Here is a 40,725-nt window from a genome sequence, read left to right on the forward strand (position 1 = left end):
ATATCGAGTTTGTGAAAGGCCCGTCAGGATTCTTAATGTCCAACGGCGAACCGGCAGGTATTTATAATGTCGTTACCAAAAAGCCTACCGGCCGTGATTTCGGCGGCGAAGCTTCCGTAACTTTCGGAAGCTATGATCTCTACAGGGGCTCCCTGGACCTGGACGGAAAGCTCGTAAAGTCAGGTAAGCTGCTTTACCGCCTGAACATGATGGCTCAGAATAAAAAATCATTCCGTGACTATGAGTTCAATGACCGGTACATCGTAGCGCCCGTACTTTCCTATAAGATATCGGATAAAACGACTGTAACCGCCGAATACACATATCAGCATGTAAAAATGTCCGACCTTGGATCAGCCTATGTGTTTGCGACGGATGGTTATGCCATTCTGCCCCGTGAATTCACCATCTCAGAACCAGACCTGAAACCAACAAAAGTAAACGATCACAGTGCATTCCTGAATTTTCAGCACCGGTTCAATGACAAATGGAAGCTGACAGCACAAGGCGCTTATTTCTTTAATAAGCAATTATCCAGTGATATATGGCCGGCAAACGTTTTGCCAAACGGAGACATTATCAGGACTCTCTATAATTTCGACGCCATCCTCGACTATCGTTTCGGGCAGGTCTTCGTGAACGGAGATGTGCGGACGGGCGCCGTCAGACACCGGATCCTTGGAGGCATCGATCTTGGGAAGAAGCAGGGCTGGTTTGACTGGAGTCAGGCTTTAGCCCTTGACTCTGAACAACAGCCTTTCAATATATACAACCCGGTATATGGTTCTCCGGCTAACGGGATTCCCTCATTTAACCGTTCCATTGATATAAAGGACAGAGCTGCATCCATCACTGATCAGGCTTATACCGGACTTTATCTTCAGGATGAACTTGGCTTCCTCGAAAACAAAGTTCGTTTAACTCTGGCCGGGAGGTATACCTTTTTGAAACAGGAATCTACAGCAGCCGGGGAAACTACCACTCTTAAGGATAACAAATTTACACCTCGTGTAGGATTAAGTGTGTCGGTAGATAATCAGACTTCCGCTTACGCTTTATACGATCAGACATTTCTTCCCCAGGACGGAAAACTGGAGAGTGGAAAAGCACCGGACCCCGTTACCGGAAATAATATCGAATTCGGGCTGAAAAGAGATTGGTTCGACGGCAAATGGAGCAGCAACCTCTCCGTATACCGGATATTGAAAAAGAACCAGTTGTCTGCTTCCCCCAACAGCACACCAGCCAACCCGGTTTCGCTTCAGCTTGGTGAGAGCCGGGCGCAGGGCATCGAGTTTGATGTACGGGGAGAAATCGTTAAAGGTTTGAATGTAGTAGCCAACTATGCCCTTACCGACTACGAGATTACGAAATCGGTAGAGGAATACGGAGCAGAAATTCCGGCAGGTACCAAAATTGCCGGTTATGCCAAGCATAATATTAACACCTGGCTCACCTATAAGCTGCAAAGTGGTGTGCTGAAAGGATCAGGAGTTTCTGCCGGCTTTACCTACCAGACCGACCGCAGCTCATGGACCTGGGCAAGCAGCGGGCAAAAGGACCTTCCTTCTTACTTCAGGCTTGACGGAGGGCTGTTCTGGGAAAAGGACAAAATTAAAGTGACCGGTAACGTCTTCAATATCCTCGATAAATATCTTTACAGCGGGGCCGCTTACGGCACATATTATTACTGGCAGGCTGAAGCACCCAGAAACTTCCGCTTATCGGTGTCCTACAGGTTCTGATACAGGGATTATTTATTTAGCATACTAAACACCTGCTGTTTTCCGGCAGGTGTTTTTTTGTCGGCTGTACAATGAGCAGCTTCTTCGTTTGCTCTCTTATCTTGCTATCTTTACAGGGTAATTTGAGCCAAAAAAACAATGAAGAATATTTTTCTACTCCTGTTACTTATTGCCGGACTCAGCCTCCGGGCACAGAAGGATGATCAGTCCACTCTTACGAAAGTGGGGCAGTCTGCACCAGGATTTAGTTTTCAGCTAACCCGGGACAGCATATCTAAACTAGAGGATTATAAAGGCAAAATCGTTATGATAAACTTTTTTGCAACATGGTGCCCGCCTTGCCGTGCTGAGCTCCCCAGGGTAGAGTCAGATATATGGAAGATTTACAAGAATAATCCCAGGTTTGCGCTTCTCGTGTTTGCGAGGGAGGAAGGCTGGGATAAGGTGACTCCTTTTAAACAGCAAAATGGATTTACCTTCCCCGTGCTGCCTGATGAAGGGAGAAAGATCTTCAGCCTGTATGCAACGCAGTCTATTCCACGAAACGTTATTATCGATAAAGACGGAAAAATTATTTATCAATCCATTGGCTACGATCCAAAGGAGTTCAGTCAAATGCTCAAACTTTTAGAAGAGAAGCTAAAATAAGGTAAAAACTATTAAAAAGAATAATAACAATTCCGGCCGCTTCACAGGTGCGGCCGGAATATCTGCAGATCAGAAGACCTGGAAAGGAATGTTCACTGTTGAAGCAAATCCCGTATTATCCAGCACATAAACAAATAGACGGTAATTCCCTGCCTCTCCAACAGAGGTCTTGATCTGGCCGCCGTCGGTGGTTACTGCCTTCCCGTATCTTTCTGGTCTGGGTTCATAAGAGCCACCAAAGCCCAGCACCGTAGCCTCTTTAAGGATTTCCCATACATAGGTAAATTTTCTCTGTTCACGGTCGGTAGCGTCCACTTCTCCTAAGATTGCTTCTCCTGCGCGGATACGTATGTTGTCAGATGCAGTTTGTTTATTTATCCGCATGGCGCGGATAACCGGAGCAGTCTGGGGTGGTTCTTTTTGGTTCCAGACCCGCTGCATTGCCTCAACCATAGGCGTTTTTTCACCTTTTAGAGGAAGCCCTTTAACATTTTTCTCCAGGAACATGCTGAACCAGGTAGGCGTACGCTCTTGTTTCTGTCCCCATAAGAAAACAAACGAGCCCAGACAACGCTTGTTCGCCAGGATGTAATTATTATAACGCTGCTCATAGACTTGTCTTTTCTCTTCACTGGTCTGTTCCAGCGGTGCTCCCCACGTCGTTTTTGGCACTTCCCAGAAGCCGGTCGGACCCCATTCAGTGACCATAAATGCTCCTTTATAGTCAGAGCGATTTACCATCCCGGCAATAGAGACAATCGATCCGTAACTGTTGATTCCTACAAAATCCAGCGAAGGGGCAAGACGTGCAATCGAATCTAATGCAGATTCGTTATGGGCAATGACCGTAATAACCAGATGCCTTTTATCCATTGACTTGATAAGTTGGGCGAGTTCCTCTACAAAAAGCCAGGCGGCGCCTATATTGGCATTACCCAGCTCTATCTCGTTGCCGAGCGCCCATGCCAGTATCCTGGGTTCGTCTTTGTATGCCTGCACGAGCTCCCGCACATTTGCGCGGACTTTGTTTTTATAATTTTCGTCAAAATACGAAGCTGAATCCTTTGTCATGGAAATGCCTTGCAGGATATACATGTTATTGGCGGCGGCGAGTTTGAGGTCGCTTTTAACTGACTCTACAGAGCCGCTCCAGGTTCTGAAGGCATTAGCGCCTGACGCACTGGCGACGCCCAGGGCATTGGTTCCCCCAACACCTTTGATATAGGTTTGTACGCCGTCTATGTATAGCTGAAAGCTCTGACCATTTTTCTTAATTGCAACACCTTGCTGTGGTTGCCGGGCTGCTGCTGTTATGTAAAACAGCAGCCCAAATAAAAAGCATAAAATTCTCATTATATATTCCTGATTCAGCTTGTTTTATCTTAAATTGGTATTGGCATCAAGTTGAGCTTGCGGGATCGGCAGATACTCACTCTGACCCGGAATGAACCGTGATCCGAAGACCTGCCGGGCCCTTCCTGTACGTACCAGGTCGTTAAAGCGTTCCCCCCACCACTCACACGCAAACTCAGCCCGGCGTTCGTCCAGTATCTGAGCAAGTGTGACACCTGTGATTGGTGCAAGTTCGGCTCGTGCCCGCACCAGGTTGAAAGGAGCGTCACCACTTTGGCCTTTGCGTACCCTGGCTTCTGCGTTTAGCAGCAATACATCAGAATACCGCAAAATACGAACGTTGTTGTTAGCGCCATATTCCGTACGCCCCGGTGTCATTTGAGAGGCTGGGAGGTATGTTTTTCCGTTAAAGTACTTAATGCCAAACGTGTTGCCGTATATTTTATCACCACTCGGCGTCGTTGCATAAGTATCCGGGGTCGCTCCATATGGGATGATAGTCGTCTTAAGCCGTATCGCATCATTTCGTTCAGTTAGGAAGTCTACAATATCTTGCGATGGAGGCACCCAGCCAGCACCGGAAATCGGACTACCTTTCTGATCGCCTGACGGTCCCTGCCACCTGAAGAATGTGCCCCAGTCCACTCCCGGGCGAACGATATCTCCTGTTGGAAGACCAAAGTCTGAATACTGCAGCTCAAAGAGCGATTCGTTACAAAGTTTTCCCGGCAACTTGAACAGCTGGTAAAAATCAGTATAAAGGGAAAATTTTCCGCTATTGATAATCGCGTCTGTAGCCTCCAGAACAGTAGTCCAATGTGGACTGGCGTTATCATTTCCGGCGAGATCCGCTGCTGCTTTGGCCTTTAGTAACAAAGCAGAATAACGTGTTACGGAGCCTTGGTGTGCTGCCTGGTTCGGTCTGGCGTCTTCAAGATCTGGTATACATGCATTCATTTCATCAATGATAAACTGACGAACTTCTGCTATGGTACTTTTTTTAACTGTAGCCAGTCTGGTAATATCGTCACTATCGGTGAGAATTGGCACGTCACCAAATAGTCTGCTGGCCATAAGATGCGCATAAGCCCGAATAAACCGCACCTCAGCCTGGTAACGCCGGTTTAGGGCAGCATCGGTATTGTTGCCGGCAGGAATGGTTGAGGCAAACATGTTCAGTTCTGTCAGTGCACTGTTTGCAGCAATGGCCAGGCTAAAGTAGCTGATCCAGGACTGGTTAATGCCCCAGTAAGACTGTACTGTGGCATCCCGCTGAAAATTCTTAATGCTCATCAGCTCTGGGTTGTCATTTGGATTAGGGGCTCCCTGTTGGTAGTCGTCCTCCCTGACGCATCGTATAGAGAGATCTATCCAATGTACCAGCCGGTCATCGGCAGCTGCCCTATATATTCCCGAGACTGGTGCGTACATCAATGAGAGATTAGTATAGTCAATTCCTTCAGAACGGCGTTGGTTCTCTAATGGCTTATCAAGGAATTTTTCACATCCGCTGCAGAACAACACCCAGAGGAATCCCGCGAGCATTTTATATTGTATAGTTTTCATAATGATCATTAATTAATGTGTTGAACTAAAACGTAACGTGTAAGCCTAAACTATAAGTCGACGATACAGGATACACGTTTGCATCATATCCCATTCCCGATACTTCAGGCGTAAAACCATTGTAGTTCGTGAAAATGAAAGGCCGGTCGGCCGTAGCATAAATGCGAATCGGGATAGATCTGTGGATATTAAAACTGTATCCGATCTGAATGTTCTGTACACGAAGATAAGCGCCGCTTTCGACGAAAAAGGAGCTCGCCTGCAAGTTCCATGGAGCAACACTTCCTTGTGCAGAAGGGTAACTGTTTGTTGTTCCTTCTCCGGTCCAGAGTCCCTCTATGAAAGCAGCATCTGCATTCATCTGCCCGTATTTACGCCTCATAGCGCGATTAAGATTATGAATTTTGTTTCCTGAAACGCCCTGCAGTACCGCACTTAGATCAAATTGTTTATAGTTCAGTGCTAACTGGAGCCCGTATGTAAGTTTAGGCAGGTAGTTTCCAAGATTAACACGGTCTTCCTGATCCAGTTCTCCATTGTTATTTTGGTCTTTAAATCTTAAGTATCCTGGCTGGATAGGGCTTCCAGGGTTAGCCTGATTATATTTGCTTGCAATTGGATCTGCATTGATCTCAGCCTGATTCTGATAAACACCAGCTACTTCATACCCATAATAATAGTTTATAGGTTTGCCTTCTTCAATTCGCGCAGGAAATTCTGCGGTCCATTCGGGGAAGCCATTCATAATATTAGCAAGTCCACCCAGGTCAACTACCCTGTTTTTGAGTGTAGTAGCATTCACCCCGATTGAATAGCCAAGTTGACCGATTTTATCTTTCCAGTTGAGGCCAACCTCCCAGCCGCTGTTCGCAACGCGTCCCCAGTTTCCATACACCTGATCCCACATGAAGGGTAGCGGACGACTAAATGCGAGGTCCCTGGTTTCCCGGTGATAGTAATCTATGGTGCCGTTTAAACGATTATTAAGCACTGTGAAATCAAGTCCGCCATCCCACTCTTCAACAACTTCCCAACGTACTCGTGTGAAGAATCTGTTTACGGTGTATCCCGGTTCACGAACGCCGTTGGTTGATCCAATACTTCCAAAAATTCCCGAGTTCGCATTTCCCGAGTTTACGATAGCATAGCCAGCGTTTGGCTGAATGGCATCATTCCCCAACCGTCCCCAGCTTCCCCTGATTTTTAAGTTATCGAACAGGGCCAGGTTTTTCATAAAGTTTTCCCGGCTGATGACCCAGCCTAACCCTACAGAAGGGAAGTATCCCCATTTTGTCTGGTACTTAGAGCTCCCATCTGCACGGAAGGTCGCTGTTAGCAGATATTTGTTGTCGTAGTCATATGTACCCCGAGTGAAGTAGGAGACTCCTGCGTTACGGAAGCCTCCTTCTCCATAGCCGGTAGCCGAGCCAATACCCTGAGCCCCCTGGCCTACATACCAAAACTCACTATCTTCCGGCACGTCATTGGCTGATACCCAGGTCTCACGCCAGCGTTCTTCTCTTATTGAGTGACCAAGCAATATAGTCCAGTGATGTGCTCCTGCATTGTCCCGGTAAGTGAGCAAATTGTCCAGAATATAGTCAGTGTTTCGTCCCTGTGCCGAACGTAAGTAAGATCTGTCTGACCGCTGGTTATTATCAATGTAATAAACAGGTGTGTATTGAATCCCGTGTGATGATTGATATCGCTGACTGATCTGTGAGCGCAGGGTCAGCTTTCGGCCCCAGAACTGTGCCTCGGCATAAACATTCGGCAATATTTGGAAGCCTTTGCTTTCATTGTAGTTATAGTATGCGGTAGCGACAGGGTTATTAAACCAAAAGCCGCTGTTAATGCCTAATGACTGACTGGTGCCGAATTTAACGGGAGTTGCGAGTTCCTGACTTTCGTCATATGCCGGATATAACGGTGATGCAAAGTAGGCTTGACGAAATGCAGTGTTATTAGGCGAAAAGTTTTTGAAATTATTGAGATGAGCCGTCATTCCTACCTTTAACCAATCAAATACTTTAGCCTCGGTCTGCATACGGATGTTATACCTGCGCACATAGTTTTTTGCATCCATAATCCCATCCTGGTCAAGGTAGTTTGCTCCGAAAGTATAAGTAATTTTCTCGCTGCCCCCTTGTATATCTACATTATGGTTTGTTATCATTGCACCTGAACGGAGCAGTTCATCATACCAGTCCGTATTCATAGCGGGATTGTCCGCCTGGCCGCCAAACCTGGTTATTGAGGCGTTTACGATACTTTGTTCCCCCTTTGCGATAGCATATGCGGCGTATTGTGCCCCATCTGCCATTTTCAGGACGTTATTAGGTGATTGTATACCCACATAGCCATTGTAAGTAATCCGTGGTTTCATATTCAGGCTTCCCTTTTTTGTGGTAACGATAACTACGCCGTTTGCCGCCCTTACTCCATAGATGGCGGCGCCTGATGCATCCTTTAATACCGACATGTCGGCGATGTCATTGGGATTCAGGAAACTAATGTCGTTCATGAACATTCCATCGACTACGTACAAGGGGCTTTCATTATTAAACGAACCAACGCCTCTGATACGAACCGTGGGGGGGGCCCCGGGAGCACCGGTGCTCACTACCTGCACTCCCGTTACTGTACCCTGTAAGGCTTCCATGGGCGCAGCCACTGTACGCTTGACTGCCTGGCTCATGTCGACTGTTGCAACCGGTGCTGTCAGGTCTCCTTTTCGTTGCGTACCGTATCCCACGACGACAACTTCACTGAGATTGAGTGCTGCGTCTCCCTGAAGCCGGATAAGCATGGGGGAATTTGTGATCGCAACAATCCGTCTGATGTATCCAACTGCCGAAACGATTAATGAATCAGCGGTTTCCGGAACTGAGAGGCTGAATGCTCCCGTAGCGGATGTTGTAGTTCCGATAGTGGAGATTTTTTTTACTATCACTGAAGCGGTGACGGGATTGCCCTGTCCGTCTAAGACAGTTCCCGAGATCATCCTGTTCTGTGCCTTTACATAGGTGTTGACAACAGATAAGAATGTAACAAGTAATAGGGTTACTTTTTTTCTCATACCTGGTAAATTTTGATTAGTTTTTTGGAATTGTAGACTTTAGTTAGTTTATAGTTAGTTAGCAAAAATAGAATAGAGACGACTTTGCAAGTACATGGAATGATACTTCATTTCCCCTGCAAAATGCCTGAATTTGTATAATTGGTTGTTTTTGTCTTACGACAATTATACTACAAACCAGTGTCCTGTACGGTTTCAATAATAAGATATTTAATTATGAAAATAATTTCTTTAAGTTCTGTTCTGGTTAAATATTGCCCAAGGAGGACGTATCTGGAACAGTAAAATGTTTATCTGTCTATACAGATCTTTTCGATTCTCTCCCATCCAGGCTCAGATCATCCCCTGACCACTTCCTGATTGCATTATGAATGTTGCCGCTCATCTCCCTCTTATGTATCGCATAGAACCCGCCTTTCTTATGAAAAAGGCGGGTTCTGTATGGTACTTAGCCTGTAAATATATGGCGTTATTTAGAATTCATCTAAATAACAATCAACACTTGATCCCTGTCCTGTAATATTCCAACTTTACTCTCATAGCCGGCAGCACCGGCGCCCCTGACCCTCCAGGAACCTCCATCAGAGAATATGATCCTCCCGGGCCTCCGACGCTTCTGCAGCCACAAAAGACAAAGATTGAGCACTGACGGAGATGAGGGGATGCCTTTTGTATTGGGAAAGAGGTTTTCTCTTTAGAGAGCGGGTTGCTCTTTAATGGATGGGATATAGGGGGAACGGAGATTACATGGAGGTCGGAGAGACGAAATGTAAGTAATCCTTACTGTTGGCTTTGGGTAAAGAATGTATCTGGAAGTGGGTTAATATAGAGACGCGTGTATTAAGCCGTTCTGTCTGGGGCAATCCGTGGTGTACCATAATACAGCATCAATGTGCCCCAAGGAGCTTAAGGACATTAACCGATATCTGTTTGAGATGAAAGCGGTTAAGGAGGCGGTAGCATGGGCATGCTTAATAATCATTAGCCGATCTGTTTGGGAGTGATCAAGGGTGACCGGGATGACCAGGCTTTGCGGGATTGAGGAGGTACATGGCAATGTGAATGGGGGCTTTTGGCAGTGTTGATTTAGGCAAGTAATATTTTAAACCTTATGTAGCATAACCATGTCAAAAGTCGTATCTGTCTATGAAACTTAAATTGCAAAATATGAAGATTCTAAACTTATTTGTCATTTGTTTAATTACCCTGTTATTTAGCTGTAAAGACGATACTCATGATATTCAGCCTGATACCCTTATCGGGACCTGGGAGGTCCGGCATATTCTGGGGGTACAGGTTGCCAATGCTCCATCTGTTTTCCCTAAAGGGAATGGTCAGATCATACAGTTTTCTGCAAGCGAATATCAGGAGATTAACGATGGTAAGGTTATTTCCAAAGGTTCTTATAAAATTGTGGATGAGCAGGCTGCGGAAATTGACGGAACAACATATACCCAGAGAATTGTCTTTGAAGACAAGAGCGTTGACTGGAAAGTATTCATCAAGTTATCGGGAACCAAATTATCCTTATGCTACGGCTCAATTGCCCACGATGGATGGACCGATACTTATGAAAAGATCAACTGATTTCGGTAGGTGATCTATCTGCATGAAAAAGAACATGTTCTGTTCAGTATCGTACATTTTGTGAAATTTTTAAATGTCTTAATTGCTTGAAAATAAGGTAATTGAAACGGGGGCATTCTTCGTGCTGCTAATCTGAGAACGAAAGCGATTTTTTAATCTTGTGTTATGCTTAAAAGTTTCTTCAGAATAGCGATCCGTAGTTTCTTTAAGAATAAGATCCAGTCTTTTATCAACATAGCAGGTTTGTCAGCCGGGATGTTTGTGACCATATTGATTGGCCTTTGGATCCATGATGAACTCACCTATGACCAGTATCATCAAAACTACAGCCGGATCGCACAGGTAATGCAGAACCAGTACATGGGGGGGATAACTCAAACTGGAAGAGCAGTGCCAAGACCGATTGAACCTGTAATGAAAAAAAACTTCGGTCATAAATTTAAGCATATTGTGATGTCTTCCTGGATGGGGACACACCTGCTGAGCTTCAAAGACAAGACGATCAAGCAATCGGGCAGCTATATGGACAATGGAGCTCCTGATATGCTGACCCTGAAAATGGTAGCGGGAAGAAGGGATGCTCTGCAAGATCCTTCCTCGATATTGTTATCAGAATCGGCCGCCAGGGCACTTTTTAATAGTTCCGATGTGCTTGGAAAAACAGTGAAACTGGATACAAGAGATGATTTTAAAGTTGCAGGTGTTTATGAGGATCTCCCTTATCAGACAAGTTTCAGGGATCTTCACTTTATTGCACCGTGGGAATTTTATGTAACCAGTGAGGAGTGGATTAAGAATGCTGCGGACGACTGGTACAATAACTCTTTTCAGCTTTTTGTTCAGCTGCCGGATAATGGCAGCCTCGAAAAGACTTCAGAGGAAATCAGGAATGCCAAAGTTGACAGGATCAACGCGGAGGCAAAGAAATTTAAGCCTGAGTTGTTTTTGCACCCGATGAGTAAGTGGCATCTGTCGGATGAATTTAAAGACGGAAAGAATACAGGGGGGCGGATTGAATATGTGTGGATGTTTGGCGTTATCGGCCTGTTCGTGCTTTTACTGGCTTGCATTAACTTTATGAACTTAAGTACAGCCCGGTCTGAGAAAAGGGCGAGAGAGGTGGGCGTTTTAAAATCAATTGGCTGCAGCAGGAAGAACCTGGTTTTTCAGTTCTTCGGTGAATCGCTGCTGTGCTCTTTTCTGGCCCTGATACTGGCACTTCTCCTTGTGAACCTGAGCCTCCCTTTATTTAACGGTATTGCTGATAAAAGAATAAGTTTTCCATGGACAAATGCCGCTTTCTGGGTATGCTGCCTGTTTTTCTCGTTTATGACAGGCATAGTGGCCGGCAGTTATCCTGCCCTCTACCTGTCGTCTTTTAAGCCTGTGAAAGTTCTAAAGGGGATTTTCAGAACGCCCGGGGCCGAGGTTCCGCGGAAGGTTTTGGTGGTCGTTCAGTTTACTGTATCTGTAGTGCTCGTTATTGGAACGATTGTGGTGTTTCGCCAGATACAATTTACCAGGAACCGGCCTGTCGGTTATTCTCCGGCCGGACTGATCTCGGTTACCAGTTACTCCGGCAATATTCATAACCACTTTGAAGCCCTGCGTCAGGAGCTCATTTCTTCCGGGTTTGTCGTCAATGCAGCTGAGGCATCAAGCCCGCTTACTTCTGTTAACAGTAATACAAGCGGTTTTAACTGGAAGGGAAAAAATCCGGACATGCCAAGTGATTTTGGTATGATCCGTATCAGCACGGGTTATGGCAAAACGGTGGGGTGGAAGTTTGCGGAGGGCCGCGACTTCCTGCGAAACTTTGCCAGCGATACATCTGCGATAGTGATCAATGAAGCTGCTGCCAAATACACCGGTTTGGAGAAGCCTGTAGGTGAACTGCTCCGGAACGGGAAAGATTACCGTATAATCGGAGTGATAAAAGATATGGTGATGCAATCGCCCTATGAGCCGGCTAAGCCTACTGTTTTTTTCCTGGGCGACGTACCGGGAGATGTTGTGAATATTCGTATTCATCCTTCGAAAGGTGTAAAAGAAGCCCTGGGCTATATCGAAGGAGTCTATAAAAAATATTCACCTGAGACTCCTTTTGACTATGTATTTGCCGATAGCGAATATGGCAAGAAGTTCGGCGGCGAGGAACGGATCGGTAATCTGGCGGGCGCCTTTGCGCTTCTGGCTATTTTTATCAGCTGCCTTGGCCTTTTTGGTATGGCTGCCTTTGCTGCGGAACGGCGAACAAAAGAAATTGGTGTAAGAAAGGTGTTGGGCGCCACAGTACCGCAACTATGGCGGCTTTTGTCTGTAGAGTTTGCCCGGTTGGTGATCCTGTCTTTTTGCATTGCCGCTCCTCTTGCTTATTGGTTGATGCATAGCTGGCTGCAGAAATATTCATTGCATGCTGATATACCGTTGTGGATCTTCCTGCTTTCAGGTTGCGGACTGCTTATTGTTACTCTTCTCACAACGAGTACCCATATCATGAGGGTTGCATTAAGCAACCCGGTTAAAAGCCTGAGATCCGAATAATCGCATGGAGCGACGGGGCAGCATGGAACGGTATTTGTTTTAGTCCGGCACTATGAAGACTACAAAATTGAAGGATGCGGCGGCCATGCTGCTCGGAGCAGGCTTGATCTTTGCAGGAACAGGTCATCTTACCTTTGCACGAAACGATTTTCAGGCCCAGGTACCCGACTGGGTCCCCCTTAGCAAAGACAATACAGTTGTTTATTCCGGAATTGCAGAGATTGCGCTGGGAAGTTCGCTCCTGTTTACCAGGGGGAGGAAAAGGAAGTTAGCGGGTAAGGTTGCTGCTGCTTTTTTCGTGGCTGTTTTTCCGGGGAACGTCTCTCAGTATCTAAACGGAAGAGATGCTTTCGGGCTTGATTCTGATAATAAAAGGTTGGCCAGGCTTTTCTTTCAGCCGATCCTTGTATACTGGGCTTTGAAAAGTACCAAAGTAATCTGAAAAAATAGCTTTCCCGTCGTTTACTGATTTAGCTGTATCTTTTGAAAAGTACCAAAGTGGTCTAAAATAAAGCTAAACGTGATCTCTTCCCGGCTTTTATATAAGCAGCAAAGCCGGCCATTTCGTTGTGTTTAAAGATGATGAAAGTGGGAACGGTTTCACTAAAGTAGTGCCTTTTAATCACTTCCGGGGCGTTAAATGCTGAGAAATAAAACCTGAACACTCTATCTTCGGTGTGCTTTACAGGCAGATCCGGTTGTGTATATGCGGGCACACACGCAATAAACTATATACACACAAATATATATAAGCCTGCATGTGAGAATTTAAAAGACCGGTTTGCCGGCTGTTAACCAATTATGTTGTGATTCATTTATGAAAGCAGAGAAAAAATAAAAAAAATGGTTTTGGATGGGGTAGTTTTTCCTGTTCTCTGCATTATAATAAAAAGGTCTGCGCTGTGAAGGACAGGCCGGAGAGAAAGAAGTTTCGCTAACAAATTTTAACCAGTTTATAGACCAATGAAGTGCCTTTGCGCTATTATTTTTCTTATTCTTATGACGGAAGCCCGGGTAATGGCGCAGACGTTTACACTGGAATCCCCCGGTAAAGATCTAATTGTAAAAGTCCTGATTGGCAAAGACATTCATTTTGGTATGTCCTATAAAGGAAAGAGCTATGTTCTTCCTTCGCGCCTTGCTCTTGCTCTGGCAAATGGAAAGGTGCTGGGGGATCTGCCGAAACTAAGCAACTCGAAATACACTACGGTAAACAGAACAGTGAGGCCGCTTTACGGGATCTCCGGTTCAGTTAAGGAAAATTACCGGGAGCTGCGTCTTGATTTTAAAGGGGATTATACATTATTGTTCCGGGCTTACAATGAGGGCTTTGCTTACAGGTTTGTCACCAGGATCCGTGACAGTATCATTGTAAGATCGGAACAGAGCGAGTTTTGTTTTAACGGGAACTACGAGGCCTTTTTTCATCCGGATCTGTCGGAATCCGGTTATCGCCGGCAGGCAATATCTGATCAGTTAAAGCCCAACTACAGCAGTTTGCCTGTGCTGGTGAAGGCTCCGGGTTTGAATATATTGATACATGAGTCGGATGTGCTGGACTATCCCTGCATGTCGGTCTCTTCTGCGGCGGGTAAAGCAAATACTTTAACGGCGGGGCACTCTCCTTATCCTAAAAGGACTGAGATTGGCGGATACTCCAATTTCGGAGTCCTTGTAAAGGAAAGTGAAAACTTTATTGCGAAAACTACGGGAACACGTGCGTTCCCCTGGCGGATAGTTGCAATAGCCGGAGAGGATAAAGATATTCTTAATAATCAGCTTGTGTTCCTCCTTGCATCGGAAAATAAACTTGCCGACGTTTCATGGATCAGGCCGGGTAGGGTGGCGTGGGACTGGTGGAATGCCCTGAATCTTACAGGTGTTCCATTCAGATCGGGTATTAACACGGAAACTTATAAGTACTTTATTGATTTTGCGGCAGCCAATCACCTGGAGTATGTTAACCTGGACGAAGGATGGAGCGACCCTTTCGACCTGATGAAAGTGAGCGGGCAGGTAGATATGCAGGAACTGATCCGGTATGCTAAAGAAAAAGGTGTGGGGCTGATCCTGTGGTGTGTGTGGCATACCCTGGACCGGCAAATGACCGAAGCGCTTGATCAGTTTGAGCGCTGGGGCATTTCAGGTATTAAAGTGGATTTTATGAACAGGGACGACCAGGTGCTCGTGCAGTTTCATGAACGCCTGCTGAAAGAAGCCGCTAAAAGGAAAATGCTGGTGAACTTTCATGGCGCTTATCATCCGACTGGGACAGCCAGAACTTATCCCAATCAGATCAATGTAGAAGGAGTGAAAGGACTGGAGTGGAACAAGTTTGACTCTCTGGGTGTGAACCCGGTTCATGACGTGACCCTCCCGTTTATCCGGATGTTTGCAGGAAGCATGGATTATACCCCGGGGGCTATGCAGAACTATAACCGGAAAGACTGGCGCCAGGTGCCCGACAGGCCCATGAGCCAGGGCACCAGATGCCATCAGCTGGCTATGTATATTGTTTACTATGCTCCCCTTCAAATGCTGTCGGATGCTCCCACAGCGTATCAGAAAGAGCCCGAATACCTGAAGTTCCTGAGTGCGATCCCCACAGTGTGGGATGAAACGGTGCCGCTTGCAGGTAAAACAGGGGAGTATGTGGCAATTGCGAGGAAAAAGAATAGCAAGTGGTTTGCCGGTGCGATGACTAACTGGGATGCGCGGGAGCTAACGGTGAAACTTGATTTCCTGGAGCAGGGCAAAGTATTCTCAGCTGAAATCTTAAGTGACGGGCTGAATGCAGAGCGGATGGGCAGCGATCTGGAACACCGGTTTATAAAAGTAAAAAAAGGCGATACGCTGCGGATCCCCATGGCAGGCGGCGGCGGCTGGGCTGCGACATTTAGCCCCGAATAAAAGAAAATCAGCGAATTAAAACTAATAAACAGCTTTACTCCGGAAATGAAGAAGAACCCCATATTATTACTCATTGCATTGCTAACTATTGCCGGATATGTGAACGGGCAAACCTATCAGCCTGACTGGTCATCCCTGGACAAGAGAGAGGTCCCGGCCTGGTGGTCCGACGCTAAGTTCGGGATCTTTGTCCATTGGGGGGTATATTCGGTACCTGCTTTCGCCCCCGTATCGGACGTAAAAGGGATCTACGAAAAATATTCGGAGCATTATGAGTCGAGGCTGCTCACGAAGAATCCTCTTTTTACCAGCTTTCACAACCGCTATTTTGGAGAAAAGACGACCTACCAGGACTTTGCTTACCAGTTCAAAGCCGAATACTTTGAACCTGATAAATGGGCAGATCTTTTTGCCCGGTCTGGTGCAAAATATGTGGTGTTAACCTCCAAGCATCATGACGGGTTTTGTTTATGGCCAAGTGCGGAGTCTTCCAAGTGGAATAGCGTGGATGTGGGTCCTCACCGGGATATTATCGGAGATCTGACGAAATCCGTGACTAAAAAAGGGCTTCGCATGGGTTTATATTATTCATTACTTGAATGGACACACCCGCAATACAACGAAAAGTCAATAAAGGATTATGTTGGAGAGCACATGCTTCCGCAGCTTAAAGACGTAGTAGTGAGGTATAAGCCGGAGGTTATTTTTTCGGATGGGGAATGGGATTATCAGAGCAGCGTTTTCCGGAGTGAAGAATTCCTTGCCTGGCTATACAACGATTCGCCCGTAAAGAAAACGGTTGTTGTAAATGACAGATGGGGCAAGGAAACAAGGAGTACGCACGGGGGGTATTATACCACTGAATATGATCTGGTTCACGACAAGGCGGGTATTGTCGGTAACCACCATCCATGGGAAGAAAGCCGGGGGATCGGTACTTCCTATGGTTACAATCGCTTTGAAACGACTGAACATTATTATACCAGCAAGCAATTGGTTGATCTGCTGGTGGAAAAGGTCTCCGGCGGGGGCAATTTACTGCTGGATGTCGGTCCCGATGCCAGTGGGCTCATTCCTGTTATTATGGAAGAAAGGCTCCTGGATATGGGAGCCTGGCTCAAAGTGAACGGAGAAGCCATCTATAATTCTTCTGCCTGGGACCGTAAAGGCTCAAAGACTGAACTGCCTACGGTTTATTTTACCCGTAACGGGAATACCTTGTATGCAATCTGCACCAAATGGCCTGATAAGCCTTTAAAGATCCCGGGAATCTCAAAAGCCGGGAAGGTGAGCATGCTGGGACTTACGGATGCTGTAAGATCTTCCGTCAGTGGCGATACCCTCACCATTGTTCCTCCTGCCGTACTTCCCGACCGCGTCCCGTGTAACTATGCCTGGACCTTCAAAATAGAAAATGCCGGAATTTAAGTTAACTATTGAATTGAATGAAAACCAGATTTACTATTATATTTTTTGTACTCCTCCATTTTTGCAGCTTCTCCAGAGGGCAGGAGATCATCCGCCTGCAGAATGGCAATTATGCAAAAATCGAATTATGCACTCCTTCTATCCTGCGTGTCAGGATAAACGCTTCGGGTAAATTTCCCGTTAGCCTGATGGAACGTTATGAGATAGTCAGAAAGGACTGGCAGGCTGTTAAAAGTAAGCAAAGGAAGACGAATGATCAGTATGTGATCGAAACGGACAGCCTGCTTTTCCGGATGTCGCTGAAGGACGGTACCGCAGCTCTTGAGAGAAAGGGGCAGCTTAAAACCCTTGTGGATAGTATTGCTGTGAAGTTCATCCCGGGAAGGAATAAGGTGGCTGATCTGCTGAATCATGAATTTAGTAAGGATAGCCTGACTGCCGGGGGCATTATAGGCGACTCGGTTAAGAAAGAAACGGCCGCTGTTATCAATTACCAGGATTCTTTGTCGGCTCTGCTCTCTTTCTCGCTGAAGAAAGATGAGCGTTTTTACGGGCTTGGCAGCGGAAACCGGGAAAGTATTCAGCGAAGGGGGCATATCGGGCGGATGTGGGTACAGTATCAGCGTTCGGAAGCTCCTGTCCCGTTCATCATGTCCAACAAAGGATGGGGCGTATTTTATAACACGACGAAACTGCATTATTTCGATGTGGGTAAGTTCAATCCAGATGTGATGCAGGTGTATGAACCTGATCAGAAAGATGCTGATTATTTCCTGTTTTCGGGGCCGGATATGCCCTCTGTATTGAAGCAATATACCCTTCTCACCGGGAAATCTTATGTGCTGCCCCGCTGGGCTTATGGACTTGCTTTTGGCAGCAACACGATGGAAAATCAGTTTACCGTACTGGAGAACACCGCCCGTTTCAGGAGCGAAAAGATTCCCTGTGATATTTACTGGCTGGAACCGCAGTGGATGGCTAAATGGTATGACTTTTCTACGTCCAAGGACTGGAACAAGGATAAATTTGTGGCAGAACTGGCATGGACAAAAAGCTCCGATCCCTTGTTTATCACGAGGCTGTCGGACATGGGCATGAAGCTGGCTCTGTGGCTGTGTGTGGATCACGATTTTTCAATTGAGGAGGAAGACCGGATCAAAGCAAGGAACGGGGCGGCTTTGTCAGGGCAGGAACATTGGTTTGATCATCTTCGTAAATTTCTGGACCAGGGTGTCAGGGGCTTTAAGCTCGATCCTTCAAGAACTCTTGACCTGCACGCCGGAATGAACTATTACAATGGGTTGAATGATCGTCAGATGCATAACCTTAACCAGGTGCTGCTGGTGAAAAATATGCAGGAAATGACGAAGGATCACCTGGGGACGCGTACTTTCCATCACTATTGCGGAGGATATTCGGGCATTCAGCGGTTTGGTGCGTCTACGCTCGGCGATAACGGCGGACGGGCAGAAACCCTTTATGATGTTTTTAATCTTGGGATGAGCGGGCACAGCAACACTACCTGCGATGTGCTGGAAGGAGTTTATCCCCTGTTGCCCGGCATTCATATGGGCTTCTTTCTGCCATGGGTCCAGATAAACAGCTGGGCCTATATTTTTCATCCCTTTTACTTCAGCGAAAAAGACAAACAGGCATTCCGCTTTTACGACCAGTTGCGCTATCAGCTGATCCCTTATATTTATTCAAATGCATTGCTTGCTCACGAATCGGGAATGCCTATGGTGCGGCCGATGCCTTTAGTATACCCTGAAGAAGAGCGGTTCGCGAATTCCAGCCGGCAGTTTTTCTTTGGAGAGAACTTCCTGGTAGGGGCATTTACAGATTCAATTGATCTTCCACGTGGAAAATGGATTGATTTCTGGTCGGGCAAGACAGTTGAAGGAGGCAGGAAAATCGTTTGTCGGCTTCCGGAGCAAGCCGGTGGCCCGCTTTTCATAAAGCCTGGAGCGATCATCCCATTCCAGGAAGCGGTGCAATACCTCGGGCCAAAACCTGCGGGTGTGCTCACCCTGAAAATTTATCCTTCCGGAAAAAGCAGTTTTACCTTGCTGGAAGATGACGGAGAAAGTTATGGATATGAAAAAGGAGCCGTTGCCAGGACATTATTCACCTGTGATCAGGCTGCGGGAAGTACCCGGTTTGTGGTGTCAGCTGCAAAAGGCAGCTTCCCGGGCATCCGGGATAAAAGGACTTATAATCTTGAGTTTAACAATGTAAACCAATTTAAATATGCTAAATTGAATAATAATACATTAGCCGGAGGGGTGACATTCGACCGGAAGAAAGGAGTCGTTAAAGTAAGTTTTGTAGCAGACTCGGATAAGAGCTACGTTGTGGAGCTTTTTTAAAGATTTTTAACCAATTAATGCTGAGATATGCATGTAAAAACAGGAAAAGGATTTGTTGATGTCAGGGAACTCTGGGCAAGTTTCCTAAAAGGTGACGAAGAAGCTTACAGTTGTCTGATGAGAAAATTCACGCGGCCACTTTTTAATTACGGGATCCGTTTTTCGAGTGACAGGGATCTGGTGAAGGATTGTATCCAGGATATTTTCTTTGATCTGTGGACTAAGAGAAGCAGGATCTCAGAAACAGCTTATGTTCAGGCTTATTTATTTAAGTCTTTAAGGCTGAGGATTATGAGAGAACGGACGAAGTGGGAGCAGACGGAGACACTGGATAACGCTCCTTTCCTGGCAGAATTCAATATAGAGACCCGGCTGATTGAAGAGCAGTCGAACCGGGAGCTAAAAGAAAGGGTGCAAAAGGTTTTTAATTCCTTGCCGCAGCGGCAAAAAGAGATTGTCTATCTGCGGTTTTATGAGAACCTGAACCACGACAGGATATGTACTGTTATGGGACTCACCAAACAATCCGTATATAACCTGCTTCAGAAAGCCCTGATTAAAATGCGCAAGGAGTGGGAGATCGTGACCCTGTTCCTGATGCTGATAAATTGGTAACCGGAAAATAATTTCAAAAAAAGAGGAAAGGGAGGGTAGTTTTTGTCTCTTTCTGTATTCTATATATTGTAAACCCTTAAAATATTTAAAATGGTTAATTACCTCACATATGAAGTGGAAGACTTCATTGTGGACGATTTTTTTATCGCCTGGGTTTTAGATGAAGATCCGCAGGCCCGCCACTTCTGGGAGGTCTGGCTTGAAGAACATCCCCATAAAAAAGGTGTGGTGATGCAGGCTTATACGATCCTGAAAGGGTTATATATCAAGCCGGAGGGATATTTGTCGGATGCGGAGATCGAAGAGATTCACGATAAAGTCAGGGAAAGGATAACAGATGCCTGCGATAATTCGGGGTTCCGGTTTTTGCTTATGAGGAGCCGTTTCTGGCTTTCAGCAGCAGCTCTGATTCTTGTGCTGCTGACCGCTGGCATTATTGTATATCTTAAACGGGATACTGCCGGATCTGTTATGACTGCCGGGAACCAGAAGCCTGTTACGCTTGTGCGGGAGAACAAGGGGCAGAAGCCCGTGCTTGTTTATTTGCCGGATCGTAGCTCTGTTGTTCTGAAGCCGGGCGGGGTACTGGAATATCCTTCCGTTTTTACAGGTAAAAGCCGGGATATCCGATTGACCGGCGACGCGTTTTTTGAAGTGACAACAGACAGCAAACGTCCTTTTATTGTACATGCCGGTGAAGTGGCTGTTAAAGTACTGGGAACCGCCTTCAGCGTGAGTTCTGCAGGAAGGGACAAGAATATTAAGGTGGTGGTGAACAGCGGTAAAGTCGCTGTTTTTGACAATGTAAAACTGTCTGCCGAAAAGAAACAGAAACATCGTCCTGTGATGCTTACAGCTAATGAGGAAGCCGTTTTTAATAGAAAAGACACAGCGATTGTGAAGCAGAAACTGGCGAAGCCACTGATATTGTCACCGGAAGTAGCCCGCAAGATGTTCAGGTTTCACAATGCTTCTTTTGCCGATGTGATAGCGAAGCTGAAAGAGGTTTACGGCGTAGAGATCCTTTTTGATGAGGAGACTATGGGCAGCTGCCCGATATCTGCCACGCTGAGCACTCAGCCTTTATATGAGAAGGTGAAAATAATATGTGAGGCCGTAAACGCCGGCTTCACCATTACTGATACAAACATCACCATTGAAGGAAAGGGATGCACACAATCCCCGGATCATAACTAACGCTAACCATAAAAACCGTAAATAATATGAACAGAGAAGAAAGTCCTTAAGATCATATAGCAGAACAGAACCGGCAAGTTCGCCGCAAGCCGGTTCTGTTTTTGGGTCCACGGATTAGTAGATACTACAGCTCCTGAAAAGCTGCCGTGGAATATATTGTCAAGTCAACAGTGTTATTAACCTAACAAGTTCAAATGTATGCAATATAATTCTATACTGCTAAAAGTCATGCGAATTTCGCTTATACAAATCTCTCTCTTTGTTACACTTGTGGGTTCTTCAATCGCCCGTGAAGGAAAGGGACAAACAGTTCTCAGTACCCGGGTAACGCTGGAAGAATCAAATACCTCCCTGGAGAAAGTTTTACTCAAGCTCGAGGAGAGGTATAATGTCAGTTTTGTTTATAGTCCTCTTCTGATCCAGGCTGAGCGGAAAGTGAATGTATCCGCGCAAAGCGCTCTCCTGACCGACATCCTGGAAAATCTGCTGGAACCTCTGGCTCTTTCCTTTAAAATTACAGGTGACGTTGTGATTATTAAGAATGCTGCAGAAAGTGCAGAAGCTTCAAAGATCATAGTATCCGGGAAAGTCACGGATGATAAGACGGGAGAAACCCTGCCCGGAGTTTCAGTAAAGCTTAAGGGCTCCAGCCGGGGGGTAGTGACCGACATGGCCGGTAAGTTCTCTATCGAGGTTCCCGGTCCGGGGGCAGTCCTGGTGTTTAGTTTCGTAGGCTTTGAAGACCAGGAGAAGGTTGTGGGGAGTTCGCCGGCGATGAATGTGGTGCTTAAGGGAAAAAGCAACAGCCTGGATGAAGTGGTGGTAGTAGGGTATGGCGTACAGAAGCGGGTGAACGTCATCGGTGCGGTGGCTTCTGTAGATGGCAAAATACTGGAGAGCAGGCCTGTTACGAACCTTTCAACTGCGCTGGCAGGGCTGGCATCCGGCGTATATGTCCGCCAGACAACCGGTCGTCCCGGTTATGATGGGGCCAGCATCCTGATCCGCGGTCTGGGAACAACTAACAGCACCAGTCCGCTTGTCGTAATAGACGGCATAGTAGGCTCTATGGATGCCGTTAATCCTAACGATGTCGAAAATATTTCCGTTTTAAAAGATGCTGCAACTGCTGCCATTTACGGCTCCCTGGCATCCAATGGGGTCATCCTGATCACAACGAAGAAAGGGACTAAGAATAAAACAACTGTACGGTATACCTCGCTGCTTTCAAAAGCTGAGCCCAACAATGTTCCCGAATTCGTTTCTGACTACGTGCGCTTAATGCAACTGGTGAATGAAGGCTACAGAAACGTAGCACAGGCTCCGGTGTATCAGCAGACAACCATGGACTTGTGGGAAAGTGCCAAAGCTAATCCTAATGGACTGAATGATATCGGAGTTCCTAATTATATAGCCTATCCCAATACAAACTGGGGAAAGGAGCTTTTCAGTGTTTCTACCCCGATGCAAAACCATAACCTGGCGCTGAATGGCGGGAATGAGACTACACAGTTCCTGATGTCCCTGAATTATATTGACAATCCCGGAACGATGATCAACACGGGAGCAGACCGGTATGGACTGAGGGTTAACCTGCAGTCGAAACTGGCGAAGTTTCTGACAGTCGGTACCCAGACATTTGGCGACAGGCAGAAATTCGGTGTGAATGATCTGGGTACAGCATTCAGCTATCTGACAGCCAGCGTGCCTGGGCTGTATCCATCCTATAACGGAAACTATGGCTTCCCGGCTGCCAAAGAGGAGTCGGCAACGGCAAATAATCCGGTCTCCTGGCTGTACAGCCAGGGCGGGGCCAACGTTCTTTCCCGGATTAATACAACCGTATTTGCGAACCTGGATATTCTGAAAGGCTTATCTTTCGAAGCCAAAGTACACTATGATAATTCGTCTACAGAGGGAACGCTGTATACCAGGCCGATCACGAAGGTAAATTTTGCAACCGGAGTTGTCGGCGCAGCTGCAGTATCCCCAAGCCAGTTGACGTCAAACTATTCCTTCTCGAAAAGCTACAATGTGATCTTCGATGATGTATTGCGTTACCGGACCGTTATTGCGAAAGATCATAATATAGGGGCTCTGATAGGTTATAATCAGCAGTACTTTAACAGCTATAATTTTAATGTGAACAAACAGGGCTTTATAGATCCCTCTATTACTACTTTGAATGCTGTAACAAATCCTCTAGGTGCCACGGGCGATGAGTTTGATTATGCCATGCGGTCTTATTTCGGCCAGATAAATTACTCGTATAAAGACCGGTATATTTTCCAGTCAGTTGCGCGCAGAGACGGGTCATCACGGTTTGCCTCCGACAGGCGATGGGGCTTTTTTCCTTCTTTTTCTGCAGGTTACAAAATCTCTTCAGAGCCCTTCATGAAGAATGTTAATAAGTATGTAGACAATCTGAAGGTAAGAGCTTCGTGGGGAAGAACAGGGAATAATGCTTCCGGCAACTACGATTACCTGGCCAGTTACAATGCCACGCCTTATTCCTTTAACGGTGCGCCGGCCATTGGAGTGGTAAGGACAAAATATGCCAACCCAGCTCTTCAGTGGGAGACAACGGAAACAACGAACCTGGGTTTGGACGGGACGGTATTCAAGAACAAGCTGACCTTCGAGTTTGACGCTTACAGGGGGCGGACTACCGGAATTCTAGCTGTGCCGCCGATTGCGCCAATCACAGGAACTGCCACTGCGCCGACGCTGAACGTGGCAGGAGTTCTGAAAAAGGGCCTTGAGCTGACGCTGTCTTATAACGGAGCAGTGGGAGGAATGAGATATAATATAAAAGGAAATGCAGCTTATAATACCAATACTGTTACACAATACATAGGAAGTACCTCCACGGGGCCAAGCCAGATCACGCAGGGCCAGCCAATTAATACAATTTACGTATTCCCGGTTTATAAGGGCAGCGGCACTTACAACAATGCTGACGGTACCGTAAATAAGGACGGAGGACCGAAGGACGGAATGATCAGGACACCGGATGATATGGCCTGGCTGCAAAATATGATGGCGGCGGGTTACATTTTTCAACCGTCGGGAGGGATTGGTAAAACCAAGATATGGTATGGCGACCTGATTTACGCAGATAAGAAGGGCGACGGTATCTATGGTAATACAGGAGATCAGGTATTTACCGGGAAATCGCCTAATCCAAAATGGAATTATGGTCTCACCGCGAACCTTGCCTATAAGGGGTTCGATATGTCTATGGTATGGGCGGCCAGCCAGGGGATGTACTACTACTGGAATGCCGTTTACCTGAACCAGTCTGTTGTGGGTCTGGGTAAAGCGATCCCCTCTATGATCGCTGATGATCATTACTATTATAACGATGCAGACCCGGCAGATCCGGCGAATAATATCAATGGCCATTATCCCCGTTTGAAAACTACGGATCCCCAGAATACTTATGCCAGCGACTTTTACCTTTATAATGCCTCTTATATTAAGCTGAAGAACCTCCAGGTTGGTTACACGTTAAAGGCGAACCAGTTAAAGAAGCTGCGCTTAAGTAACGTCAGGTTGTTCCTGGGAGGCGAGAACCTGCTGACGATTACTGATTATCCGGGTCTTGACCCCGAGATCGGGCCAAGCTTAGGATATCCGACTATGCGGCAATACACTTTAGGATTAAATGTGACTTTCTGATTTAAAAATGATATTATGAAGAAAATATTGATTTTTTCCGTGTTGGTTCTAACTGCCTGTCAGAAGGATTTACTGGACACCGAGCCTTATTCTTCTGTTCCTGCAGAAACTATGTGGACAACAGATAACCTGACAGACGTAGGCTTAACCGGAGTATATTCCGGACTGAGGTTAGGAATAGGGAATAGCAGCAATGGTATTTATAATGAAATATATGCATTAGACAGATTTAGTTCTACCAGCCAGAGCAGGTTTGACGAACCTTTGTTAAACGGCACCATCACTGCAGGAGACGGGTTATTTTCTGCCTACTGGAAGAACTTTTATGAAGGCATTCAGCGTGCGAATGATGCGATCCTGAATATCCCTCTTAAATCGCCTTCCAGTAATGAAAAAAAAGGACGTTACATTGCTGAAAGCAAGTTTATCAGGGCTTATTTCTATTCGAGATTAAACCAGCTGTTTAGGGGAGTTCCAATATACCTGGAACCTTACGGTCCTACAGGTGCAACAAAGCCGCGCTCGACAGAAGAAGAAGTATGGAACCAGGTGATTGCAGATCTTACTGACTGTATCAACGAGCCCAACTTGCCGGCAAGATATCCGCAGGGGAATGCCAATTACGGACATGTAACTAAAGGAGCGGCCTACGCTTTAAGAGGAAAAGCATATATGTATCTTAAGAAATGGGATCTGGCAGCAGCGGATTTCAGCGAGGTGAAGAAAGCAGGATATGCACTTTTCAGCAATTATGGTGCTCTTTTTACCCTCGCCAATGAGCAATGTGCAGAAATGATCTTCTCTATTCAAAACATCAGCCAGCCTAATTCCGGGGCGTCGTTCCAGGTGTTCGTGGGAAGCCGCTCGGCGCAGGGCTCAAACTGGAATTATTTCATGCCCTCACCAAACCTGGTTGATCTTTATGAGAACGCCGATGGTTCTAAATTTAACTGGGAGGATGTCTTACCGGGTTATTCGAGTCTTACCCCGGCACAGAGGGAAGTATATTTTCTGAGGGATAATTTAACAGAAAAGGAAATTGCCGCAGCTGCGGGACGCGGGGCAAAGATGAGCCTCTACCTGCCAACCGGCAACGAGGCCCGGATCAAGCAGGCTTATGCCAACCGTGATCCACGTCTGCAGGCTACTGTAATTACTCCTTATTCGAGTTTTGACGGATCTTACAGCAATACGGCAATCCCGACAACCTCCTATTTGCGCTGGCCTTACAGAGGCCAGGCGGAAGTGAACGGCGATGTGCAGTCGGATACACAAAACTTCTTTTATTACCTGTACAGGAAGTTTGTTGCTACCGGTACTTCGGAAATTATCAGCAGGGACTATGCGCCGCTCGATGCACCTCTCATACGCTATGCTGATGTACTGCTCATGTGGGCTGAGGCGCTGAATGAGCAGGGGCAGACTTCAGAGGCCATTAACCTGGTGAATGAGGTGAGGGCAAGAGCCGGCGTTGCACTTTTAAACTCGAATGCGGCCACTACCGTAACCGGGCAGGATGACCTGAGAGTGCGCATCCGTAATGAGAGGAGAGTAGAGCTGCCGCTGGAAGGAGTTTCCTACTTTGACGAGCTGAGGTGGGGAACATGGAAAGATGCTGTTTTCTTTACGGGTAACGGACGAAAACAGATATGGGGAGGCAACGTTGCGGCCTATTCGTTCAAGGCAGATTATATCTACACATGGCCAATCCCACTCGGCGACATTATTATGAATCCGGACCTCGAACAGAATCCGGGCTGGATTAATTAAACTCTGTACGCCACACAAACACACACTTAGATAAAAATGCAAAGACGATCATTTGTAAAGGCCATCCCCCTGGCGGGAGGCTTAACTATGGCTAAGCTGTCTTTTGCCGGGCTTACTGACAGAGAAAAGGAGACGAAAGCAATAAAAGAAGGGAATGACCGGGAATACTGGTCGTCCCTCCTTTATAAAATCAGCGCCCCCGTATTGCAGAATCTTAGCCGGAATACGCTCAAAAAGGAGATGCCCCTGGAGAAAGCACCGGGCTATTCCCTGAAAGCGGAGAAAGTAAGCCACCTGGAAGCCTTTGGAAGAACTATCTGCGGGATAGCGCCCTGGCTGGCTCTGCCTGATCGGGATTCACCAGAGGGAAGGAAGCGGGAACAACTCCTTCAATGGTACCTGGAGGGGATGGCTAATGCTGTAAATCCTTCTTCTCCCGATTACCTGAATTTCAGATCGGAAGCCCAGCCTCTTGTAGATGCCGCTCATTTATGCCAGGGATTACTGAGGGCGTACGATGTGCTCTGGAAACCTTTGGATGAAATTACAAAAAAACGTTTTCTGCTTGAACTGAAGCAGCTCCGGCGCATTATGCCGGCTTATAACAACTGGGTATTGTTTGCTGCGATGGTGGAAGCTTTCCTGCTGGTTGCCGGGGACGAGTATGAACCTTACCGGATCATGATCGGCATACGCAAAACGCAGGAATGGTATAAAGGGGATGGCTGGTATGCCGACGGACCTGACTTCGCACTGGATTATTATAACAGCTACGTCATTCATTCTATGCTGACAGATCTGCTTAAGGTTGCCAGCGACAGGGGCCTTGCCGGCCGGGAAGACCTGGATCTGGCAATAAAGAGGATGCAGCGTTATGCTGTTCTGCTCGAAAGACTGATATCACCGGAAGGAACCTATCCTGCAATAGGGCGGTCAATGCCTTACCGCACCGCTGCCTTTCAGCCACTGGGTCACCTTGCATTGCTGCATAAGCTTCCCGATGAATTGCCGGGAGCACAGGTGAGAAGCGCCGTCACTGCTGTTATGAAAAGAACATTTGAACAGGACGGGACATTTGACCCTAAAGGCTGGCTTAAAATAGGTGTCTGCGGCTCTCAATGGGCTGTGGCTGACTCTTATACTTCAACGGGAAGCCTCTATATCTGCACGGAAGGTTTTCTCGCCCTGGGCCTCCCGGAAGATGATCCGGTCTGGACAGAACCGGGGAGGGAATGGACTTCACAACTGGTATGGTCGGGAAAGCCGGTAAAAAATGATCACGCTGCACATTATTGATTATGAGTATAAAACCTTTCTTACTTTTTGGAGCAATATTGCTCGCTGTTCAGCCCTCAATGGCAGGGCCGGATAGTACGAATATTATCAAATCCGGTTTTTCTGAAGCAGAAAAACAATATACGCAGATGCTTGCGACCGCTACAGATCTCAGCCTGTACCCGCGCTCGGCAGATCCGAACGGGAAGACAACCTTTACGACGATAGGAGACTGGACGGGCGGTTTCTGGCCGGGGTGCCTGTGGTATGTGTATGAATATACAAAAGATGAAAAATGGAAGGCTGCTGCAACGAAATGGACAGAGTCGCTGGAGAAGAATCAATACAATACTTCTCACCATGATATCGGGTTTATGATGAATTGCAGTTACGGGAATGCCTACAGGATCACCGGGAATGAAGCGTATAAGAAGATCCTGGTTCAGAGCGCGAAATCACTCGTTACACGCTTTAATCCGAAAGTGGGGGCTATAAAATCCTGGAATACTTTTAAGTCATGGGGAGGGAAAGCTGTATACCAGTATCCCGTGATCATTGACAATATGATGAACCTTGAACTGTTATTCCTCGCCTCGAAGTTTTCGGGCGATCAAAGTTTCAGGGATATTGCAATAAAACATGCTGAAACTACCCTTAAAAATCATTACCGGCCCGACTACAGCTCTTACCACGTGGTAAACTACGATGAAAATACCGGAGAAGTCCTGAGCAGAGAGACGGCGCAGGGCTTTTCTGATAATTCGGCATGGGCACGTGGGCAGGCCTGGGGCTTATACGGGTTTACGCAGGTGTTCAGGGAAACCCGCCAGAAAAAGTTTCTCGACGCTGCGGTAAAGATGGCTGAATTTTACATCCATAACAAGAACCTGCCTGCCGACAAGGTGCCTTACTGGGATTTTAATGTTGATCAGAAAGGGTATAATCCTAACTGGAGGTATGAGCCTTCAAAATTCAGGGAAGTCCCGAGAGATGCCTCTGCTGCGGCTATCACCGCCTCTGCTCTCCTCGAACTGAGTACGTATGTCAGGGGAAAACAGAAAGCTGTTTTTTACAGTACAGCGAAAACGATCCTGGGCTCTCTGACGTCAGACAGGTATACTGCTCAGCCGGGTTCTAACGGTTATTTCATCCTGAAACATAGCGTTGGCAGCATCCCGCACGGGGGGGAGATAGATGTGCCGCTGGTGTATGCTGATTATTATTATCTCGAGGCTTTACTGCGTCTTTCGGGCGCTAATCATTTTTGATAAGCTTATTTAAATTATGAACCGATATTTTTCTGCCTTTTTAAGCTTTTGTTTGTTGTCATTCTGCATGACGATCTGTACACCTTTATTTGGACAGGCTGACCCTATGAGCGAATGGCAAAAAATGAATGCGTCAAAAAAAGAGGCGCTGAAAGAATTTCAGGATCTGAAGTTCGGAATGTTTATTCACTGGGGGCTGTATTCCATACCCGCCGGTACCTGGAAAGGGAAAAAGATGGAAGAGATGAAGGGACCGGGAGTTGCAGAATGGATCCAGCTGGCGGCGCAGATCCCGCGGAAGGAGTATGCTGCGCTGGCGGACCAGTTTAATCCAACTTCCTTTAATGCTGATGAGATCGCCAGGATGGCCAGGGATGCAGGAATGAAATACCTGGTCATCACAGCTAAACATCACGAGGGGTTCGCGATGTATAAATCGGATGTCAGCAGTTTCAATATAGTGGACGCTACGCCTTTCAAACGGGACGCAGTTGCCGAACTGGTGAAGGCGTGCCGCAAATATGGTGTCCGCTTCGGGGTTTATTATTCACACAATATTGACTGGGCAGACGGAGCGGACGCACAGTATAAAGAGACGAAAGAAGCCAATGACCGGCTCGGTAAACCAACCAGTACCTTTGGTGCAAACTTGTGGGATCCGAGTCCCAATACCTACCAGGAATACCTCGATGAGAAATCTGTTCCCCAGGTAAAGGAATTGCTGACCAAATATCCGGAGATCCGTTATATGTGGTTTGATATGCCTGAGTTAATCAGGAAAGAACAGAGTTTTCGCTTTTACAAAACAGTGTATGATATTAATCCCAGGGTGATCGTTGCCGAAAGGATCGGCAATAAGATGGGAGATTACGCTATTCCGGGAGATAACCAGATCCCTGACGATAAGAAGTATAATATGCCCTGGGAAACGGTCGGTACTTTTAATAATTCCTGGGGATATAAATCCTACGATCATGACTGGAAAAGTGCACAGGAACTGTTGTACTGGCTTCTTCAGATTGTAAGCAAGGGGGGAAACTACATGCTTAACATTGGTCCGCGCGGCGATGGTTCGGTTCCAGAACCGGTAGTGAAGAACCTCAAAGAGATCGGTGACTGGATGAAAGTGAATCAGGATGCGATCTATGGTTCTTCCGCATGGAAGGTGAGTCATGAAGGTCCCTCCGATTACAAAATAACGGATACAGAACAGCGTGAGCGGGACGGCTTTAAGGCGTCCATAACACCGGAGGATTTCTGGTTCACTCAAAAGGACGGAGCGGTATATGCAATCGCCCTGAAGTCGCCCGCCAATGGCCAGGCTTTTATCAAATCATTACATAAAGCGAATGGAATAGTGAAAAAGGTGGAGATGGGAAAAGCGGGTATAAAGTTCAGCCAGGGGCCGGACGGACTGCGTGTTTTTCTGCCTGCCGGAGTAAAGGACTCACCTCACGGATACTCGCTGAAGGTCGTGATGGATTAGAAATTTATTTTATTACTCATTACATGTTTTACGATGTTACATGCTGATCGCAGGACTACCTCCTGCAGAATAATCTTTATTGGGGCACTACTGATCTTATCCCTGTTAAAAATTGGCGTTAGCCAAACGCTGGCGGGCTTTTCTGTCCTTCAGGAAAGAAATGGCCTGCCGGCATTTTTCGCGAAGCTCGGCAAGGGCTCCCCTGTTACGATATGTTATCTCGGAGGCAGCATCACTGAGGCAGCGGGCTACCGTGTAAAGACGGAGCAGTATTTCAGAAAGAAGTATCCGAAGTCGTCTATCTCTGTGTATAATGCCGGGGTGGGGGGCACAGGCTCTTCTCTCGGAGCTTTCAGGCTGCAGGAGGAGGTTCTTTCCCATCATCCCGACCTGGTATTTGTTGAATTTGCTGTGAACGATGCTGCCAGCGATTCTCTCCTGGTTTGCAACGCTATAGAGGGAATTGTGAGGCAGATAAAGAAGCAGAACCTGAAGACGGATATCTGTTTTTTGTATACGATTCATGATCAGATGACGGGGGCTTATAATAAGGGTGAGCTATATCGTTCTGTGCGGTTCATTGAACGTGTTGCAGACTACTATAAGCTGCCGTCTGTTAACCTTGGGATCGACGTCCTGAAAGAGGTCAATCAGGGCAAGCTGATTTTCCGGGGGACAAAAGAGGATGAGGCAGCCGGCAGAGCTGTTTTTTCATTTGACGGCACACATCCGGGCGACCTGGGGCATGAGATTTACACAAAGACCATTGTGGGGGCATTCGAAAATATGAAGAGCGGCAAAGAAATGAAAAAGATGCCTCAGCCATTGTATTCCGGTAACTTCGGGGTAACGAGGGTGCTTTCGCCGGATGAGGTGCAAAGAACTGCGGGATGGGAGCAGGCTTCCTGGGATGGCTATCTGAAGCCTTTTCAGAAGGCCTATCCCGGATTGATCTGTACTGCGCACACCAGTGACAGTGTTGTCGTCCGTTTTTCAGGGACTTATTTTGGTTTTTGTGATATTATCGGGCCGTCTGCGACGCCATCGGTAGTCGTAAATATTGACGGGCAACCAGACATCAGGACGAGGTTCGACAGCTACGGGTATTTTTACAGAAGGAGCTATTGCCTGATTGGGCCATTGAAGGATGGAGAGCATGTGGTGATCCTGAAGAAGGGGACAATGACGACAGACAAGCAGAAAATGGTCAACTATCATGAAACCAGGGAAGATCCTGCGGATTACAGGAAGGGCCTGTTTTTCCTGGGTAAACTGATGATCATTGGAAAACTTTTATAAGAAAAGACATGGGGCTTGACATTCGTATCCGGTATATTGTCGTTTTGATCTACCTTATCCCGGCTTTCTTTATATCTCCTGCTTATTGTTATGAGCACCCGGGGGGAATGCATCCCCGTGCGCAGATTAATTTTGTAAGACAGCAGGTTCGCCTGAAAAGGGAGCCCTGGCTTTCTGCTTTCAATCAATTAAAAGTTCAGGCTGATTCAGCATTAATAGCCGGGCATCATGCTCTCGAAGACTTTCATATCCCCGGTTTTTATTTTGATAAGGAAGGGCACCGCAGGAATTCTGAAGCTCTGAATTCGGATGGTTTTCACGCTTACAGCTGTGCACTGGCCTGGCAGCTTACGGGGAGTAAAAAGTACGGAGATAAGGCCATCATGCTGTTAAATGCATGGGCTTCCATAAATAAAAAATACTCTGAAGCGGACGGCCCGCTTGTGATGACCTATATGGGTGCCTCTTTGGTTATTGCGGCTGAATTAATGAGGAATTATTCTGAATGGAAAAGTAAGGACCGTGAACAGTTTAAGCGCTGGCTTGAATCTGTTTACCGGAAGGCGGCCTGTTCCATCAGTTCGAGGAAGAACAACTGGGGCGACTGGGGACTGTATGGGGCGATGCTTGCTGATTATTACCTGGATAATTCTCCCGCCATTGCTCAGCATATCCGGCAGCTGAAAATGGACCTTCCTGCGAAAATTGCTGATGACGGGCACCTGACGGAGGAGGTGAAGAGGGAAGCGAACGGGATCTGGTATACCTACTTTTCTTTAACCCCTGTTACGGGTGCATTTTGGATAGCTTATAATGCAACAGGAGAAAATCTGTTCTTCTCCGGTGAAGGTAAATCTGTAAAAAAGGCGCTTGACTATCTTCTCTACTATAATCAGCATCCGCAGAAATGGCCCTGGTACCCGTCGCCGAGACAGGGAAAGCCGGAGGATGCCAGATCATTCTGGCCGGCGAACCTGATCGAGGCTATGTCGGGGCTTTATAAAGATGAGGCCTATGAAACGTATGTTGAAGGATACCGGCCGCTGATGTTTGCTGCGCGACATTATGTCTGGACTTATCCTACCCTGATGTCTGTGAAAATCGGGGATTACGAAAAATAGTTTCTCCTTATATTCGCAAATCTGTACTTTGAGTACGGATTTAACGAACAGATTTTGATGAAGACGCTTGCAGAAAAGGACACGCCGGGAGAGGAAAATGTATATGGAGAGCTCACCGGTCATATCCGTCGTGTAACCGGAATAGAGGAAGATGAAGCACGGACTTTTGCCGTTATGTTCCGGGAGAAGAATATTCGGAAGCGGCAGTTTGTGGTTCAGCCCGATTTTCCGGTACCCCACCGGTACTATGTGAAAAAAGGCGCTTTGCGGTCGTATGTTGTGACGGAGGACGGCCAGGAGCATACGATTGCTTTTGCGATAGAAGACTGGTGGATCACCGATTATAATGCTTATCTGTACCGGCAGAATGCCACGATGTTTGTCACTGCCCTGGAAGATAGTGTGGTGATGCAACTGGATTATGAGAGCGAACAAAAGCTCAAGGACCTGAATCCTGCTTTTGACAGGTTCTTTCGGATAGCGGCTGAAAGAGGGCTTGCTTACCAGCAAAGGCGGGTGATCGCTAATCTGACCTTATCAGCTGAACAGCGTTATCTGCAGTTTGTCAGACAGTATCCTGCGCTGGTGCAGAGGGTGCCGCAGTATGCACTCGCATCTTTCCTGGGAATGACAACCGAATACTTATCTAAATTGAGGAAGAAGGCGGTCTCCGCTGATAAATAAAGAATTTAGTTGAACCAGTTCAACTAAATTTCCTGAACCAGTTCAATAGCCGCGGGAATTCCATTCCTGATCTTTGTATTGCAGCGTTAATGTAATGAAGACCCTGGCACAAGCGCAGCGCCAGTCTCTTAACAAGATCAGAAGATATGAAAACTTACGAAAAACCCCGGTTAACTCCCACTCTATTATGGCTCATGACTGTTGCTTCGGGCCTGATCGTTGCGAATAATTATTATAACCAGCCCCTGCTGGGACTCATTGCCCGTGATTTCGGAGTAACGGCTCAGGCAGTAAGCAGGATTGCGATGCTGACTCAGATAGGCTATGCGGCAGGATTGCTGGTGATTGTTCCATTAGGCGATTTGCTGCCCCGTAAACGATTGATAGTGGCCGATTTCGTCTTAATCGCTGCTTCGTCGGCAGGGATGGCGTTGAGCAACTCTTTATATATGGCTTATGCATTTAGCTTTTTAATTGGCTTTACCTCTGTCATTCCGCAGATCTTCGTGCCGATGGCAGCGGGACTTGCAGAGCCGAAAAACCGCACGAAGACCATTGGCTTTGTGATGAGCGGCTTACTTCTCGGAATTCTTGGATCGAGGATCTTCAGTGGTTTCATTGGTAATCTCATGGGATGGAGAAGTGTTTTCCTTATAGCTGCCGGCATGGTGCTGGTATTGCTCCTGCTTATTATCCGGAAGCTGCCGGAAGTGCTGCCCGAATATAAGGGGACTTATGGTAAATTGATGGGATCTGTTATACGTTTTGCCAGAACAGAGCCGGCATTGCAGATAGCTGCTCTCAGAGGGGCTCTATTGTTTGCGTCCTTCAGTACCTTCTGGACAGCGCTTGTATTTCATCTGAGCAAGCCTCCCTTTAATGCAGGCAGTTCCATTGCCGGAGCTTTTGGGCTGGCCGGAATGCTCGGTGCCCTGATGGCGGTATACGTGGGGAAAACAGCCGGAAAGATACCGTATTCACGCCTGATGATAGGCCTGATACTGGTTTTCCTTGCAGCCTGGGGTGTTTTCCTGGTCGGGGGCACTACTTACATGGGTTTGATTGCCGGAGTGGTGGTGCTCGATGTGGCCATGCAGGCCATTCACGTGATGAATCAGTCATCTATTTTCTCCCTTCATCCGGAGGCTAATAACAGGATCAATACCGTATACATGACGTCTTACTTTATCGGAGGGGCAGCCGGGACCTATGTTTCGGGCGTTGCATGGCAGAACTGGGGATGGCACGGAGTGGTTTTAACGGGTGCAGGGCTGGCATTACTCGCGATGATCGCGCACTGGAGTAAGAGAGGAATTTATAACAAAGCCTTAGCCTGATATTCTGGCCTGGTTTTTGGAAGTATATGATCATAAAGACATCAGTTTGCCCGTTGAAACGAAGATGACGGGTGTCAGTTCGTCGTAGTGGCTGTAAGGGGCGGTGCACTTTCCACCCGTTCGTGTACTGCAAAAACCTACGCCGGCGCAGCGGGTCTGCGGAAACCGGTCAGCTACGCGTCGATTTGGCGGGCATGTTACAATGAAGGGGCTTAAAAGGCCCCTTTATTGTTGCTGATAATGATCAGGTGTTGTTTATTGAGGAAAATCTTTGTGTGTGTTCAATAGTCTTTACGTAAGATGTTCTGAAAACGCGACAAGCTATTTCCTGCTGCCTGCCATTTCAATGAATCGTTGTGATTCTTTTTTAGCACGTTCGCAGCAGTCCTCCAGGGCAAGCCCCTGCATATAATTAGAAGAAATGAAAACCGGCTTATCTTTTATGTAGTGATCTATTTCTTTCAGAAGCTGCAACTGACCTATTTTTACAGAGGGCATTTTCGCAGTTCGCTGAAGAACCAATGTGAGACCGGGTTTGGGGACACCGGTAACTCTGCTGATAATATGCAGTTTTTCTTCAACCGCATATTTTAAACCTTCGAAATGAAAAAGCCAGTAGCTGTGCTCAATCCCTTCATTGTATAGTGCTGAAAAAAAGGGCTGGCGGATACCGATGATGTTCTTTCTGGTTACTGTTTTTTCCTTTCCGGTTCTAACAAGAATGGAGTCAACATGTACTGTTTCAATGTCTGAAAGCATAGCTGCCAGTGCGGGGTCGAATCCCCCGCTAAGCTCCGCTGCTGAGCATGGCGGGCATGCCAGGCAGATAAATGGTGCATGTGTGGTGTGCTTTTCGTCGTCTATCCTGAACAGAGTACCTTCCCGGCTTATGGCCTTTACTCTCGCGTCAGGATGCATGTTTATTAAAGCATTGCCGGCAATTGTATCCAGAAGCCCCTCTATCCCCGTTCTTAAGGTGAAGGATCTTGTATAAGTCTTGTTGCGCTGACGTTTTCGGAAAAGAAGCTCAGCCGGATAATTATCTGCGGGCTGGCACAATACAGCCTGAAATGCGTGACTAAACAAGTCCTGGTAATTCCGCCGTCCCAGGATCTCCGAATAGTATTCGCTGACTGTCTTTCCTGCCTTTTGACTGTTAAACAGGCGGGGCAGATGGGCGGCTATTTCGAGCCAGTGTAAGCCTTTAGTTAAAGATTTCATTTGCCCGTCATATTTGGCAAAACGGAGCTTCCCTTTAGGGATGACCTGATTTTGAAGCTGGTAGTCTTCAATGATCCCTATAATATGCTGATAGCTATTGTAAAGTGTATGGGCCCCGGCTTCAACGTTCAATTCCGGGTCCGCATGATATGTCGCGATACATGCATCACGCCGCCCGGCGTCAAAGACCGTTACCGGATAATAATTTTTCGTACAATAGTGGCTAAACGCAAGGCCGCTGATACCTCCGCCGATCACACAGATCATTTCGTTCATTTGATTTAAGTTAGCCTGACAAGATTATGAAATTTACAGAGCTCAACTGTGGGCGGAGTGTCAAATAGGCTGATTAGATCATTTTTAAATAGCCGGGTTTCTGTACAGATGAAGGCTTTAAGTGGAACAGCCCGAATCCGTCACATTTTTCAGGGCACTCATCACATTCATTATAGCAGGAGCATTGGCTGATCTATCATTGTCTGCAATAAAAATAAAACAGATATGATTACGGTTACCCATGTTAAAAAACAGCTCCTGGTACTTTTGTTGTCGGGATGTGCGCTCCTTTCCCGGGCGCAGAACCAGAATAGCACTCATGGTGAATATGGAATCAAGGGTGTGGTAATTGATTCGGCCTCCGGCCAACCGCTCGGATATGTGACAGTCAGTTTAAGCAGGGGAAATGAAGGTGTGCGGAAGACGGTGCTAAGCGGTACTGATGGTCGTTTTGGTTTCTCCGGCCTGGTGTCCGGTACATATTCGCTTACAATGATGCTGGTAGGCCATCAACGGAAAAAGCTGGAAATAAAGGTTGATAAAGATGATGCGGGAACTAAAAATATTGGTACTGTGCTTTTAGGTCATTCCAATAATGATTTAAAGGAAGTAGTAGTTTCTGCGGAGAGACCTGTTATAAAGCAGGAGATAGATCGTTTAAGTTATGACCTGGAAGCTGATCCTGACAGCAAAGGGAGTAATGTGCTGGAAATGATGCGCAAAGTTCCGATGCTGTCTGTTGACGCTGAGGATAACATCCTGTTAAAAGGAGACCGGAATTATAAAATCCTCCTGAACGGAAAGCCTTCGGGCATGCTGGAGAGAAGCCCGAAAGAAATTCTTAAAAGTATGCCAGCGTCCTCTATCGTGAGGATTGAAGTGATTACCACGCCGCCTGCAAAATATGACGGAGAAGGATTAACCGGCATCATCAATATTATTACTAATAAAAGAATCGATAACGGGTATAATGGATCGCTGAATGTAAATGGCCGTTTCCCTGCCAATGGACCGGGTACGGGAGGATCTTTAAACTTAAAATCGGGAAAGCTTGGATTAGGAATTAACGGCGGCGGGAACGTGTCTGATGTTCCGGCAGTTGGCAGCTCCCGTTTCCGTGAAACTTTTGGAGGAAGTCCGACGATGCTTGTCCAGTCAGTCTCACAGGAGTCAAATGGTAACAGCGGCTATTTTAACACTGAATTAAGCTTCGAAATCGATTCTCTTAATCTTATCTCCGGCCAGTTCAATATTAACGGGAATAAGTGGAATAACGACAATCTGCAATATTCAGAACTACAGGGAGCTGATCTGATGATTCAACGGTATAATTTAGTTAATGACTATCTGCGCAAGGGCAGGGGTAGCGATGCCGGGCTGAATTATCAAATGGGATTTAAGTCGGATAAAAACAGGCTTCTGACATTCTCATACCGTTATTACGGTTTTGTAAACACCGGCTCCAATAATATAAGTATCTATGAAGCTGTTAACTTTTATGATCCTGAATACAGGCAAAAAAATGAAGGACGGTTTTCTGAACAAACCTTACAAGCCGACTATGTGCATCCTTTTAAAAAAATAACTATCGAGACAGGAATAAAGGCAATTTTCAGAAACAATAAGAGTGATTTCGGATACGATTCTTTCGATGCGGATCAGGGTATTTTTGTGAGGGATCCGGCGAGAACAAATGTTTTTAAGAACACCCAGAATATTTACAGCTTTTATAATACATACCAGTATACTATCGGAGGCTGGGGCTTTAAGGCTGGTTTCCGGGTTGAAAAGACTGTGATTGATGCTGATTTCGTTTCTGCGGCTACGCAGTTAAACCGGGACTATACCAGTCTGATCCCCTCTGTTTCTGTTAACCGGAAACTGACAGATAACAGCAATTTGAATTTTGGATACACCACCCGCATTCAGCGGCCGGGGATAGATTTACTGAACCCCTTTACAGATCGTTCCAATCCTAATTTCGAGTCGAGCGGAAATCCCGCTCTGCGTACTGCATCTGTAGATATGTTCCAGCTAAATTACAGTACTTTCAAAAAAGGGAACCTGAATATTGGCCTGCTGCTGGGATTTTTCGACGATCTGGTGATGCCGATGTCGTATTTTGATCCTGAAACAAACATTAGCTATACAAGCTACGGAAATACCGGAAGCGCCCGGATGACGGGAATGGAATTTGCCTTTAGCTATCCTTTAACAAAGAAATGGAAATACAGCCTCAACGCCAATTTTGGTTATGGTAAAGTAAATGGCGTGGTAAACGGAGAGAAGGTTTCCAACAAGGGGCTAATGCCCTCCATTTTTTCATCTACCGATTACAAGATGGATAAAGGATGGCGCTTCAGTGCAAATGTGTCGTATTATGGGCGGGGTATTACCTTACAGGGCAGGTCAAACGGAATTGTTGGTTCTGGTTTTAGTGTAAACCGTGAGGTGGTCAAAGATAAGCTCACGTTCTCGCTGGCCGCGAATAACCTGTTTACTAAATACCGGGAGTCGGAGAACCGGACCACAGGAACTGATTTTATCCAGCAGAGCAATAACAGGAGCTATTTCAGATCATTTTCGGCAAGTCTTGATTACCGGTTTGGCAAGCTGAAAGAAAGCATTAAAAAGAGCAGAAGGGGAATAAGAAATGACGATGTGGCCGGCGGAGGGAACTAGGCAGCGAACAGAACAGTATTTTGTGTATAATTGATTAATGGAATGAAAGAGTTTATAAGTAAATCAGTAAATCTTGCTAAGATTGAGTTTTGGGCTGCGACCACCACTTTCGTGTTCTCTGTGTTCTTCCTTACGGCCAATGCCGTGAAGAGTGAAAGTTCGGATGTATGGACGAGTTCCCGCTACCTGTTTCAGGAAGCCCGGATCCCGTTTAACTATACACAGGATTATTTCTTCCCCCAGATTGTAAGATATACCCTTTTTTACCTGTCGTTCCTGCTTCTTAACTTTCGTGTCGTACCCGATCTGGTGAAGAAGCAGAAGCTGGTCCAGAATATTCTTCTCGTGCTGCTTTCCTTCCTGATCATAGGATTTGTGTTAGGGGTAACAGATACATACCTGAAAAATTATATGTTCATCCGGTACAAAACAGAACAGGAAGCATTTAACTACTTTTTCCAAAACAGTTTCGTTCTTGCCGCCTGGATGATCCTGATGTACGGGCTCTATTCCGTCATAAAGTATACGGGTGTTTACCTGATCCTTAATTCTGAAACCATCCAGTCGAAGTACCAGATGGTAACATCTGATGGAATTGCTGCATTCGTAGTGTGGATGGTTATCACTCTTCTTATGCTGCTTACTGATGTTAATGAGATATTTCTTTATGGCTGGGTGATCGTTATTCCGATCTCTATTTTTATATACTGGTTTTCCTTCTATGCTTATATTCCCCAGAACCTGAACCGGAAAAGGCCCTTTTGGGCATACTTTGGGTCTGTATTATGGGTTGTTTTAATTAGTGCAGTTATTCTTGCATTTTTGGCATTTGCGTTCATTGGCGGCAGGGCTGTTGCAATCATTTTATTTAATTCGGTATTTCAATTGCTGATCACTGCGCCAGTGAGCTGGGAGTTGTATAAGCGCAGGCAAAAGGGGAATGAGGAAATGAGGAACCTGAGAACGGCATTGGGACAGTCAGATGCTAACCTGGGTTTCCTGAGGTCGCAGATCAATCCGCATTTCCTGTTTAATGCTTTAAATACTATTTACGGCACAGCGCTTCAGGAAGGGGCGTCGCGTACCAGTGAAGGTGTTGAGCGGCTGGGAGATATGATGCGCTTTATGCTTCAGGAAAATGTACAGGAAAAGATCTCGCTGACCCGCGAGATTGACTACCTCAATAACTATATCATTCTCCAGCGGCTGAGAACGGACACCAGTCCGGATGTAAAGATTATTACCGATATAGATGAATCCATTAATAATCTTCAGATCTCACCCATGTTGCTGATCCCCTTTGTTGAAAATGCCTTTAAACATGGGATCAGTTTACGTCAGCCCTCCCATATAAAGGTTAGTCTGCATATCAAAAACAGTACGGTCTATTTTGATGTCAATAATAGTGTTCATGTTAAACCGGATAATGATCCGGAGAAAGACAGGAACGGAATTGGCCTGGAAAATGTCAAACAACGTTTACAATTATTATATCCAAGAAAACACGATCTGATGATCAGGGAAACAGCTAAAGAATTTTTTATACATCTGACGATATTGCTGGAATAGGGTTATTGGCTGTTG

Annotated in this window: 25 protein-coding genes (1 of these 25 only partly in view); 21 read left to right on the forward strand and 4 right to left on the reverse strand. The window is 46.4% G+C overall.

Features of this window, described 5'->3' with window-relative positions:
* Positions 1-1,745, forward strand: the 3' portion of a protein-coding gene (locus DDR33_RS14140; protein WP_109416455.1) for a TonB-dependent receptor. Its footprint begins 652 nt before the window's first position; 1,745 of the gene's 2,397 nt are visible here — the last part of the coding sequence; the start codon falls outside the window, past its left edge; its stop codon occupies positions 1,743-1,745.
* 138 nt (positions 1,746-1,883) lie between these two features.
* Complete coding sequence (locus DDR33_RS14145; protein ID WP_109416456.1) at positions 1,884-2,393, forward strand: TlpA family protein disulfide reductase; 510 nt, start codon at positions 1,884-1,886, stop codon at positions 2,391-2,393.
* Positions 2,394-2,462: 69 nt separating this feature from the next.
* Here the strand turns inward: DDR33_RS14145 and DDR33_RS14150 are convergent, their stop codons facing one another.
* The 3 genes from DDR33_RS14150 to DDR33_RS14160 are packed head-to-tail and all read right to left on the reverse strand — an operon-like array spanning position 2,463 to position 8,391.
* Positions 2,463-3,746: a glycoside hydrolase family 2 protein gene (locus DDR33_RS14150; protein WP_202913743.1), complete on the reverse strand. Its 1,284-nt coding sequence runs from the start codon at positions 3,744-3,746 to the stop codon at positions 2,463-2,465.
* Positions 3,747-3,770: 24 nt separating this feature from the next.
* The gene (locus DDR33_RS14155) at positions 3,771-5,312 is read right to left on the reverse strand and encodes a RagB/SusD family nutrient uptake outer membrane protein (protein ID WP_158280753.1); all 1,542 of its coding nucleotides are present in this window, start codon (positions 5,310-5,312) and stop codon (positions 3,771-3,773) included.
* 25 nt (positions 5,313-5,337) lie between these two features.
* The gene (locus DDR33_RS14160; RefSeq protein ID WP_109416459.1) at positions 5,338-8,391 is read right to left on the reverse strand and encodes a SusC/RagA family TonB-linked outer membrane protein; all 3,054 of its coding nucleotides are present in this window, start codon (positions 8,389-8,391) and stop codon (positions 5,338-5,340) included.
* A gap of 1,167 nt (positions 8,392-9,558) precedes the next feature.
* Between DDR33_RS14160 and DDR33_RS14165 the strand changes: the two genes are divergently transcribed.
* From DDR33_RS14165 to DDR33_RS14250, 17 genes are all read left to right on the forward strand, one after another.
* Positions 9,559-9,978, forward strand: coding sequence for a hypothetical protein (locus tag DDR33_RS14165; protein ID WP_146198774.1), 420 nt, complete (start codon positions 9,559-9,561; stop codon positions 9,976-9,978).
* A gap of 165 nt (positions 9,979-10,143) precedes the next feature.
* Positions 10,144-12,522: an ABC transporter permease gene (locus DDR33_RS14170; protein ID WP_109416461.1), complete on the forward strand. Its 2,379-nt coding sequence runs from the start codon at positions 10,144-10,146 to the stop codon at positions 12,520-12,522.
* A gap of 52 nt (positions 12,523-12,574) precedes the next feature.
* Positions 12,575-12,964, forward strand: coding sequence for a DoxX family protein (locus DDR33_RS14175; protein WP_109416462.1), 390 nt, complete (start codon positions 12,575-12,577; stop codon positions 12,962-12,964).
* Between the two features lie 521 nt (positions 12,965-13,485).
* Positions 13,486-15,432, forward strand: coding sequence for a glycoside hydrolase family 97 protein (locus DDR33_RS14185; RefSeq protein WP_109416464.1), 1,947 nt, complete (start codon positions 13,486-13,488; stop codon positions 15,430-15,432).
* Between the two features lie 45 nt (positions 15,433-15,477).
* Positions 15,478-16,860: an alpha-L-fucosidase gene (locus DDR33_RS14190; protein WP_109416465.1), complete on the forward strand. Its 1,383-nt coding sequence runs from the start codon at positions 15,478-15,480 to the stop codon at positions 16,858-16,860.
* 17 nt (positions 16,861-16,877) lie between these two features.
* Entirely contained in the window at positions 16,878-19,229 is a 2,352-nt protein-coding gene (locus tag DDR33_RS14195; protein WP_109416466.1) for a glycoside hydrolase family 31 protein, read from the forward strand.
* 27 nt (positions 19,230-19,256) lie between these two features.
* A complete protein-coding gene (locus DDR33_RS14200; protein WP_109416467.1) occupies positions 19,257-19,844 on the forward strand; it encodes an RNA polymerase sigma factor in 588 nt (195 codons plus the stop codon).
* Positions 19,845-19,934: 90 nt separating this feature from the next.
* A complete protein-coding gene (locus DDR33_RS14205) occupies positions 19,935-21,041 on the forward strand; it encodes a FecR family protein (RefSeq protein WP_109416468.1) in 1,107 nt (368 codons plus the stop codon).
* Between the two features lie 228 nt (positions 21,042-21,269).
* The gene (locus tag DDR33_RS14210) at positions 21,270-24,722 is read left to right on the forward strand and encodes a SusC/RagA family TonB-linked outer membrane protein (protein ID WP_158280754.1); all 3,453 of its coding nucleotides are present in this window, start codon (positions 21,270-21,272) and stop codon (positions 24,720-24,722) included.
* 15 nt (positions 24,723-24,737) lie between these two features.
* Entirely contained in the window at positions 24,738-26,492 is a 1,755-nt protein-coding gene (locus tag DDR33_RS14215) for a RagB/SusD family nutrient uptake outer membrane protein (RefSeq protein ID WP_109416470.1), read from the forward strand.
* A gap of 36 nt (positions 26,493-26,528) precedes the next feature.
* Positions 26,529-27,788, forward strand: coding sequence for a DUF2264 domain-containing protein (locus tag DDR33_RS14220; protein ID WP_109416471.1), 1,260 nt, complete (start codon positions 26,529-26,531; stop codon positions 27,786-27,788).
* A gap of 2 nt (positions 27,789-27,790) precedes the next feature.
* Entirely contained in the window at positions 27,791-29,035 is a 1,245-nt protein-coding gene (locus tag DDR33_RS14225) for a glycoside hydrolase family 88 protein (RefSeq protein WP_109416472.1), read from the forward strand.
* Positions 29,036-29,051: 16 nt separating this feature from the next.
* On the forward strand, positions 29,052-30,521 hold the full coding sequence (locus DDR33_RS14230) for an alpha-L-fucosidase (RefSeq protein WP_109416473.1): 1,470 nt from the start codon (positions 29,052-29,054) through the stop codon (positions 30,519-30,521).
* A 33-nt stretch (positions 30,522-30,554) separates the two neighbouring features.
* Complete coding sequence (locus DDR33_RS14235; protein ID WP_109416474.1) at positions 30,555-31,820, forward strand: SGNH/GDSL hydrolase family protein; 1,266 nt, start codon at positions 30,555-30,557, stop codon at positions 31,818-31,820.
* Positions 31,821-31,828: 8 nt separating this feature from the next.
* Positions 31,829-32,941, forward strand: coding sequence for an alginate lyase family protein (locus tag DDR33_RS14240; protein WP_109416475.1), 1,113 nt, complete (start codon positions 31,829-31,831; stop codon positions 32,939-32,941).
* A gap of 57 nt (positions 32,942-32,998) precedes the next feature.
* Entirely contained in the window at positions 32,999-33,625 is a 627-nt protein-coding gene (locus DDR33_RS14245) for a Crp/Fnr family transcriptional regulator (protein ID WP_238387804.1), read from the forward strand.
* 146 nt (positions 33,626-33,771) lie between these two features.
* Positions 33,772-34,962: an MFS transporter gene (locus DDR33_RS14250; protein ID WP_109416476.1), complete on the forward strand. Its 1,191-nt coding sequence runs from the start codon at positions 33,772-33,774 to the stop codon at positions 34,960-34,962.
* 321 nt (positions 34,963-35,283) lie between these two features.
* Here DDR33_RS14250 and DDR33_RS14255 read toward each other — a convergent pair whose 3' ends face one another.
* Entirely contained in the window at positions 35,284-36,459 is a 1,176-nt protein-coding gene (locus DDR33_RS14255) for an NAD(P)-binding protein (RefSeq protein ID WP_109416477.1), read from the reverse strand.
* A gap of 225 nt (positions 36,460-36,684) precedes the next feature.
* Here DDR33_RS14255 and DDR33_RS14260 point away from each other — a divergent pair, with 225 nt between their 5' ends.
* A complete protein-coding gene (locus tag DDR33_RS14260) occupies positions 36,685-39,141 on the forward strand; it encodes an outer membrane beta-barrel family protein (protein WP_109416478.1) in 2,457 nt (818 codons plus the stop codon).
* 42 nt (positions 39,142-39,183) lie between these two features.
* A complete protein-coding gene (locus DDR33_RS14265; protein ID WP_109416479.1) occupies positions 39,184-40,710 on the forward strand; it encodes a sensor histidine kinase in 1,527 nt (508 codons plus the stop codon).
* The last annotated feature ends 15 nt before the right edge of the window (positions 40,711-40,725 follow it).

This window comes from Pararcticibacter amylolyticus, from assembly GCF_003130405.1.
Lineage (GTDB): Bacteria > Bacteroidota > Bacteroidia > Sphingobacteriales > Sphingobacteriaceae > Arcticibacter > Arcticibacter amylolyticus.

What these genes read in the sequence shown, in the direction of transcription:
- DDR33_RS14185 (WP_109416464.1), top strand. Translation starts at nt 13,486, where the DNA reads ATGAAGTGCCTTTGCGCTATTATTTTTCTTATTCTTATGACGGAAGCC.
- DDR33_RS14170 (WP_109416461.1), top strand. Translation starts at nt 10,144, where the DNA reads ATGCTTAAAAGTTTCTTCAGAATAGCGATCCGTAGTTTCTTTAAGAAT.
- DDR33_RS14145 (WP_109416456.1), top strand. Translation starts at nt 1,884, where the DNA reads ATGAAGAATATTTTTCTACTCCTGTTACTTATTGCCGGACTCAGCCTC.
- DDR33_RS14230 (WP_109416473.1), top strand. Translation starts at nt 29,052, where the DNA reads ATGAACCGATATTTTTCTGCCTTTTTAAGCTTTTGTTTGTTGTCATTC.
- DDR33_RS14195 (WP_109416466.1), top strand. Translation starts at nt 16,878, where the DNA reads ATGAAAACCAGATTTACTATTATATTTTTTGTACTCCTCCATTTTTGC.
- DDR33_RS14200 (WP_109416467.1), top strand. Translation starts at nt 19,257, where the DNA reads ATGCATGTAAAAACAGGAAAAGGATTTGTTGATGTCAGGGAACTCTGG.
- DDR33_RS14225 (WP_109416472.1), top strand. Translation starts at nt 27,791, where the DNA reads ATGAGTATAAAACCTTTCTTACTTTTTGGAGCAATATTGCTCGCTGTT.
- DDR33_RS14265 (WP_109416479.1), top strand. Translation starts at nt 39,184, where the DNA reads ATGAAAGAGTTTATAAGTAAATCAGTAAATCTTGCTAAGATTGAGTTT.
- DDR33_RS14220 (WP_109416471.1), top strand. Translation starts at nt 26,529, where the DNA reads ATGCAAAGACGATCATTTGTAAAGGCCATCCCCCTGGCGGGAGGCTTA.
- DDR33_RS14210 (WP_158280754.1), top strand. Translation starts at nt 21,270, where the DNA reads ATGCGAATTTCGCTTATACAAATCTCTCTCTTTGTTACACTTGTGGGT.
- DDR33_RS14165 (WP_146198774.1), top strand. Translation starts at nt 9,559, where the DNA reads ATGAAGATTCTAAACTTATTTGTCATTTGTTTAATTACCCTGTTATTT.
- DDR33_RS14175 (WP_109416462.1), top strand. Translation starts at nt 12,575, where the DNA reads ATGAAGACTACAAAATTGAAGGATGCGGCGGCCATGCTGCTCGGAGCA.
- DDR33_RS14205 (WP_109416468.1), top strand. Translation starts at nt 19,935, where the DNA reads ATGGTTAATTACCTCACATATGAAGTGGAAGACTTCATTGTGGACGAT.
- DDR33_RS14255 (WP_109416477.1), bottom strand. Translation starts at nt 36,459, where the DNA reads ATGAACGAAATGATCTGTGTGATCGGCGGAGGTATCAGCGGCCTTGCG.
- DDR33_RS14260 (WP_109416478.1), top strand. Translation starts at nt 36,685, where the DNA reads ATGATTACGGTTACCCATGTTAAAAAACAGCTCCTGGTACTTTTGTTG.
- DDR33_RS14155 (WP_158280753.1), bottom strand. Translation starts at nt 5,312, where the DNA reads ATGAAAACTATACAATATAAAATGCTCGCGGGATTCCTCTGGGTGTTG.
- DDR33_RS14215 (WP_109416470.1), top strand. Translation starts at nt 24,738, where the DNA reads ATGAAGAAAATATTGATTTTTTCCGTGTTGGTTCTAACTGCCTGTCAG.
- DDR33_RS14160 (WP_109416459.1), bottom strand. Translation starts at nt 8,391, where the DNA reads ATGAGAAAAAAAGTAACCCTATTACTTGTTACATTCTTATCTGTTGTC.
- DDR33_RS14190 (WP_109416465.1), top strand. Translation starts at nt 15,478, where the DNA reads ATGAAGAAGAACCCCATATTATTACTCATTGCATTGCTAACTATTGCC.
- DDR33_RS14235 (WP_109416474.1), top strand. Translation starts at nt 30,555, where the DNA reads ATGTTACATGCTGATCGCAGGACTACCTCCTGCAGAATAATCTTTATT.
- DDR33_RS14240 (WP_109416475.1), top strand. Translation starts at nt 31,829, where the DNA reads ATGGGGCTTGACATTCGTATCCGGTATATTGTCGTTTTGATCTACCTT.
- DDR33_RS14250 (WP_109416476.1), top strand. Translation starts at nt 33,772, where the DNA reads ATGAAAACTTACGAAAAACCCCGGTTAACTCCCACTCTATTATGGCTC.
- DDR33_RS14150 (WP_202913743.1), bottom strand. Translation starts at nt 3,746, where the DNA reads ATGAGAATTTTATGCTTTTTATTTGGGCTGCTGTTTTACATAACAGCA.
- DDR33_RS14245 (WP_238387804.1), top strand. Translation starts at nt 32,999, where the DNA reads ATGAAGACGCTTGCAGAAAAGGACACGCCGGGAGAGGAAAATGTATAT.